This is a genomic window from Nitrosomonas communis (genome assembly GCF_001007935.1).
Taxonomy (GTDB): domain Bacteria; phylum Pseudomonadota; class Gammaproteobacteria; order Burkholderiales; family Nitrosomonadaceae; genus Nitrosomonas; species Nitrosomonas communis.
Map to the genome: position 1 here is coordinate 1,268,773 of NZ_CP011451.1, position 57,671 is coordinate 1,326,443.

Consider the following 57,671-nt stretch of genomic DNA (forward strand, 5'->3'; position numbering starts at 1 on the left):
TGCCGAAATAACAATTCCAGCTTGTAAACGAAGAGCTCGAGTTAGATAAGCAATAGCAGAAGTAGGTAATGGTCCGGATAATAACACATCGACCCCAGCAGCAGAGAACCCTGCTTCTAGAGCAGATTCAAGCATATAGCCTGATACCCGGGTGTCTTTTCCTATTAAAACTGTAGGTCGTTCTCCTTTTGCAAGGTGCCAATCAGTGGTCGCTATTATTCTTCCAGCTGAATAACCAAGGTGCATGATAAATTCAGGCGTAATGGGGAATTCACCGACTCTTCCCCGAATCCCATCGGTACCAAAGTACTTCTTATCCATTTTGTGAATTAACTCCTTGAAGTTTGAGATTAATTATTAGCAATACTCTTCATTAACTAATGCATTATGAATCATAATAGCGTCTTTTGTAGCCTTAACATCATGTACACGTAGAATTTTGGCCCCTTTGGTCACAGCAAACAAGGCTGCTGCCACGCTAGCATGAACTCGGTTATCCACATTATTTCCTGTAATCGTTCCCAACATAGATTTTCGCGAAAGTCCTACCAAGACAGGTACATTTATCTGCACAAATTGATCAAGATGCCTGAGTAGCTCAAGATTATGTTTGAGCGTTTTACCAAAACCAAACCCAGGATCTATGATGAGACGATGGTATGGAATACCACTTGAAATTGCAATATCAATACGATGCTGGAGAAAGCTTTTAACTTCAGAAACCACATCAACATAATGAGGGCTGTTTTGCATACTTCTTGGGTTACCCTGCATATGCATTAAACAGATAGTTGCCTTGCTTCTTGCAGCAATTTCGATTGCACCTGGTGCTTGCAAGGCATTCACATCATTTATTATGGAAGCACCCGCGCTTATTGCAGCTTGCATGACTTCAGGCTTAGAGGTATCGACAGAGATGGGAATATTTTTTTGAGATAGAATCTCTACTACAGGTATTACTCGGCGTAGTTCTTCTTCAAGAGTAGTGCCTAAACTTCCAGGTCGCGTTGATTCTCCTCCAATATCTAATATATCTGCGCCTTCTTTAATTAAGCGCTCAGCAAGCTCAAGAGCCTTATCTGTTGTTGCGTAGAGACCGTGATCAGAAAAAGAATCAGATGTTACATTGATAATCCCCATTATATATGGGCCATCAATCAGTTTTAGTTGTTGCAATTGGCTCATTATAAAAATAACAAAACTGGGCAACCTAGCAAAATATCAACAGAAATATACCATGTTGATAAAAATATGGCCTGCGTATCAATTAATACGCAGGCCATATTGAATCGGGAAAAACTATTATGGGTTACACTTCAGCTTCTTGTGCCGGTGTTTCAGTTGCAACCGTTCCTGCCGGTTGCTTACTTTCTTTCTCCTTAACTGAAGCTGGAGATTGTGGTGATTGAGGTGGCCGTGGTGGCCGTCCATCCATAATATCTTTGATTTGCTCGCTATCGATCGTTTCCCACTCAAGCAGGGCTTTAGTCATAGCTTCTACTTTATCCCTATTCTCTTCTATAAGTTTACGAGCAAGCGCATACTGTTCATCAACGATACGACGAATTTCCATATCAACTTTCTGCATAGTTGCTTCACTTACATTTTTATGAGTAGTTACCGATCGCCCAAGGAATACTTCGCTTTCATTTTCACCGTAAACCATCGGTCCCAGTGTATCTGACATACCCCATTGAGTTACCATTCTTCTAGCCGTTTCAGTGGCACGCTCAAAGTCGTTGGAAGCACCTGTCGTCATTTGATTCATAAATATCTCTTCTGCGATACGCCCACCAAACATGACCGCGATAGTTTGTAGAATCTGGTCACGATCCATACTATATCTATCCTCCGCTGGTAACTGCATCGTCACACCCAGTGCTCGTCCACGAGGAATGATTGAAACTTTGTGCACTGGATCAGTTTTTGGTAAAAGATAAGCAACCACAGCATGCCCCGATTCATGATAAGCAGTATTACGACGCTCATTTTCAGGCATTACGACCGAGCGTCGCTCAGTACCCATGAGGATCTTATCTTTTGCGCGTTCAAAATCCTCCATATCCACTAAACGTTTGTTAGCCCGTGCCGCAAACAATGCTGCTTCGTTAACCAGATTGGCAAGATCTGCACCTGACATACCAGGGGTTCCCCTTGCAATTACATCCGCATGAACATTCGGAGAGATGGGCACCTTTCTCATATGAACCTGAAGAATTTGCTCACGACCTCGAATATCAGGAAGTGGCACAGTAACTTGCCGATCAAAACGACCTGGACGCAATAAAGCGGGATCAAGCACATCAGGACGATTGGTTGCTGCAATCACGATTACACCCATATTGCCTTCAAAACCATCCATCTCTACCAGCAATTGATTCAGTGTTTGCTCACGTTCATCATTACCACCCCCTAGACCAGCGCCGCGTTGCCGACCAACTGCATCAATCTCATCAATAAAAATAATGCAGGGTGCATGCTTCTTAGCCTGCTCAAACATGTCTCTTACCCTGGATGCACCAACACCCACGAACATCTCGACAAAATCAGAACCCGAAATACTGAAAAAAGGAACTTTCGCTTCTCCTGCTATAGCCCGAGCTAATAGTGTTTTTCCAGTTCCTGGATTACCTACCATGAGCACACCTCGCGGGATACGCCCACCTAATTTTTGGAATTTTGTAGGATCCCTCAGAAATTCGACCAATTCGGCTACTTCTTCTTTTGCTTCTTCGCAACCTGCAACATCTGCAAAGGTCACATGATTACTATTTTTGTCCAACATCCTGGCTTTACTTTTACCAAAAGAAAATGCTCCGCCACTTCGCCCACCGCCTTGCATTTGACGCATGAAGAAAATCCATACTGCAATCAGCAATAGCATAGGGAACCATGAAACAAAAATACTCATGAGCATAGAGGGCTCCTCTTCTGGCTTAGCTTCGACGATCACCCCTGCTCTGAGCAGGTCACTGACTAACCACGGATCTGACGGGGCATAAGTTATAAATTGCCGACCATCTGATTTAGTACCTTTAAGTGTGCGCCCATCAATAATCACTTTCGCAATCCTGCCTTGATTCATTTCATTGATGAACTGAGAGTACTCCAGCGGCGCCTGTAATGATTGACGTACAGTGAATTGATTGAATACGGTCATTAGCACCAACGCAATCACCAGCCAAATAGCCATATTTTTAATTAAATTATTCATGACAGCTCCTTGGTTTGCAGCTTAATAATGTACCAGAATATTAAGTTTCTCATTCTAATCCTATTTTGTAATATTTGTGACAAAACCGGTTATTTGAAAATATCTGATTGAATAAAATTTAATATCCGCCATTTAATTAACAAAACGTATATTCAGTCTAACAGATTTTTTCTAACCCTAATAAATATAGTTCGCTACTTCGATCTCGTGACGCCTTGGGTTTACGAACAACCACCTTTTTAAAGCTTGCTCGCATATCCTTCAGATATTGATCGAAATTACTCCCTTGAAAAAATTTGACAAGAAAATTGCCACCAGGGTTCAATTGTTCCCTGGAGAACACCAATGCCAATTCAGCAAGATAAGAACTACGTGCATGGTCACTGACTCCAATACCAGCTATATTGGGTGACATATCTGAAATCACAAGATCTATCGAACAATTTCCAAGACAAGTTTTAAATTCTCTCAGAATCGCTTCTTCGCTGAAATCACCCTGAATAAAAGTAACACCTCTCAAGGAAGGCATCTCGAGTATATCCAGCGCAAAAACTTTCCCATTTTTTCCTATTTTTTCAATGGCTACTTGTGACCAGCCACCAGGTGCTGCTCCTAAATCTATAACCGTCATTCCAGGTTTAAAAAGTTGATCTCGCTCAGCTATTTCTTTTAATTTATAGGCTGCTCTTGAGCGGTAACCTTCTTTTCTTGCTTGTTTAACAAAAAAGTCATTAACATGTTCTTTCATCCATGCTTTACTAGTTTTAGCAGACTTCATCAAGTAGTAAAATATAATTTTAGGAAAAATTTATTCTATGTTGAAACTTAATAGCTCCCAACGCCGATCGCTTGCTGCGCGAGCTCATCACATTAACCCAATCGTGATGATAGGTAAAGACGGTCTATCAGCAGGCGTAATGAGCGAACTCGATAAAGGGCTTTCAAACCACGAACTCATCAAAATTAAAATATTGAATGGAGATAGGAAAGCGAGAGCCTTGTTGCTAGAAGAAATCTGCCAGCAATTGGAAGCCTTTCCGGTCAATCATATCGGCAAAATTCTAGTAATTTATCGTCCAGAAACCGAAGGAAAGGAACCTGCCTGCTAAGCCTTGTCTCAAAAAATTACCTTAATCACAAAGGCATCTTTCAAGAAACAAATGTAACACAATGGTTTTACAGCAAATATTAAGTAGCCTCAGGAACAGGGGTAAGATTAAACCCCAGCTTCCGAGCGCGAACAGTCAGATGATGCAACACGCGTTGACGATATCGCTCCTCATAGTACTCCTGCCCTTTATCGACGTACTCGGTTCCTTTCGTTAGCATCGTGTAGATCAAGCGCGCCAGTTTGTGTGCTGTCGCTGTGATTGCCTTTGCCTTGTCGAGTCTGCCACATAATCTTCTGTAATAGGCACCCAGTGCAGACTGGCTGGATTTCAATGAAACTGCCGCCATGCGCAGTGCCTGAGCCGCACGGTTCGCTGTGCGCTTGCTTGCCCCCGATAGCACTTTTCCGCCCGATATCTTTGTTCCAGGACACAACCCAAGCCACGAGGCAAACTGCTTCGCACTCTTGAACCTGCTCATGTCAGCGCCCACTTCACTCAGGACTTTCATCGCAGTCGTCACTTCGATGCCGTCAATTCGCGTCAAATCAACCCCACACATGCCAATCAGATGGGCACGCAAATCAAATTTGGGAGCGTTCTTGACATTGGAGCGGCGCTTCTTCTGGCAGATCTCTACCTTGTGCACCTGAAGTGCCGCCAGCATGGTTTCAAGCTGCCGGTCACATTCGGTGAGTCGTTCGCTGTAGGCGTCATAGAGTGACATCGCTTGCTTGAGTGCAAACAGGTGTTCTTCCCGCCAATTCCCGATTAACGATTTCTCAATCTCGTCTTTGCCAGCCCGGATGCGATTGCTCTTGAGATTCGCCAGGATGTGCCCATCTCTCTCACCAGTAATGATGGCACGAACGATCTTTTGACCGGTTTCGCCCACAATATCCGAAATCACGTTCGCCAATTGTATGTTCATTTGCGCCAGAGCCTTTTGCATATGTTGCACATGTCGCGCCTGATAACGGATCAGCATATCGCGTTGACGAGATATGGCTCGTAGTGCACATATCTCATCTTTCGGACGGAATGCGCCAGACAACAACCCAAAGCTCATCAGTTGCTGTAACCATTGGCAGTCCAGTACATCCGACTTCCGGCCAGAAACATTTCTAACGTGCCGCGCATTTACTAGATACACAGTCAGCCCGCGCGACTCCAAAAGTTCATACAGTGGAATCCAGTATACCCCCGTCGATTCCATTGCCACAGTGTCAATTTCACAGGCCTCTAACCAGTCCGCTAAACCATTCAGGTCTGCGGTGAAACTCTTGAATTCCCTTACCGGCTTGTTATCTCGATCCGGCGGTACCGCCACAAAATGGCTCGCAGAGCCAATATCAATCCCCGCTGCATTCGGATGGATTAACTCCAATTTACTTCGCTTGAACTTTGCCATGACATCCTCCATTATCTCTATTGGAATGTCGCGCTGGTTCAGGTACGTCGTTGTACTCACTCTTTCAAACGGGATGTCCGTTGCCACGGACTCACCAATGTCGCCGACGTGACCCATGACCACGCTAAAAAACGGGCGGATTAGCACCAGTGATGTGTCGGTCTTCTCCAGCGCGACATTCCAACTTTACTCCTCAAGCTCTGACGCCGCTTGTTTCTTCTGCGCGCCTTGCCGCCTCTAGCGGATTACTACGCTAAAAATCCATATTTGATAGCGAGCATCCGCTTCGCGGATTGCCTGCTTACCCCGTTTCGTCACAATACTTCGTTATTCACCAACAATGTTTCCTTACCTATCAGTTATAGGCTGCGTCAACATTTTTTGTTCTCGCCTTGTCTTGTTTAGAACTCCGAATTTTTAGAGGTGCCGACAAGAAATTAATCTTTATTCTTCTAGCAGGAATTAATCAATATTCTAAATATATTTTACATCTAGAATTTCATATTCCCTGATACCGCCTGGTGCTTCTACTACTGCGATATCACCCGCATACTTACCAATCAAGGCGCGAGAAATTGGAGAACTGATAGAAATTTTTCCTTCTTTAATATCAGCCTCGTCATCTCCTACGATTTGGTAGGTTACTGCCACATCACTGTCCATATCCTTAAGATCGATCGTCGCACCAAAAACACAGGCACCATCCGCATTTAGCAGTGTAGGGTTGATAATCTGAGCGTTTGAAAGCTTGGCCTCCAGTTCAGCAATACGTCCTTCAATAAACCCTTGCTTTTCCTTTGCCGCTTCATATTCAGCATTCTCAGAAAGATCACCATGTGCACGTGCTTCTGCAATAGCGGCAATAACAGCAGGGCGCTGGACAGTTTTCATCTCATGTAATTCTGCACGCAGTTTTTCTGCGCCTCTCACGGTTAAGGGAACTGGACTCATAATACTTTTCCACCTTTTATTATCGATTTTATATTATTTATTTGGAATTCATTCTTTCTCATTATGCATGTAGTTTTTGTAAGTTATAGGCTTGCAACTCGCGCATTTCAGCGATACCAATACATGCTGCACGAGCTCCAGCCATAGTCGTGTAATAGGTCACTCTTGCTTGTAACGCAGCATGCCGGATCGAATATGAATCCTGAACTGCGCTGCGTTTATCGGAGACAGTATTAATAATGAGACAAATTTCTCCATTCTTGATCATATCCACGATATGCGGCCGACCCTCTGCAACTTTATTTATTTTATTAACCACTAAGCCAGCCTCAGCTATCGCTTCAGCAGTACCATGAGTGGCATAAATAGTGAATCCTAACTTTGCAAATTTTTGAGCAATACTGACAGCCTCTGGTTTGTCACTGCGTCGCACGCTGATAAAAACTTTGCCAGTCATGGGTAACCGAACACCGGTAGCAAGTTGCGATTTAACGAATGCCTCTGCAAAAGTAGAGCCTACCCCCATGACTTCACCTGTAGATTTCATTTCAGGTCCCAATATAGTATCTACGCCAGAAAGTTTAGCAAAAGGGAAAACCGCTTCTTTTACTGAAAAATAAGAGGGTTTGACCTCATGTAAAATACCTTGATCGGCTATTTTCTTACCAACCATGCAACGCGCAGCAATTTTTGCTAACTGAAGGCCAGTTGCCTTAGAGACAAAGGGAACCGTACGAGATGCTCTGGGATTGACCTCTAATACGTATACAGTCTCATTCTGGATAGCAAACTGTACATTCATTAATCCTTTCACATTGAGCGCACGAGCCATGATGCCGGTTTGTCGGCGCAGTTCATCTTGCATGACCGAAGAGAGAGTAAAGGGAGGTAGAGAACAAGCAGAGTCTCCTGAATGGACACCTGCCTGCTCAATATGTTCCATTATTCCACCAATTAAAACGGTTTCTCCATCAAATATTGCATCGATATCCACTTCAGTTGCATTGGTAAGAAAATTATCTAGCAGAACTGGTGAATCATTGGATACCTTGACGGCTTCACGCATATAGCGCTCGAGCTCACGCTGCTCATGAACAATTTCCATCGCACGACCGCCCAGCACATAGCTGGGACGAACAACTAAAGGATAACCAATGTCATTTGCTGCTGACAAGGCAGCCTCCGCACTGCGCACTGTACGGTTAGGTGGCTGTTTTAATCCTAATGTGTGAAGCATTGCTTGAAAGCGTTCACGATCTTCAGCACAATCGATCATATCTGGACTGGTACCGATAATAGGCACACCATTTGCTTCAAGTTCTCGCGCAAGCTTAAGAGGTGTTTGACCACCATATTGCACAATAACGCCCACCGGTTTTTCTATCGCAACAATTTCAAGCACATCCTCCAGTGTAAGGGGTTCAAAATACAATCGATCAGAAATATCATAATCTGTGGAGACCGTTTCTGGATTACAATTGATCATGATTGTTTCATATCCATCTTCACGTAGAGCAAGCGATGCGTGAACACAGCAATAATCAAATTCAATCCCTTGACCAATTCGATTAGGACCGCCGCCCAGCACAATAATTTTCTTGCTGTCACTGGGGTTTGCTTCACACTCTTCTTCATAAGTAGAATATAAATAACTCGTATAGGTAGCAAATTCTGCTGCACAGGTATCCACATGCTTGTAAACGGGACGTAAATTTTCTTGATGCCGGCGTGCTCGTACAGCTGCCTCAGTGGTATTGAGCAATTTGGCCAGCCGTCGATCAGAAAAACCACATCGCTTTAATTTACGCAGCGCCTGTAAATCGAGTGCATCTAACTTTTTGTCTCCAAGCGCTTCTTCTTTTCTAACTAAATCCTCAATTTGTGAGAGAAACCAAGGGTCAATGTGTGTAAGATGATGAATCTCATCAAATGAAATATTGCAACGGAATGCATCAGCAATATACCAGATACGTTCAGAACCAGGGTGTCCCAACTCAGTTTCAATCGTTTCGGTATTAGTAGTTTTTTCATCCAAACCATCTATACCCGTTTCCAATCCGCGCAATGCCTTTTGTAGGGATTCCTGAAAAGTGCGCCCCATAGCCATCACTTCTCCTACGGATTTCATCTGGGTAGTTAGACGATCATTGGCTTGAGGAAATTTTTCAAAAGCAAAGCGTGGAATCTTAGTGACCACATAATCAATGGTTGGCTCAAAAGAAGCAGGCGTCATCCCTCCGGTAATATCGTTACCAAGTTCATTGAGCGTATATCCGATCGCAAGCTTAGCAGCGATTTTAGCGATGGGAAACCCTGTCGCTTTGGACGCCAAAGCGGAAGAGCGTGAGACACGTGGATTCATTTCAATCACTAACATACGGCCATCTTGCGGATTGATGGCAAATTGCACATTCGAACCACCTGTCTCCACACCAATTTCACGCAATACCGCAATAGATGCATCTCGCATACACTGATACTCTTTGTCAGTAAGCGTTTGTGCCGGCGCAACTGTAATTGAGTCACCGGTATGAATACCCATTGGATCAAAATTCTCAATAGAGCATATTATAATGCAGTTGTCATTTTTATCGCGCACCACCTCCATTTCAAATTCTTTCCAGCCAATGACTGATTCTTCGATAAGGAGTTCCTTTGTTGGAGAAATATCCAGGCCACGCTCGCAAATTTCAATAAATTCTTCGCGGTTATATGCAATACCTCCTCCGCTGCCACCTAAAGTAAATGATGGCCGAATAATAGCAGGATAACCAATCATGGCCTGGACTTGCAATGCTTCTTCCAGACTATGCGCGACTGCAGAACGGGCTGAATTTAACCCAATTCGCGACATCGCTTCTTTAAATTTTTCCCGATCTTCAGCTTTATCAATGGCCTCACGGGACGCGCCAATAAGCTCCACGCCATATTTTTCGAGAACACCATGTTTCACTAAATCAAGCGCGCAATTTAGGGCTGTTTGCCCCCCCATTGTTGGCAATAAGGCATCAGGGCGCTCAATCTCAATAATTTTCTCAACCATTGTCCAGGTGATGGGTTCGATATAGGTGGCATCGGCCATTTCTGGATCAGTCATAATAGTGGCAGGGTTGGAATTAATCAGAACAATACGGTAACCTTCTTCACGCAAGGCTTTGCATGCCTGCACACCGGAGTAATCAAATTCGCAGGCCTGACCAATGACAATTGGCCCAGCTCCAATGATGAGAATGGATTTTAAGTCAGTACGTTTAGGCATATTCCTCTAACCAGGCAGTAAAACTGAATGTGATACAAGCTAGTATGACGCAAATTGGCTTTTTTTTCGCTGATTCATCTGATCGATAAAACGATCAAATAAATAATCCACATCGTTTGGACCAGGGCTCGCTTCTGGATGCCCTTGAAAAGTAAAAGCCATATTTTCAGCAAGTTCAAAACCTTGCAGACTATCATCAAATAGCGATCGATGGGTAACGCGTGCGTGGGATGGGAGCGTATTGATATCTACGGCGAATCCATGGTTCTGGCTTGTGATGATCACCCGACCACTATCCAGATCCTGGACAGGGTGATTTGCCCCATGGTGACCAAATTTCATTTTGATGGTTTTAGCGCCCACGGCAAGTGCAAGTATCTGGTGTCCTAGGCAAATACCAAAAAGTGGGATTTTTTCTTCCAGCAATTTCTGGGTCATCTTAATCGCATAATTACAGGGCTCTGGATCACCAGGCCCATTTGATAAGAATACACCATCGGGCTGCGAGGCTAGAATTTCATTCACCGGTGTTTGCGCTGGAAATACTGTTACCTTGCAATGACGCTGCACCAACTTCCTCAATATGTTGCGTTTGATCCCGAAGTCGAGCGCAGCAACATGGAAATGTGTTGTTGGTTGAATATGATATCCCACCCCCAACTTCCATTCCCCCTCTTTCCATTCGTACCTTTGATCACAGCTAACGACCTGCGCCAAATCCATGCCTGCTAACCCTGGGAATGTTCTAGCTTCCTGCAATGCTTCGGATTCATTGATCCTCCCAGCCATAATACAGCCGGCCTGAGCCCCTTTTTGCCTTAAAATACGTGTAAGCTTACGCGTATCAATCTCAGCAATAGCAATAACGTTATAATTCTTGAGAAAAGTAGGAAGTGATTCAGTTTTTCGCCAATTACTAGGAACGGGAGGCAAATCTCTCACTACCAAACCAGCAGCAAAGACTTTGTTGATATTTGAAGATTCTATATCCTCTAAATTAGTCCCAGTGTTACCAATGTGGGGATAAGTAAGAGTAATAATTTGGCGACAATATGAGGGATCAGTCAGAATTTCTTGATAACCTGTCATAGCTGTATTAAAAGCCACCTCACCAGTAGTTACCCCTTCAACACCGACAGAAATACCATGAAAAACGGTGCCATCTTCTAAAACGAGGATAGCACGTGGATGTTGTGACACAAAAAGACTCCTTATGGATCTGACCAGACTTAAAGACAGACGCAGACTCGTATATTGTCTACGTGCAAAATCTCTATAGATTATACGTGAGATAAAGTGCGTTTTCTATGAATAGCCAAGCATACTGCCAAACAAACAAAATTATAACATTATCAATAAAACACTTTATAGTTATTATCCATTATCTAACAGATCTAACCGGCTGTTGAAAAAACGCATTTGAGCAGTCGAGATCGGCAGAAGAGAGGTAAAAACAAGTGAAAAAGCAAAGTTATACTTGATCAATGAGCATTTTGAGCCAGTTTTTAACAGCGCAGCGGCAACGGAGCGAAGAGATATTTTTATCAGCCTGCTAATTCAGGTAGGATCAGATCGATTTGTTAACATAAAGAGAATAACATCCTTAGAGGATTAGAGGAGACTAAGTGATAAATAATATTGGCTTTATTGGCTTGGGTATCATGGGCAAGCCCATGGCAGGACATCTTATTCGAGGTGGGCATAAATTATTTCTACACTCTCGTAGCGGCGTACCTGAAGAACTTATCAAAGAAGGCGGTAAGCGTTGTGCCACACCCAAAGAAGTCACCCAAAATGCAGAAATTATTTTTCTGATGTTACCCGATGCGCCTGATGTTGAAAAAGTTTTATTTGGTCACAGTGGAATCGCTGATAATTTAAATGAACATCCTGCAAAAAAAATAATCGTGGATATGAGCTCTATCTCCCCTCTCCAAACCATAAAATTTGCGGATAGGATCAATCAGTTAGGTTGCGATTATGTGGATGCTCCTGTTTCGGGAGGAGAGGTCGGCGCGAAAAACGCTACACTCACCATTATGGTGGGAGCTGACGAAAGTGTATTTGAAAAAATAAAACCCATACTTGGTTTGATGGGACAAACCATCACGCTGATAGGGGCGAATGGCGCGGGTCAAATTTGCAAGGTGGCTAACCAGATTATAGTTGCGCTTACAATAGAAGCGGTAGGAGAGGCGCTCCTGTTTGCATCCAAGGCAGGTGCTGATCCTGCAAGAGTACGACAAGCTTTGCTCGGAGGGTTCGCTTGCTCACGTGTTCTTGAGGTTCATGGAGACCGTATGATCAAGCGTTCATTTGACCCAGGATTTCGGATCGAATTGCAACAAAAAGATCTTGCTATCGCTCTTTCATGCGCATCTGACTTAGGCGTCAGTTTACCCAATACAGCTATAACCCAATCGCTTTATAATGCATGTATTGCTCATGAAGGCGGCAAGTGGGATAACTCCGCCATTGTTTGCATACTTGAAAAATTAAGCAATCATCAAATAAAGAATTAATACCGATTTATGTCTCGCTCCGAATTAGTCAGTAAATTGCGCTCTTTCCTTCCTCGTGATGCTGTTTTATATGAAACGGAGGATTTAAAGCCGTACGAATGCGATGGCCTATCGGCATACCGGCAAACACCGATGATCGTTGCGCTCCCTCAAACAGAAGAAGAAGTGGCCAAAATTCTACAGATTTGCCATGCCACCCAAATTCCGGTAGTTGCACGTGGCGCAGGAACAGGCCTATCGGGTGGCGCGCTGCCTCATAATGAAGGTATTCTGCTATCGCTTGCCAAATTGAAACGAATACTTGAAATCGATCCAATAGCACGCACGGCACGCGTACAACCGGGGGTAAGGAATTTGGCGATTAGCGAAGCAGTTGCGCCATACAGTTTGTATTACGCGCCTGATCCTTCATCACAAATAGCTTGCACGATTGGTGGCAATGTAGCTGAGAATTCTGGCGGAGTACATTGCCTGAAATATGGATTGACCGTTCATAATATTCTTAAGTTACGCGTACTCACCATGGAAGGTCAAGCAATCGAAATTGGGAGCAGTGCGCTCGATAGTCCCGGCTATGATTTGCTGGCCTTAATGACTGGCAGCGAGGGAATGCTAGGCATCATTACCGAGATCACGGTTAAGCTCACTCCAAAACCTGAAAAAGCACAGTTAGTAATGGCAGCATTTAATGATATTCAAAAAGCTGCAGACGCTGTGGCTAATATCATCAGTGCCGGAATTATTCCTGCCGGCATGGAGATGATGGATAAGATTACTATCCATGCTGTTGAGGATTTTTTGCATGCAGGCTATGATTTAGATGCTGCTGCTATCCTATTATGTGAAGCCGATGGCATGACAGAAGAGGTAGCAGATGAAATTCAAAAGATAAGCACCATCATGCAAGAGAGTGGCGCAATTAAAATCAGCATCTCACGCAATGAAACAGAGCGGCTTTGTTTTTGGGCAGGCCGCAAAGCTGCTTTTCCTGCTGCCGGCAGGGTATCCCCCGATTACTACTGTATGGATGGAACGATTCCTCGCAAGCGTTTAGCGCAAGTACTACATGATATTGAAACTCTTTCTGCTGAATATGGCTTGCGTTGCATGAATGTTTTCCATGCCGGCGATGGTAATTTACATCCATTAATACTTTATGATGCCAATCAACCTGGAGAATTAGAGAAAACTGAAGCTTTCGGCGCTAGAATATTGGAAATATGTATTGAGGCTGGCGGAACGATCACTGGAGAGCATGGCGTTGGAATAGAAAAGCTAGATCAAATGTGTCTTCAATTTAAATCTGCCGAACGAAACCTATTTCATGCGATCAAACATGCTTTTGATCCAGCCGGCTTACTCAATCCCGGGAAAGCGATTCCATCGCTCCATCGTTGCGCAGAATTAGGAGCCATGCATGTACATCGTAGCGAAAATAAATTTCCAACGATCCCTAGATTTTAATTAAGCAATAAACTGGGTAAATTCCTCCAAACTATATTATTTTTTTACTTTTATGCCAAAAGCAGTTGAACACTTTATTCATACTATCAATGCTGCGGTAAAAAACAAAAAACCGATTTATATCCGTGGCGGTAACAGCAAATATTTTTATGGTGGTCAGCTAACTAGTCAAACATACGAAATACTTGATGCCGCAGCATATTCTGGCATTGTCAATTACGAGCCGAGCGAACTTATCATAACCGCACGTGCAGGCACACGCTTGTCTGATCTTGAAGCAACATTATCCGAACATCATCAGATGCTGGCTTTTGAGCCGCCTCATTTTGATGAAAATGCCACATTAGGTGGCTGTATCGCCACCGGTCTTTCTGGACCCCGAAGAGCCTATACGGGAGCAGTTCGTGATTTTGTGCTCGGGGTACGCATGCTGGATGGCAAAGGGGATGATTTACATTTTGGCGGACAGGTCATGAAAAATGTGGCTGGTTATGATGTTTCACGTCTTGTAACCGGCGCGATGGGGACCTTGGGAGTTCTGCTGGAAGTTTCACTCAAGGTATTGCCGCTACCATCAATGGAAATAACGCTAGGCATGCAGATGACAAAACCCGAAGCAATTGACAAAATGCATCATTGGGCAAGCAAACCATTACCTATTTCTGCTACCTGTTTTTATAATGACCATCTTTTTGTAAGACTCTCTGGTGCCGAATCTGCGGTGCATGCCGCTCGCCTTAAACTGGGTGGAGAAGAAATTAAACAAGCCAAATCGTTCTGGCAATCCATACGCGAGCATACCCATCCTTTCTTTCATTCAGGAACGAGACTGTGGCGCTTATCACTCAAATCTTCTACCCCGAAGCTATCACTGCCAGGAGAACAATTATTAGAATGGGGGGGCGCATTGCGCTGGCTGGCGAGCGACGAAAATTTAAATGAAAATACTATTCGGGCGCAAGCAGAAGCAGCAGGTGGACATGCTACTTTGTTTTCTGGTAACAAATCCTCTGCACAGATTTTTCATCCCTTAACATCTTATATGATGACACTCCATAAACGCTTGAAACAAAAATTTGATCCTGCGGGAATATTTAACCCAGGACGAATGTATCCAGAGTACTAAAAAATGCAGACGAATCTTGCTGATTTTATTAAACATACCCCGGATGGCCAGGAAGCTGATGCGATATTGAGATCCTGTGTACATTGCGGTTTTTGCCTGGCCACATGCCCTACTTACCAGTTATTGGGCGATGAATTGGATAGCCCACGCGGTCGCATTTATTTGATGAAGCAAGTCTTGGAAGGGCAGCCAGCCACGCAGAAAACACAACAGCATCTGGATAGGTGCCTTACTTGCCGTGCTTGTGAAACAACCTGCCCTTCTGGCGTTCGATATGGTCGACTAATCGATATTGGGCGAGGTGTGATTCACAAAAAGGTAACACGCAGTACGCGCGAGAGAAGCATGCGCTATCTATTGAACAAAATCTTGCCTAATCGATCTTTATTTACCTCATTATTTAAAATAGGCCAATTTTTCCGCCCTTTAATTTTGGGCAAATTAAAAAAATCAATCCCTGCCAAGATTCCAAATAGCAGAAAGTGGCCCACAAAAAAACATCAACGAACTATGCTTGTACTCGATGGATGCGTGCAACCGGAGTTTTCTCCTAACATCAATATTGCTACTGCGCGCGTTCTCGATAAGCTTGGAATTTCGCTGATTACAGCGGAAAAAGCAGGCTGCTGTGGTGCGCTCTCTTATCATCTTGATGCTCAGCAAGACGGATTGAATTACATGCGTCGCAATATCGATGCTTGGTGGTCACTTATTGATGAAAAAAAGAACACACAGCCGATAGAAGCCATTGTGATAACAGCAAGTGGTTGCGGAGTCACTGTCAAGGATTATGGGCATTTACTACGCAACGATCCAGCTTATGCAGAAAAAGCCAAACAAATTTCAGCATTAACTAAAGATATCAGTGAAATATTAGCCGCAGAAACAGTTAATTTGGCTACTCTTCTTGAAAAATCTGGACAATATGACAAAACAAAGCTTGCGTTTCATTCTCCCTGCACACTTCAGCATGGCATGCAGATCCGGGGTGTCGTCGAAAAAATACTCGGCATGACTGGTTTTACACTTTGTGCGGTTAAAGATGCCCACCTTTGCTGTGGTTCTGCTGGCACTTACTCCATCCTTCAGCCAATATTGTCTCAACAATTGCTCAAAGAGAAATTAATCAATCTTACTGCCGAGAAACCAGATCAGCTTGTAACTGCAAATATTGGTTGCTTAATGCATCTACAAAGCGGTACATCATTACCCGTCAGGCACTGGATAGAAGTTTTGGATGATATATTAAGTAATCATTCTACCCAAAATCACAAATAATCTCCTTATGCTTTTATCGCAGTTTTGAACGGTATTTATATATCTTTTATTATCTTATTTTTATAATAGGGCGCCTCTAGAAATTCAGAATTCTAAATAAGACAGGCGAGAACTAAAAATGTTGGCGCAGCCTATAACTGTTAGGCAAGTAAACATTTTTTGTAAACAACGAAGTATTGTGACGAAACGGGAAAAGCAGGCAATCCGCGAAGCGGATGCTCGCAAATATGAATTTTTAGCGGCACCCAATATTCTTTCTTTGTAATCTATTTCTTATTAACCTCGTCACCGCATTCAGCAGTAGAGATAGGAATGCCGGATAATGAACAGCATTCCTATCACTGCCCATTCAACTCGTCCTACACCCCAAAATTTTCCTTACAATTTTTTCACATTCATTCAGGTAAAGTTTGTAATCTCAGCTCTAGTTATATAACGCAAATCGCAAGTTTATTATCATGAGATTAGCTTAGTAACTAAAATAATCTGAGTTAATCGAATCAATAACTATTTATTCAATAAAAATAAAATATTAGGAGCGATTTCAGTTTATTATTAAAAGTACCTATGATAAAGTTTTTGCGTGTATCAAAATAAATTTTTAAGCAATTTTATTTAGAGAGGAGAATTTCAGCATGAAAATAAAAACTGCTAATCTGATAATGATAATTTTTTCAATATCGCTTGCATTTGGCTTAATGGGCTGCCAACCGAGAGGAAAAATTGTAGATGCAAAGCAAGGCAATTCAGAAGTTCTCCAGAAAGATGAGAAGAAAGCCGAGGCAAAAGCCGAGCCTGATAAAACCGCAGATACTACAAAAGACACGCCTGAATCAATTCCAGATGAAAGTGATGAAGCTTCTAAAGAGACAATTATATCCGCTGATCAAACCATTGATACTATGCCAAACGAATCAATTGAATCTGAAGACCCTTTATCTGCATTCAGTAACGAAATTCCGCCACCAGCGAAAAAATCAGAACAGCACATTGAAAAGTATGAGGATTTGAGCGAAGTTGTCAAGGCAACTCCTGAATTAACTCGTAAAGTTCAACAGGCTCTAGCTGATGCTGGATTTAATCCCGGTGCAATTGATGGAAAAAGCGGGGCTAAAACTATCACTGCATTGAAAAACTTTCAGAAACAGAACAATATTACTATGGGCTATGGCCAGCTAACCAAAGAAACGCTGCAAAAGCTTGGCGTATCCTATCAATAGAAATTCATAACCAATACAGACCGGAAAGAGATAATTGCAGATTACTCTGAAAGCATCGCTCGAATAAGAAAATTTATTTATGATAAAAATCTATTTTCCGGTCTGTTTCCTTCATCCATTATTTATTGCCACTAGTAAATTTAGCATATAAATATAAATATGCTAAAAGTAGATTGTCAGATTTCTAAATAAATTCAGGAATTAGAAGAGTTAATATTTTTATTCTAAAATCATTGCTTTGGTTTATAAAATATACATGCTAGCATATCGCCACTTAGTAGAATAACAAATAGAATAGCGGTTTTATTTAAAGCATTTTTATCTATAGCTCTCACTAAGCTATATTGAGACTTTTTTCTTTTCACAAAAAAGAAATGATATTGCATCAAATTAACTAGAATAAGAAAAAGATAGTGTTCAAATTGTGAACAAGTTGAGAATTCCTAATTTATCGTGCGATAAAAATAAAATTGGTACTAAAAATAACGGAGAGAAATTAAATGGGCGTCCCTTTTTTACAAAAATACCGTGTAGGTAGTTATATATTAAAGCAGAAGCTTCAGGGTAATAAACGTTATCCTTTAGTACTAATGTTGGAGCCTTTATTTCAATGTAATCTGGCGTGCGCTGGTTGTGGCAAGATTGATTATCCAGATGATACCTTACGTCGCCGAATGAGCGTTCAAGAGTGTCTATCAGCTGTGGATGAATGTGGAGCACCAGTTGTTTCAATCGCTGGTGGAGAGCCACTCATCCATAAAGAAATGCCTCAAATTGTAGAGGGTATCATCGAGCGAAAAAAATTCGTCTATTTATGTACCAATGCATTATTGCTAGAAGATCGAATGGATGATTACCGCCCATCCCCTTATTTTACTTTTTCAATCCATCTTGATGGTAATAAAGAACGTCATGACGCATCTGTTTGTCGTGAAGGAGTTTATGATAAAGTCATTCCAGCTATTCAAAAAGCGCTCAAGCGCGGCTTCAGGGTCACGGTAAACTGCACACTTTTTCAAAATGAAACGGCAGAAGAAGTTGCAGCTTTTTTTGACACGGCTACTGAATTAGGAGTGGAAGGGATCAATGTATCCCCGGGGTTCAGTTATGAACATGCTCCACGTCAGGATGTATTTTTGCAACGATCGGTTAGCAAGCGACTTTTTCGAGCGATCTTTCAAGAAGGAAAAAAAAGAAAGCAACCATGGAGATTCAACCATTCCGGTCTTTATTTAGATTTCCTCGCAGGCAATCAGAATTATCAATGTACTGCATGGGGTAATCCCACACGCAACCTATTTGGATGGCAACGTCCTTGTTATTTATTGGTAGATGAAGGTTATGCAGCCAGCTTCCGTGAATTAATGGAGGAAACAGATTGGGATAAATACGGTGTAGGCAATAATCCGAAATGTGCTAATTGTATGGCTCACTGCGGATTTGAGCCAACTGCGATTAACGATACATTTGCTCATCCGCTTAAAGCAATGCGTGTAAGCCTGCGTGGGCCGCGTCTTGACGGCCCTATGGCACCCGACCCTTCTCAAAAGAACTTAACCTCCCTGAGAGAAAGTACCTCGTCGCAGAAGGAATTTCCAATACCCGTCACAGTTGAACAAACAACAAGTGCCCCAACCGCTTCATCAAGTAATCTAACTCGCTCTGATAGTTAGTATAGTAGAGCCTATTTTTAACCTATTATATAAAGGTACAAAGAACAATATTTACCTTGAATTAATTCCGTTAATTGAGATCAGACGATGATAGAGCTTGCTACGTTTCTAGCTTTTATAGGTACTTTTCTTTGGTGGATAATAGTGCTGGTTCCTTGGCAACCATGGGGTACACAAGAGTCTTTAGATACAATAAATGATGAAAAGCAATCATTGGATGAAATTACCGTGCTTATTCCTGCACGCAATGAAGGAGCATTTATTCAGCAAACATTAACAGCGCTCAGCACTCAAGGATTAAACCTACAAATCATCGTTATAGATGATCAATCAGATGATAATACTGCTGAGCAAGCACAGGAATGGGGAGCAACAGTATTATCCGGTACACCACTGCCCACTGGCTGGAGTGGAAAATTATGGGCTTTAGAACAAGGACTCAGTAAAGTTCGTACGCCTTATACATTATTACTGGACGCAGACATTACCCTTACACAAGGAATTATTGCTGCTTTACTCAAAAAAGCGCGTGTAGAGAATCTAGCTTTTGTATCTTTAATGGCACAACCCTCTCTTCACCATTTTATTGAGCGTTTATTGATGCCTGCCTTTGTGTTCTTCTTTAAATTGCTTTATCCCTTCCAGCTTGCTAATAAACCTGGCTCGCGAATTGCTGCTGCAGCTGGCGGGTGTATATTGGTCAAGACGAATGTGCTGCGAACAATAGGCGCATTTGACAGTTTACGTGATGCACTGATTGATGATTGTACGCTGGCATCCCGCATCAAGCATACTGGTTTGCTTACCTGGACCGGTCTCAGTCATTCTGCTTGCAGTCATCGAGTTTATGATGATATGAAAACAATTTGGAATATGGTGGCACGAACGGCTTATACACAATTACATTACTCTTCTTTATTACTTTTTGCTTGTACATTGATTATGGTAAGCATGTTCTGGTTTGCTCCATTTATATCTTTATTTCTTCCGTTAACTACTTATTTAATTATTACTGCCGTATTAACGTGGACTGCCATGATCATCGTTTATCTGCCCATTTTACGTTATTACCAATGCTCCTCGCTTTGGATAGCTGCACTTCCTCTTATCGGTACCTTGTTTTTACTGATGACATGGACGTCAGCATTCCGGTTCTGGCGTGGTGAGCGTGCTCAATGGAAAAATCGTCGATATGAGATCTCTGCTTGAATTTAGAAACCTCAAATATGTCTTAATTACGCTAATTTTATTGCCGCTGGTTGCTGTGACTAGCGCTCAGGATTTTCAATCTGACACCCCTGAATACGTCATCCATGGTTTACAGGAAACATTCATTCAGGCGATGAAAAAAGGGGATGAATTAGGCTATCGCGGACGCCTAGAGCTTATGACACCTATTATCAATCGCTCGCATGATATAGATACTATAATACGTTCAATACTAGGAGCTAATTGGAACAAGCTAGATGGGGAACAACAACAAAAAATCACTGAAACCTTCCGTAAGCTCAGTATTGCTACTTATGCTGAAAGATTTGATCACTATGAGGGGGAACGTTTTGAAGTTATAGAACGGCGCTCATTACCACGCGATCAGATATTAGTACGTAGTAAATTGATTCCGGCAGATGGTAATCCTATAAATTTTGATTATGTATTGCATCAGAGTAAAGACGGTTGGCGTATTATTAATATTCTCGTGGACGGTGTCAGTGATCTCGCCCTGAAGCGAGCTGAATATAATGCAATCTTAAAGCGTGATGGCTTCCAGGCCTTGATTTCAATGCTTGAACAAAAAATTCTTCAATCGGAGCACAATTAGCAAGGAAAATTCTTGTCTCCGCGAGAACACCCTGCAAGCATGTCACCTGGTTGGTTATTTATTCATCCCTTACCCTGGCTAAGCATTAATAGCAATTTGTACTGGACTTGAATTCAAGTAATAAATGCATATCCCACCAATTTTTCAGCATCTTTGCCTGATAATTCGCGGGATACCTCGTAAGGCGGCCTAAACCTCAAGCACTTTCTTGGCCTGCTGTTTAGTTTGAGGACAACCTTCAACACCTGCTGGGTAGTCACATCCAGCAGCCCCACTGCTTTGGGAAAGTACTGACGTAACAGCCCGTTGACGTGCTCATTCTGGCCACGCTCCCACGAGTAGCAGGGTTTGGCAAAATATGTTTCATTCAATAGTATCCGCTACCTGTTCATGCTTAGCAAACTCCTTGCCATTGTCAAAGGTAAGGGTATGCACCCAGTCCTTGAATACACCCAGCATATTGATGCCCCCAAGAATGCCGTTGGTCAGACGAGATTCAACAAAGTGGAATCATCCCACTCCAATAAGAAATGATCGTGTTAGCAAAAGTATGGAAAGCTGGAATGCCAGCTTGCTTGACTTCCTCGCACCACTGCGTGAGAAAAGCATGAGCACTGGGTTTCTCCGGCATACTCCATAGCTCATTGAACAGTATTTTGAGGCGGTAGGCCTCTCCCAAAGTAGGATAGAGGCGAAGCATGCTGGCTAATTGTTGCTGTTGTGTTTCTGAGAGCGACTGAGGGTTTTTTAGAAAAGTGTATTGGTGGCCTTTAAGGGCATCGTGTTCCTTGCGTTCAGCTTTGCGCACTGCATCCACTGCTTGATTGAGCAGTTTGACGATATGGATACAATCGAAGGGAATCTGTGCACCAGGGAAAGTAGCTTTGACGCCAGCAATGGAAGCAGGCGATAGCTCCATGCTGACCTGCTGAATTTGCTCTGCCCGAGCCCCTTTCGCTTGTAAATGCCTGCCAATGGCTTGCACAGCTTGTTTGCCTTTTCCTTTATTCGCATACATCACACGTTCACTTTCCATATCAACCCCCACTGTAACATAGAATGGCTGAATATCATCCAGATGTGTTGTAGATTGACTTGCATTAGCTCAGCAACATGATTGATCGGCATTTCCCGTTCAATCATCGCTAAAGTCAAAGCTTCAAACAACAAGGTAAAACCACTATTGGCGCCGCGTGCCCACGGCACCGCGACATTAACTACGTTACTTGACGAGGTTGTAATGCGGGCAACCGCGCAATGCAAATAACAAGCATGCTCAAAGAAGTTAAGGTGCTGCCATGTCTGCTCCACTGTGTCATAAACACAGCAAAGATTTCCTGACTCATCTGCAAATCGTGCTCCTACTACAAACCAATCTTTTGGTGTTATTCTTTTTGCTTTTATTCAGCATGAACAAACTTTATTTCTCTAACTTCCTAAGGAGGCTGAAGGCCTAAAGCCAAACTAAACAAGGTTTCCCTATTTATTACTTAATAATGCCATACCCACTAAAATTCATATAGAGCCCCATTAGCTCCATTGTCATTTTAATGGCTTTGGGTTTGTCTGTATGGCGTTGTTTGGCCTTCCTGTTCGCTTGCGTATGGCGATAACCGCGCATCTCTGTGTTCCGGCGCAAGTTCCCGACTAATGGTGGATTGAAAACGGTTCATATCCCGTGCAATCCGATTCTGCGAATCCCCATGTTTCAGACGCATTTCGATATAATTCCTCTCCGCAAGGGTAAGTTGTGCATAAGCCAATAAGGTCTCCTGTCAGTTGTATATCGGAATGCCTTTTATCATATCTTGCTCTTGACTGCCTCGGCTGGCAAGCATCCCGGTTTGATAAACGGGTTATGCACTTATAATACGAATTCATCACCTGGAAGCAGACAGAATTGTACAGCAGGTATCGAGACTATCTGCAGTCGAGAAAGCCGTCACCACCGCTGATTTTGTATCTGAAGAACAAGAAGAGAAACAACTATTACTTGTCGATGATATTTTGCCTTGGCTGTTGGACCTTTTTTACTGTCTGACACAGCCTCAACTGCAAGTGATCACTCGCTAGTTCAGCAACGATTAGCCTTGATTGAATTAGAAGAAGGGCTGGCACGCTTTGTCACAAAGAAGCCCGATCACCCCATTTTGCTTTCTGCCAATCAGTTGAGTTTATCCATCAACATGCTATGAGTTTAACTTAAGACAGGAAATGATCGTAACCACAGAGTATTACTTGATGATAGAGATATCGATTTAATCAAATTTTTGCCAGATGTGTTGAAATGTTTACAAACAGCGATTGAACCTGAACTTATCACGTGATAAGAACGGCCAGAAACGCTACGAAAATGATGGCTTGATGAAAAAGGTGCCTATCTGATCGCCATTTGTCCAAAAGATAACTAATGGTAATCAAGCATTACCACATTTTGTACGCGCTGCACAACAATTTTCTCCCTCAGCAAGCGGGACACCTCCCAATGTCCTCGAGGACGGGTCTGTGTTTTTAATTTTACCTGCGCAGATGCATACGTTCGGACCGAGTCTAAACGATAAAAAACTCATCTCCACAAGGCGCTCCTGCTCCCAATTTACCCGTTAACCTGTTGCTGCCTATGTTCGGCGGTCATGTACACATCTTTCCAGCGCATCAATCATTACTCCTGCGACGTTAAAGCCAGTCTGATTGGTGATTTCTTGCATTCCTGTGGGACTAGTAACATTGATTTCAGTCAATGAGTCACCGATCACATCAAGCCCTACCAATATCAATCCCTGCTCGTACAGTTGTGGACCTATAGTATTTGCAATCTCAAGATCGCGTTCAGATAATGGCTGAGCTATACCAATACCACCTGCAGCAAGATTGCCCCGCGTCTCGCCCGGTTTGGGTTTACGGGCGAGTGCGAAAGGGAGAGGCTTTCCAGCAATAAGTAAAATGCGTTTGTCACCTTGGCTGATCTCGGGTAGAAAACGCTGTGCCATAATAGTGCGCTTACTGTAATGCGTAAGCATTTCCAAAATCACGCTAATATTATGATCAGCGCTATGAACACGAAACACGCTAGCACCTCCCATTCCATCAAGTGGTTTTAACACGATATCTCCATGCTTATCGAGAAACTTCCGCAGCAGAGACTCTTGTCTGGTTACCAACGTGGCTGGAATAAATTGAGAAAATTTTGCAATGGCAAGCTTTTCATTATAATCTCGTATACTTTTTGGTCTGTTGACAATCAATGCACCCTGCTGCTCAGCAAGCTCCAATAGATAAGTGCTGTATACATACTCCATGTCAAAGGGTGGATCTTTACGCATTAATACGGCATCAAATTCTTGTAGTAGTATGTTCTTCGGAGGGCCTTCCTGATACCAACGGTGGTTTTGCTCCTTTTGATGCGTAAGTGTCAATTCTCGTGAAAATCCGGTTACTAAGCCTTCATTCAAGATAAGATCTCCTTGTTGCATGACAAACAATTGATGATCACGGCCAGCAGCTTCACGCATCATCACATAACTGGAATCTTTCTCTATTTTAATTGAATCAAGCTGATCTACGATGAAAGCAAATTTCATTGGAACTAACTCTGCAATGCTTCTAAAGAGGGGTCAGAAATATCTGCCAAATACCGCTCCAACTCTAGCGCAGCTGCCAATAATGCCAATCGAGCTACTACGCCATAAGCATAAAACCGATTTACCGCGGCATCTGGGAGCGCGGTGTGGTTAGGTAAAACACAGGAAGTGTTAAAAGCCAACGGGACAAAATGCATCCCTGGAGCATTCAGATTCTCGTCAGCTCCTCTACTAGTATGAACTCGATAAAATCCACCCACCACATAGCGGTCTATCATGTAGATCACAGGCTCCGCAACGGCATGATTGATGCTCTCGAAGGTATATACTCCTTCTTGTACCAATAAACGGGTGACTGGCAGGCCTTCTTTGATTTTAGTCATTTTGTTGCGCTGCTTACGATTAAGCTTATAGACATCTGCGCTATCTTTAACCGTCATAATACCCATGCCATAAGTACCGGAATCAGCTTTGACAATTACGAATGGCTTTTCTTTGACACCATATTGAGCATATTTCTCCTGCAGATCTTTCAATATCTCATCTACGGCAGCAGCAACGCATTCCTCACCTTTTTTCTCTCGAAAATCAATTTTGCCACAAGAGCTAAAATAAGGATTGATAAGCCATGGATCAATTCCGATTAATTCAGCAAATTCTTGGGCCACACTATCATAAGCAAAGAAATGCTGAGACTTTCTGCGCGTCGACCAACCTGCAGATAATGGCGGGATAACAATCTGCTCAAGATCCTTCAATATATCAGGAATACCACTAGAAAGATCGTTATTAAGCAGAACAGCACAGGGATCGAAATTGTCCACCCCCAACCTATTATTTGTGCGCTGTATCGGTTCCAAAACAAGAGTATTTCCATCTGGAAGAGAAATTGTGGTCGCACTGGTTATTTCCGGCATCAGAGAACCAATACGAACATGCATACCGGCATGCCGCATAATGTCTCGTAATACGGCAACATTCTGTAAGTAGAAGATATTGCGAGTATGGCTTTCCGGTATCAACAATATGCTATGTGCATCAGGACAAATTTTTTCAACGGCAGCCATCATCGCTTGAACACAGAGTGGTAAAAATTCTGGGTTAAGATTATTGAATCCACCCGGAAAGAGATTAGTATCAACCGGCGCGAGTTTAAAACCACTGTTACGCAAGTCGACCGAACAATAAAAAGGAATGCTGTAATTCTGCCATTTACCACGTAGCCAGTGCTCAATCGTAGGCATAGCTTCCAGAATACGTCTTTCCAGTTCAAGAATCGGACCACGTAATGCAGTGGTAAGATGAGGTACCGACATAGAGTAATTTATGTAATAAGAATAATTCATTATAGCATCTGAGGTCTTACAAACTAATTATTGCCATTGCACCGAGTTAGGTCAGCTCAGTCTTGTGTCTATTACGCCTGTATCAATATAGATTGACTACATAGTATTTGACTCGATAAAATAAGCTATTCATCGGAAGGATCGCCACAAGAGCTCAGTCAAACAGCGCCACCCTTTGTCGCAGGTAAAGACAACAGTTTTACCACGAAATTCTGGCAGATAAATAATATATATATTCCTCAGTCAAATATCGACGTCAACGAATTTGATCTAGCACTTTCAGTGACTTAACATATAAAAGAGCAGAATACTTGCTTGCCGCCTCCTCCAAGATGTGGCAGAATCCTTGTCTATCATGCATCAGCTTGCGTGAGACAACGGTCAGAATTTCCTTCATTAACGTTATCTAATAGAAAAAATGAAAGTATCCGAACAACCTTCGATTAGCTCAATCGAACAGTCTATTCAGTCCAGTATTGTCGCCGAGACCATGTCAGCTGGCGGGAGTGCGACTCCGCCTAAAACAAGTAATTCACCTATCATCGATAGCGTTCCTCCGGTACAGATGGGACGTGACCTTGTCGAGGATGCAGTTAAAAAAAGCAAGTTTAACGTTTCTCAGATATTGGTGCGGGGATTTTTGTGTACACCCTTTCTCGCCTATGCCACGGCATTGTCTGCATTGTTGGTTGCGCAAGGGTGGCCAACAGCAGCTGCTGGCCTACTTTTCCCGGTTGGTTATATCATGCTGGCGATGCTTGGCCTTGAGATGGCCACAGGAAGCTTTTCCGTCATGCCTATGGCCCTGCTTGCAGGCAAAATTAAATTGCCAAGTGTGATTCGTAACTGGACATGGACTTTCCTGGCTAATCTAGCTGGCGGTATTTTCTTTGCTTGGTTGCTTTGGTTTGCATTGACCAAGGGGGGCGCAGGCGAAATTCCTCCCGTATTAACCACATTAGCTCATCTCGCAGAAAAGAAAGCTTCTTATTCAGGATACGGTTTAACCGGCTGGTTTGCAGCCATTGGCATGGGTGTGTTATGTAACTGGTTAGTCAGCCTCGGTCCGGTTTTTTCGAAAGCATCACGTAGTGTTTCGGGCAAGGTGATGTTAATCTGGTTACCAATAGCAACCTTTTTTGCACTTGGTTTTGAGCATGCTGTCGTGAATATGTTTGTCTTTCCAGTAGGAATTCTATCTGGAGCGGATGTTACCGTTTCGCAATGGTGGTTATGGAATCAAATTCCAGTAACGATAGGTAACATTATAGGCGCAGTAATATTTAACTCATTGTTGTGGTACCGTACGCACAGCGCATAAAACACAACCTAAGACAAGTAGTAATGCGCGATCACAACCAGTTAATTTCCTAAATAACCTCAGATATCATATATGAAGACGGGCGTAACCTGATGTAAGTCTTGACCATGCTTTTAGGTAGTATAGTAGGTTAAGGATAGTTTGCCATTAATCTTCTATACGAGTGGTTTTTGCTACTGGCACCTTGCATGATAGTATGCTTGAGATTGCCCCCAGGTCTTTCTCACGAGCAAGGGGGTTCTATCTAATTTGATAGAACTCCCCGCCCTCTATCACTTCCTTGTGTTCTTCCAACCGGGTTTTAGCCTGTTTTAAAGATCAATCCCGCAGTTAGCCAAAAACAGTAGGATCTTTTTGCTGGCTTTCTTAAATCCACAAAGCAAATGTTCGAATAAGTTGCTCGAAGATAGACTGGGCCACTGATTCTCGCCGGATAAGTTAGCTTATCTAGCTTATCAGTTCGATAGACCCGATCCACGTCAGCTTTGTCTGGAGCAATACCCGTCAGTTTGTAAATTTACTCCAATGATACTCTAAGTATCGGGCCCATAAAATGGATTGCAATAAAGGAGTGTTCTACCGAATACAGCCGTTCAAATGCTCTTCCATACAGATCAGCCATTCCCCTGCTAATCGGTACGGCTTGTGACGCTGAGTCAACACTTGTTTACATGAAAAAGATTATCACCAAGATTGTTGTGTTCTTGCTTCTTTGGTTTGGTCAGATTCATCAGAAAACGATATTACTATCATTGGACGCTTTAACAGTGCGAATACAATTTCATTTGCTTCTTTTAAGCACAAGCAATGGGGACGGGCTCATGCAGCTCAATTCTTGCTTCCTGCGCAGGGATTCAATTCTTGCTTGCACTTGTTATTCTGACCGTGTTTTAATAGCATCAATATTTTCACTACTTGTACCTTCGGCCGCCGATTATGGCGCAGGCTACTTTTCTTCTGTCATTGCGATAGGTTCGGTCAATCCCTTTTAGGCACCAGAAATAGCATGTTACTTGGGCTTGTTTTGCTCAATGGAGCAGAAGCTATCAAGATCTTCTTCTTTTCTTTTCCCCATCTGATACGGCAAGCGAAAATAACCAAGCTTTTTTGCCTGATCGATAAATACCCTGTTGCATTTTCAGGTATTGATAATTTTAATTCCAAACATAATGCGAAATACCCAAGCTATGGCCCAGGCACTTCCGCCTAACAAAAGTAACTGACCCAAAATGCGCTGGTCACTCAACAGATAGTTTGCACAAAGGCGATCAGGTAGGTCTAAATACAACCAACCTAGACGCATAAAGGTAGCCCAAAATTCCAGTTTGAAAACCCCTTGCGCAATAGGATGAAGCAATGGCCAGCTCAAACTAAGCGACATACCCATTATAAAGATAGTAACAAATTTTATTAGCTCGAAATACCATTCTGATATTGCAGCATCGAGGGCGCGCGGCAACATCCAGTAAGTCATGATAACAATAGCAAGCGCCATGCCTGTTATTCCCCACTGATTCCATGACGCTATCTTATTTTTCCAATTTTCAGGTAGTGATTTTCCAATCATCCACCCTATTATCGCTAATATCGGGATTTGGACCAGCATGTGTGTCACCATGCTCTGTTCCAGAAATTGCCGCAAGGGAGGTAAAGCCAGTGCAATAAATGCTGCCAGCAGCAGCCATTCCCGCTTAATCTTGTTGAACATTTTCTTTATTTAATGATTGGGTTAAATATTCTTTTAGCTCATTAAGCTGCTCAACACCAAAAATAGCAACTAATCTACCCGCTCGATCGATGACGTGATAACCTGCAGAATGCGTATAACCGCCATACTCATCAGGAATAACGATTACCTTAAAGAAATCAAGGATGGCTTCCTTCTGAGGTGAACTTGTGGGGCGTGCTGCCATCCAGTATCTAAGGTTGGCAGAAAAATGGGAAAGATGCTCTCTCAGTTTCTGAGGAGTATCTTTCTCTGGGTCAAAACTGATACTTATAAGCTGCAAATTATTTTTCTCTAATTCCGAAGAAAAATCTTTTTGCAAGTCTTTCAGGCTACTGCCAAGTATCAAACATACACTTGGGCAGCTGGTATAAATAAAATCAATAACTATAAATTGATTACGAAAATCGTGTAAAGCAATCATCTCCGAATCTTGATTCTGTAACCGCCAGTTAGGGATAGGACGAGGATTCTCGCGTACCTCAAGGCGGCGCGCTTCTTCAACAGTATAAGCGCGCCCCCCATCTGTACTTATCCAGAGAATGAGTAATCCAGCTATGACTATCAAGGTCGTTGCCAGGAATGTTCTCATGCTTTTTTGATTCTCCTTAGAAGAAAAAGCCGGAAATATCTTATATCAGACGCTTTGTCTGCTTACAACCAGTTTGCATTGACTCCTTAATGATACTTCAGGCACTTCTCTTATAATTCTCCCTGATAAGGGAGAATTATAATTCTAGCGTGGCTCAGCAGCTTTAGGCAAACTGAAGAGCGCACGGAAAGTAAATACTAACATGCCCAGCACAACCAATGCAGCCGCAACTGTGCCCACCTGCGCAAAAGTTACCCACTCTGCCATATGTGTTGCCCAGCGGCGAGGAATGCTGCTTGCACCGCTGGCAAGAAACACCATAGATGTCAAGAAGGCGCCTATTAAATAGGCGTAAAAACCCACGTTATCGGCCGCTTTAGGTTGCTCGCCTTGACGTCCTTCACCCGTCAAGTGATAGATAAAGCCGAACATCATTGGCAGTAATCCGAGTAACAAGTAGAAATGGAAATGCCCCGGTACCCACATGGTGTTATGAAATACCCTGTTAACGGTAACCATAGCATCCAGAATAGCTGGAATTACACCGGCTGCCCAGCCAAACATCGATAAGAACAACAATTTTGTAGTAGTGCTCCATTGAATGCCAGAGCGATAAACAATCATCAATGCACCGTAACCGGTAACGACCAGAACCGGTATACCGCTACCAAAAGAAAGCACTTGCCCCACTATCAATGCCCATTGCGGCATGGGGAAATCCATCATCAAATGATGTGGATAAACCGCCATCACCATGAACACAATAGCGAACCAGGCTGCATAAAACACTTTACTGGTTTTCCATGGACGCCCAGTATAACGAGGAAGCAATTCGTATACCGCGGTAACAGAAGCGTAAATAGTAGCGTTAATGAAGACATGACCAAAGAAATAAATCAAATTTTTCATCAGCAATGCATCAGGCTGAAATTCTGGGTTATATAGATTGATCAGGCCCATGACCAATACCACCGCTCCAACTGCAATCCCCAAGAAGTTGACAATGAGAACCATGGTACCAGCTACGACAGTTGGTGGATGGGTAGTATCGACTGGCACTCTCCCAAAAAGTTGTGGGAGTCCGAGTGCTTTTGACAGGCTGCCAAAACTAGCCAGAATACCTCTGCCCATATCCAGGTAAAGAATCAAGAAGCCAGTTCCGATAATGAGCAATGCCAATTGAAAAACAGCTGCAGCACCAGTTGACCAGACCCCCATAGATTTTCCTGGCAAGGGATAGAGAAAGGTCCATGCACCGCCATAACCCCCTAGAAAAATAGAGCCCAAGAGCATGACCACGCCCGCCACAAAAACGAAGAAATTGATCCAGAAGATGGTGTTGCTTAAGCGCACATATTGCCGCAGAAAATACCATAACACACCTGTGGAGCCAATTCCCGCAGCACCTACGACTCCTACTCCATGGACTGTCATGATTTGATAAAACAAATCAGCGCCAATTTCCAGCCAAGTACCTTGTACTGCCCGCATGGTTAGCCCCGCTAACATCATCAACAGTAAGACTGCCAGACCCAAGATAAGATGCGCCTTGACCGCAATCAGAGCCTTTCTATTTTCTGATTCACTATATTCAATCTTTCTATTCGCTACTGCTGTACTACTCATAGTGCCCTCCACTCTTTAATTATCCTTGTTTACTGATGAACTGCTTATTTTACTGTTAGCTCGGTGATCATGGCATGATGAGCTACACCACAATACTCAAGACAGAGAATTTTATATTTCCCTGGTTTGTCAAAGGTATGAATCAGTTTGTTAGTGTAGCCCGGCATTGCCTGAGTCTGTCCTAGTAATTCCAGATTTTCATCATAAATACCGAAACCATGATTCACGTCTCCCGAGGTAACAAGGAATGTTACCGGTTTACCTGCTTCAACGGTGTTGGGTGTCATTGTCCAATACCACTGATAGGAATCGACTTTAACGACTTGATACTCATTCTCTTGATAGCCTTTCTTCTGATCGGGAATCGGGAACGGACTAAGAGAAAGATATGTAATGATAACCCCAAGTGTCAGTAGGAAAAAAAACCACTTGCCGCGGATCCCGTACCATTTTTTTGTAACTGTTGAATAATCTGCTTCAACCTTCTTTGAATTAACAAGGACGAAACAGAAAACTGCTGCTATTAAAGCCATGACCACAAGTGTAATGGCGTAGACTGTTGAGACCATTTTAAATTTCTCCCTCCATTTTTATTGATATACAGAATCGCGAATCTACATTTGATATAAAGTGATGTCAACTTATTCTTTTCATTAAAAAAATCCCTTTTTGTTTTGTGGTTTATTTCAGTGTGTCAGGGATAGCTTTCCTTTCGTCGCAGTTGGAACCTAAATAATTGAAGAACCAAGCGAGAGGAGATGAAACCAAAAAGTTATTCGCCAAAATTCAAGAGAGCAGTCATTTAGAAGATGATGTGACTCAATGCATTACTTGTTACAAAATTGCGTCAAGAAACAGGCATTATCTGATGTTACGCTGTACCATTGAAGAAAAACATACAAGTAACAGAGAAATCGCAGTGCCGGAAGATAACAGTCAAGCAGAGAATTGGTCAGCAGAAGATAATCTGGCTGTTATTATTGAAACAGCTGGGTTGAATAGCGCATAACTGAGCGAGTATTACCTTAGTAAAGGTTTCTACCCAGAACAGATTAATTCCGTATTTCCTATTAGAAAAATTTCCTAATGGAAGCCATTAGAATAAGCTGTTAAAAACAAGGATAATTTGTTAAGCTAGGGTGGTTTGATTCATGTACGTTTTTCTTCTGGATGATTCTCGTGGATTTTGATCTTCGCTTTACTAATAAAGAAATAACGGCCTGGAGTGGTATAGGATTGATAAATAAGATGCTGGGCCGAATTAGATTCAGTACCGCAATGGAAAGCTGTGGTTTGCCGCAGCCAGGCAGTAATCGTAGTTATGCACTGATTCAGCTACTTTTGCAGATCATGTTATCAAGTATGGTGTGGAGCAAACCGTTTTGAACAGACAGAAGTCACTCGGCATGATGCGGCATGAAAAAATCTGTTCGGTTTCACGCGTATGGCCGATTTCAAAGCAATCATGCGTTTGTCTAGGAAGTTTTCACCAAGCTCTACCATCATCCAGGTATTTGGTCAGTTGTACCGCTTTTTTTTTGCAACTTCTACGTTGATGGTTTAATACTGGATCTGGATTCAACAGTGATGATACGCTACCATCAGCAGGAAGGTGCGGCGCGCGGCTATAATCCACGTAAGCGCAGGCGCTATTTACACCATTCACGAACGGCCATGATTAGCAGACATTCGCATGGCAGGCAATTTATGGCTAAGGCCTGGCAACAGCCATAGCGCTAATAATCCATTGGCCTTTCTGAACGACAGTTTAGATAAGCTGGATGGCAACGGGCTCGCATTGCTGCGGGCAGATAGTGGTTGCAGTGAGAGCGCGTTTCCGGATGATTTAGACCGGCATGGCATGCATTATTTGATTGCTTTGCGCCTTAATCACGGCCATTGCAGAGAGCGCTGGCAGAAGAAACAGGCTGGTGGGCACTGGATGATGGCATAGAGTTAATCACTTTTGACTACCAGGCGCCAAGCTGAATAATACCACGCGAGGCGGTCGGTATCCGGCAAAAAATCGAGGAGCGGCCTGATGCTGATGGCAAGACATCGTCTTTATTTGCCGATTATCCAGCTTTTGCTCACTACCGCTACAGTGCTCTGGTCACCGATATGGATTTACCTAAAACCAAACTTTGGCATTTGTATCGTGTGGCCGTTCTGACTGTGAGAACCGTATCAAAGAAACTGAAATATGATTTTGGTTGAGAAAGCTTTAATCTCAAAGATTTCTGGGCCACTAAAGCTGTTTGTACTGACAGTGATGCCGGATTACAATTCAATGAGTTTGTTTCGTCTAGCGATATTGAGGAGCGATGCTGTTTCAGGTAAGGGTTAATGTTCTGCATACCCTCAAAACGCTGCGCTATAAGCTCTTTGCCAAAGCTGACTATATGATACCCATGCGGGTCGAAAAAAGATTTTAAAAAGACTTTTAATCTGATTGTCGCCACGCAACAACGCAAACGAATTGATGGTGTATGGGATAGACCCAAAATGATTGGTCTTCCGTTAAATTAACTCAATATTTACACCTCAGCCAGTCCTAATGGAAAATCTGGAATGAAAATTATGTGAACGTGCATCTCGCAGTCACCCACGGACATTATCCGCACGGTGCAGTGGTGGAGACACAGGATGAGGTAAGTGCATTCGCATCGTGAGGCAGACCGGCCGTTCTGTCTCCATAAATGTCACATACTCATTCTTGAGGTTTGCTTGAGTACAATAAAATTTACAGCCGCTGAAATTCATAAAGATATTTTCATAGAGAAGGGGATACTTTGAACACAGGCTTGTCCAGCAACTAGTTCAGATTGTAGCTCGCTTCGCTCTCACAATCTAACAAAAAATTTAACATAATTCGTCAGGTTTGCAATTATGGAGCAGTGACTCGACAGCAGTTCTAAGAGGCGACATGGGGATTACTAAAACTAATTCGCTCAAATTCTGAGCTGCTTTTTGGCTTAGTTGTGGCTTGTAGTTAGTTGAAAGACTAATAGCATTTTTATAACCTTGATTATTTACGATAACCTGGATTGTATTCACCTGTGAACCAAATTTCTTTAGCAATGACGGAGTAATATGTTTTAATTTGGCTGCTATAGCACTGCTGTCCACGTATATTACGAGTATTCCTTCGGAAAACTTACCAATAAGACATCGTTTAGCTAACTGAGGAGAAATAGTCTTTTGTAAAATACGTTGTATTTGAATTATTTGATTTGCTGAAACAAATAAATTCTGATGAGCTGGAGTTTTACTCAGGATATCAAGAAAATAACTTACTTTGCTTGCAGCCATATATTGTTTTATAGTGCCAGTTTAATTTTTCTTCAGCTCTCTTTTTGATGAAATCGGTGCTCAATTAGAAGATCAAGGAAATAATTTATCAGGTTATCTTTAGTCAAACTAGTCAAGCAATTAATTCATTAATTCTAAGAAAGGTTTGAATAAGATAAGCGTCATCTCGTATCATCTATAATTTCAAAACAGCAACGCGCCCCTTTCTTAACAATACATTCTTTATGCCCTTAGTATCTGCTTGCTTTTAGCAGAAAAGCTAGGAAGCTTAAATCAAGCGTGCAAATTCCTTAACATTGATTAGCCAGTTCGTGAAAAATACAGTTATTAACAATAATCTTCGCATACTGGTCAGTAATTTGACTCATATTTGCATCATAACCAAGTTCACATATTATAGCGGTCACTTCGTGCAACCTATCATTTGGGAAAGAATATTTAGAGCTACACGATATTCAAATTCTTTTGCCATCTGCTCTCCAAGCCCAGCAAAACAGACTTTCAGCTCCTGTTCATCTAGATTTTTATCCATCCAAGATAGGAGTAGCTTAGCAAGAAATGAATATTGTCTCTGAAAAAGCTCTAAGCCACTTGACGTTAAGGTATATACTCTACTCGGTCTACCCCCTGTGCTTTCCAGCACAGTACTCTGAATAAAACTACTACCTCTCAGACTAACAAGATGTTAATTTACAGCATTTCACAAGACGTCTAGGAAGGGAGATAATTCTTTCTATGGTTAAACCTTCGCGAGGACGGAGTAAAGCCGTAAGAAGTAATTGCTGACGCTGACCCAAAAGCGACAAAGCAGACATCTTGATTAATATTTAAGGAAATATGATACAAATTTACCGCTTACTTTTTTAATCTTGGTATTAGCAATCGCTGCAGTAGGCTGCATTTTCCTGGCCGCCAGAATATTCTCAGAACAGCTAGCGCCATGGTCTATATCCATCGTATATGCCTTATCAGGTGCAACTGGTTTGATTATGCTCATAATGGCCATTTTAGAAGACTCAGGTGATGGTCGTCTTATTGCTGCGCTGGGCTTGCTTGTCATCGCGGCACTAGTTGTTTTCTATCTTGCTCTATACATACAAAAGGCAATGTTGCACCTAAAAATATAGTAATCAATCATGCTGATGTTGCTGTAGCAAGCTTTCTTACGTTACTCAGCGTATTGCTTTAAGATATAAAAGGAAACAATACATGAAACACCCTATACCTCCAATGTGAGTTCATTTCCCCATTGCGGCTTGGTTTATCTCTACCATAGGAGATGCTGCAGGCTTATTCACAAATGAGCAGATAGTTGGGAGGCTGGGGTTTACTTGTAATTGAAGTACTCACTGCACTATTTGCCATGGTCATTGGTCTAATAAAAACCAGGAAAATTGATCAACAAAGCCCAGCAATAAAGATAAATATTGCTAATAACCATATGATGCTCACTTGGTCTTTTTATGCGGCAAGCTTGTTTTACGCCTAGAAGGAACGAATCCTGGTTAACCCAGGCATAATTGCCATTATAATATCTATCATCAGGTTTATTCTCCTTTATATTGCAGGATGGGGCTAGAAGGAAAATTAGTTTATGTACATGAGTCTAGCGTTCATTCTCACCGTTCCTAAAAAATATAATACCCTTCGCTAGTGTTTGATGATAGCTTTAGCCACATTATCTTCGCTTACCGATGGAAGCGTATTTTGGATAGTCGACGGCAGTATTTCAGGTCTATGTTCTAAAGCTAATTCCAGAACTTGATCTATCCATTTTACAGGCTGAATCTTGAGTTTGCTTTTTATATTGATAGGAATTTCCTTTAGGTCTTTAATATTATCTTCTGGGATTAGTACTGTCTTGATGCCACCACGATGAGCAGCTAATAATTTTTCTTTAAGTCCGCCTATAGGTAATACTTCCCCACGCAGCGTTATCTCACCTGTCATAGCAACAGTAGCTCGAACGGGTATTCCCGTTAACGCAGAAACCATAGCAACGCAAATACCGATACCTGCGCTTGGTCCATCTTTTGGTGTGGCACCCTCTGGCAAGTGAATATGAATATCTTTTTTTAGATAAAAATCTTCTGGGATGCCAAGTATTGTCGAACGACTTCTAACCACCGACAAAGCCGCTTGAATGGATTCTTGCATCACTTCGCCTAATTTCCCTGTATTAATTGTCTTTCCCTTACCAGGTAATGCCACTGCCTCAATTGCCAGCAGCTCCCCGCCCACTTCTGTCCATGCCAAGCCAGTAACTTGCCCAATTTGGTTTTTTTCCTCTGCCCTGCCATAAGCATAACGATGGACGCTCAAGTAATTAACAAGATTGCGTGAATTAATCGTTACTTTCTCTTTGTTCGCCTTTTTCTGACTTAATATGACTCTTACCACTTTACGGCAAATCTTAGAAATTTCTCGCTCCATCGCCCGGACACCAGCTTCCCGCGTATAATGACGTACGATATCTCGTAGAGCAGATTCAGAGATTATGAGCTCTCCTTCTTCAAGCCCATGGTTTTTCATTTGCTTAGGCAATAGATATCGTCTGGCAATGTTAAGTTTTTCATCTTCTGTATAACCTGATAACCGTATTACTTCCATGCGATCAAGCAATGCCGGAGGAATATTTAATGTATTAGCCGTCGCAACAAACATGACATCTGACAAATCATATTCCACTTCGATGTAGTGATCTACAAAAGTACTATTTTGCTCTGGATCCAACACCTCTAATAATGCAGATGCTGGATCTCCACGAAAATCCATTCCCATCTTATCGACTTCATCCAATAAGAAGAGCGGATTTTTGACACCAACTTTAGTCATATTCTGCAGGATTTTACCTGGCATCGATCCTATATAAGTACGACGATGACCTCGTATTTCTGCCTCATCACGTACTCCTCCCAGAGACATCCGTACAAATTTCCGGTTAGTCGCACGAGCGATAGATCTCCCTAGAGAAGTCTTACCGACTCCTGGAGGGCCAACTAGGCAAAGAATGGGTGCTTTTAGTTTGCTAACTCTTTGTTGTACCGCCAAATATTCAACTATTCTTTCTTTAATTTTTTCTAATCCGTAATGATCTTGCTCTAACACAGTTTCTGCCGTAAGAAGATCCTTACAAATTTTGCTTTTTAGCTTCCATGGAAGCGAAAGTAATGTGTCAATATAATTACGAACTACCGTTGCCTCAGCAGACATCGGTGACATAAGACGCAATTTCTTTAACTCTGACTCAACTTTCGCAAGTGCCTCTTTAGGCAGAGAGGCGGCTTTAATTCTTTTTTCGATCTCTTCTAGATCAGCTCCTTCTTCGCCTTCCCCCAGTTCTTTTTGGATGGCTTTAACTTGTTCGTTCAAATAGTAATCGCGCTGACTCTTCTCCATCTGACGCTTAACTCTTCCACGAATACGCTTTTCTACTTGAAGAATATCAAGCTCCGTCTCCAATAAACCAAGCAAATGCTCTAACCGCTGCTGCACATCAAAAATTTCAAGTATTTCCTGCTTTTTCTCTAATTTCAGCGGCAGGTAGGCTGCAATAGTATCAGCCAGTCGTCCAGCCTCATCAATACCTGTAAGTGATGCCAGAATTTCAGGTGGTATTTTCTTATTTAATTTTACAAACTGATCAAATTGAGATATTAGAGCACGCCGGGCAGCCTCTATTTCTGGTGTATTAGCAGGTTCAATCGAGATCTGAAGTGCCTTTCCTGAAAAATAGGATTCGGAGTCGATAAATTCTAAAATACGCCCCCGATAACTTCCTTCTACCAGCACCTTAACAGTGCCATCAGGAAGCTTAAGCATCTGAAGAAGGCTCGAAACACAGCATATGTCATAAAGGTCGCGTGGTGTAGGGTCATCCTTGGCCGCTGATTTCTGAGCAACTAGCAGAATATTCTTACCAGATTCCATCGCAAGTTCCAATGCCTTGATGGATTTTGGACGCCCGACAAATAGTGGAATCACCATATGTGGGAAAACAACTACATCACGTAATGGCAATAATGGCAAAATCAATTGATTGGATTCGTTATCGTTAGCTTCCGAAGTCATATTTGTACTTTAGATTAAGCACCATTCGTCTATCATGGTGACATTCAAAAATATAGAAGTAGATATACTAGAGTGTATAGTAGTTATTTCATGTGCCTTTAAATTTGATGTTTTATACCAGCTTCACTCTAAATCTATTTATTTTACTTGGTCATCATCATTCTTTAAGCTTGTTTTGAATTCTTAGTAATCTTTGGTTGCTCTGAGTAAATCAAAATTGGTTTGATGTCACTATTTACAGATCCATGATCAATTACAACTTTAGAAACCTTCTCAAGAGAAGGTAAATCATACATGATATCAAGTAATATCTCTTCCAAAATTGATCGCAAGCCACGTGCACCAGTTTTACGCATCAATGCTTTCTTAGCTATTGCTTTGAGCGCTTGCTCCCGGAATTCTAATTCAACCCCTCCTTCCATGTTGAACAGTTTCCAGTATTGCTTGACTAGAGCATTTTTAGGTTCAGTTAAAATTTGGATGAGAGCAGTCTCATTAAGTTCATCTAATGTTGCAATGACTGGCAAACGTCCAACAAACTCTGGAATCAAACCATACTTAATTAGATCTTCAGGCTCAACAGCTTTTAATACTTCATTAATCTCTTTATGATTATTACGGTTGATTATTTCAGCGCCAAAACCTATACCACCTTTTTCTGATCGCGACCGTATTATTTTATCGATGCCATCAAAGGCTCCCCCACAAATAAATAAGATATTGGTGGTATCTATTTGAATGAATTCTTGATTAGGATGCTTACGTCCACCTTGGGGAGGGACTAAAGCAGTTGTCCCCTCTATTAACTTTAACAAAGCTTGCTGCACACCCTCACCTGAAACATCTCGCGTAATAGAAGGATTATCAGATTTACGCGAAATCTTATCTATTTCATCAATGTAAATAATACCGCGTTGAGCCTTTTCTACATCATAGTTACACTTCTGCAATAATTTCTGAATGATATTCTCAACATCTTCTCCCACATATCCTGCTTCGGTCAGCGTTGTTGCATCTGCAATAATAAATGGCACATCTAATAATCTTGCCAATGTTTGTGCTAGCAGCGTTTTACCGGAGCCAGTGGGGCCAATTAAAAGAATATTGCTTTTTGCAAGCTCAATATCATCAGTATCACTGATTTTAGTTAAATTTCTTAAACGCTTATAGTGGTTGTAGACAGCTACAGAAAGAATTTTCTTGGCTGATTCTTGACCGATAACATATTGATCAAGAATCTTACATATTTCACGAGGTGTGGGTAAATTAGATTTTACTAATTTCGTAGTTTCATTAAGTTGCATTTCCTCACGAATAATGTCATTACACAGATCAATACATTCATCACAAATAAACACAGACGGTCCCGCAATGAGCTTCCTCACCTCATGCTGACTTTTGCCACAAAAGGAACAATAGAGAAGTTTATCGCCATCCATTTTTTCAGACATAATTTGACTCCATGACCATTGAGCAATGCCACTTTAATAAAGAAATAAAACTATTCAAATCTAATTACACCTCTTCGGGCATAAATCCCATTCATTTCTTATAATCTCTACTGGTTAGTACAGCATCTACGAGACCATATTGTACCGATTCTTCAGCGCTAAAAAAATTATCACGATCCGTATCTCTTTCGATAGTTTCTATAGATTGACCCGTATGCTTAGCTAAGATATCATTCAAACGACTTTTTAGATACAAAATCTCCTTAGCATGAATTTCTATATCCGAGGCTTGTCCCTGAAACCCTCCCATAGGTTGGTGAATCATGACGCGAGAGTTAGGCAAACAAAAGCGTTTACCTTTTGCTCCAGCCGTCAACAATAAAGAACCCATACTTGCTGCCTGACCAATACAAAGCGTGCTGACATCCGGTTTTATAAATTGCATGGTGTCGTAAATAGCCAATCCCGCAGAAACCAGACCACCAGGAGAGTTGATATAAAGATTAATATCTTTATCCGAACCCTCTGATTCTAAAAATAAAAGCTGAGCTACAATTAAGTTTGCTGACGCTTCAGTAACAGGCCCTACAAGGAAAATAATCCTTTCTTTTAATAATCGGGAATATATATCATAAGCACGCTCACCTCTCCCACTGGTTTCAATAACCATTGGGACCAAACCTAAACCTCTCGTATCCAAAATAGCTCTCTCTCCTGATTAAGCTGATGCTTGAGAATATCCCATCAAATCTTCAAAAGTCATCTCTTGATCAATTACTTTAACTTGCTCCAATGCCCACGAAACGACATTATCTTCCAATACTAATGACTCAATCTCTCTCAAACGCTCAGGTGATGAATAATGCCACTTAATCACCTGTTCAGGGTTCTCATAACTCTGAGCATAATACTCTACACATTTCTTTGTCTGTTCCGGTGTAACATTCAAATTATGGAGTTTTACAATTTCAGCTAAAATTAAACCCAATTTCACTCGTCGCTCAGCTCTTTCCAAAAATATTTCAGGAGAGAGAGGAATATCCTTACCAGCTATCCCTTTTGTTGCAAGATTGTTTTTAGTATCCTGAATCAAATAGTTTACTTCTTGCTCAACTAAAACTCTGGGAACATTACATACCGTCGTATCGAGTAAGCCCTGCATGATTTGTTCCTTCAGTTTTGCTCGTGTCCTTTGCACAACTTCACGCTCAAGACTTAATCGAATTTCCTCATACATTTTCTGTATGTCGCCATCTTCGATACCAAGTGATTTGGCAAACTCATTATCAATATCCGTCAATATAGGCGCCTCAACCTTGTTAAGCCTGATATCAAATGTAACAAATTTTCCTGCAATTTCCTTATCATGATAATCAGCTGGAAAATTCATCTGAAAGGATTTATCATCTCCCGCGCTCATACCGATAATAGCATCTTCAAAATCTTTTAAAATATTTCCATCACCTAGAATCAAAGTAAAATCTTTTGCCGTGCCGCCATCAAATTCAACCCCATCGATCAGGCCTTTATAATCGATATTAACTCGATCACCATGTGCTGCAGGACGATTAGTCAATTCGTATTTGGCTCTCTGTTTTTGCAAGATATGTAATGTTTTTTCAACTTCTTGATCACCGATTTTTACGGCAGGCTTACTGACATTAAGTGCACTCAGATCCCCAAGCCTTATATCCGGATAGACCTCAAATGTTGCACTAAATTCATAATGAACATTATTTTCTTCAGACTGCTTAGCCTTAAAATGCGGGGCCCCTACAATTCGTAAACTTTGCTGCTGAATCGCTTCTTGAAAGTGCTTTTGTAACATTTCTCCCAGCACTTCCTGGCGCAATTGCGCACCAAATTGTTGAGCCACTATTTTTAGCGGCACTTTACCGGGACGAAAACCTTGTATTTTTACTTTCCCAGCCAAGCGCTTTAGACGGGCATCTAATTCCACTTGGATTTTTTCTTGAGAAATCGAAATATCAATATTTCGTTCCAGAGGATTGGGATTTTCAACGTTTGATTGCATTAAACCTTCCTAAATAACCGCTACTAATAATTGCAAGACGAATAACTCGTTTTTATGTAGTTTAAACAGAAATGGACTCAATTTTGATTTTCTGGTGCGAAAGGGGGGACTCGAACCCCCACACCTCATCGGCGCCAGAACCTAAATCTGGTGCGTCTACCAATTCCGCCACTTTCGCGCCTTATGCTGCTTCTTGTACTTTTTAATTATACCTTGTTATTCATAATATCACAGCCGGACTACTTTGCTTCTTGACAAGATATTATTTTACCGCTTATTCCCTTACTATCAGGCCCCATGAAGAAAAGATAAGCTCTCATCAGATCCTGAGGTTGAAGCAGTAGTTGTTTTGTCTCACCCGGGTGAGTTTTCATGCGCTGAGGTGTATGAACAGGGCCAGGAATGAGTGTATTAATACGTAAATTTGGCCATAATTCCCATTCTTCGGATTGAATTTTAACTAATGCTTCTATACCCGCTTTAGCAACTGCAAATCCACCCCAGTAAGCAGAAGGTTCATGACCATGTGTATCTGATGTCATAATAACGCTAGCATCAGAAGATGCTTTAAGCAATGGCAAGCAAGCTCGAGTAAGCGTAGCAGGTGCAAGTAAGTTAACTTGCATGGTTACTTGCCATTGCTCAAGCGTATGGTTCTCCAATAGCATTGGGCCAAAAGTAAAAGCAGCATTATGCAATATGCCATCTAATCTCCCCAGTTGTGATTCAATTGCATCAGCAATGGCTTGAAAATCTTTCTCGACCGCTTTCTCAAAATCAAAAGGAAAAATGACTGCCTCTTCTCTACCTAGTGCTTGAATGTCATCATAGACATGTTCTAGCTTCTCAACTTTACGGCCATGCAAAATTACCGTAGCACCATGAGTTGCGTAAGCTATCGCAGCAGCTCGTCCAATCCCTTGCCCAGCTCCAGTAACTAAAATTACTCGCTTGCTCAGCAAATCTTTTTCGGCTTGATAATGCTTTAGATTATCCATTAAAAATATACAATATCTTGGAAAATGATGTATTTTATAACCATTCATGCAAAATTAATTGCAATACCCTGCTGTTGTTTGTTAAACAAAAAGAGAGCAAGGTCAATTAATTCCTAAAAAAGCTTTTTGACGCCGGAGAACAGATAATATATGAAGAGCTAATGTTTAAAAAATTAAACGCTACAGCACCAGATTACTAAAGCAAAATCTGCCGCTGTAGCGATCCTATCACAATCAAAAAGAATAGAGTTACATTTCCATGCCGCCCATGCCGCCCATGCCGCCCATACCCGGAGCGCCATGACCAGCAGCTTCTTCTTTCGGCAACTCTGCTACCATTGCATCAGTGGTCAGAATGAGACCAGCAACAGAAGCCGCGTTTTGTAACGCTGAACGGGTGACTTTGGTAGGATCCAACACTCCCATAGCAACCATATCTCCATATTCTCCTGTGGCAGCGTTGTAACCAAAGTTACCGCTACCTTCTTTCACTTTATTTGCTACTACTGAAGGCTCATCACCACTGTTAGCCACAATCTGACGTAATGGTTCTTCTAATGCACGTAAAACAATTTTAATACCTGCATCTTGATCGTGATTTTCACCTTTCATTTCACTTATGGTGCCAATAGCGCGCAACAAGGCTACCCCCCCTCCAGGGATGATTCCCTCTTCGACTGCTGCACGTGTGGCATGCAACGCATCTTCGACACGGGCTTTTTTTTCTTTCATCTCCACTTCGGTTGCAGCGCCTACTTTAATAACGGCCACCCCACCTGCCAATTTTGCCACCCGCTCTTGAAGTTTTTCCTTATCATAATCACTCGTAGCTTCTTCGATTTGAGTACGAATTTGGGCCACGCGCGCCTCAATATTGTTAGCACTACCTGCACCATCGATAATGGTAGTATTCTCTTTTCCGATCTCGATGCGTTTAGCTTGCCCCAAATCTTCCAGTTTAGCCTTTTCGAGGGACAGCCCAACTTCCTCAGCAATTACGGTGCCGCCTGTCAGGATGGCAATATCTTCCAACATTGCTTTACGACGATCGCCAAAACCTGGTGCTTTAACTGCGCAGGTTTTAAGTATGCCACGTATATTGTTCACTACCAGTGTAGCCAGCGCTTCCCCATCTACATCCTCAGCAATAATCAATAACGGTTTACCCGACTTGGCTACTTGTTCCAGCACTGGCAACAAATCACGGATATTGGAAATTTTCTTGTCGTGCAACAAAATATATGGATTTTCCAGTAATGCGATTTGTTTTTCCGCACTACTAATAAAATAAGGAGAAAGATAGCCACGATCAAATTGCATACCTTCGACTACTTCAAGCTCATTTTGCAACCCTGAGCCATCTTCAACCGTAATGACCCCTTCTTTACCCACTTTTTCCATTGCCTCGGCAATGATTTTGCCTATTTCTGTATCAGAATTGGCTGAAATACTACCAACCTGCGCAATTTCCTTACTAGTGGAACATGGCTTGGAAAGTTTTTTTAAATCTTCAATAGTGGCTATAACTGCTTTATCAATACCGCGTTTTAAATCCATTGGATTCATACCAGCTGCGACATAACGCATCCCTTCTTTTACGATGGATTGCGCCAATACTGTCGCGGTAGTGGTACCATCGCCAGCCACATCAGATGTCTTGCTCGCGACTTCCTTAACCATCTGGGCGCCCATATTTTCAAATTTATCTTTCAGTTCGATCTCTTTCGCTACTGAAACGCCATCTTTGGTGATCGTAGGCGCGCCATAAGAACGCTCCAGCACCACATTACGTCCCTTTGGACCCAAAGTAACCTTAACCGCATCTGCTAAAATGTTAACCCCATTAACCAAATTATGACGGGCCACATCCCCAAATCTTACTTCCTTTGCTGCCATAATCTTTCTCCTAATTTACAATTAATTATTTAATCGCTAGCAATCCTGCATCCAATTATCCTTCGATCACTCCCATGATGTCTTCTTCACGCATTACCAGGTATTCATCACCTTTTATCTTAACGCTTTGGCCAGCGTATTTTCCAAACAGCACTTTGTCTCCCACTTTGACTTCCAGCGCGCGAATTTTCCCATCATCTCCCACTTTACCTTTTCCTACCGCAATAACCTCACCTTGATCTGGTTTTTCTGCCGCAGTATCGGGAATTACAATTCCAGAAGCAGTCTTGCGTTCTTCTTCCAACCGCTTGACAATAACACGGTCATGTAACGGGCGAATATTCATAGTAGTTTCTCCTAATAGTGATTAAAAACATGAACATCAGTAAATTGATAATATTGACCTGGACATAGTAAGTCCTATCGAAGTGTTAGCAATAAATATAAGTATTATTAGCACTCATCACCGACGAGTGCTAATAATAGAATCTATTAATGGGAATTTCAAGTCAATGAGTAATAAAAATTTATCAGATCGTAGTCAGCAAGCTGTTTGGCACCCCTGCACCCAAATGAAGCAGCATGAAAACCTTCCACCTATATCTATTATAAAAGGACAAGGAGTCTGGCTATATGATTCCGATGGCAATCGTTATCTCGATGCGATCAGCTCATGGTGGGTCAATCTGTTTGGTCATTGCCATCCCTATATTAATAGCGCGCTGAATGATCAACTCAGCAAACTTGAACATGTCATGCTGGCTGGTTTCACCCATGAACCGGTGGTATTGCTATCAGAGCGCTTAAGTAAATTATCCCCAGGAGACCTGGGGCATTGCTTTTATGCCAGTGATGGGGCCTCGGCTACTGAGATTGCCTTGAAAATGAGTTTTCATTATTGGCAACAATGCGGCTTGACCCAAAAAACTGACTTTATTAGCCTGCAAAATGGCTATCATGGCGAAACTCTGGGGGCGCTTGCAGTGACCGATGTTGCCCTTTTTAAACAAATCTATGCGCCATTACTGCGACATACCCAGCATATGCCTTCGCCAGACTGGCGCAATGCCTTGCCAGGAGAATCCCCCAAAGATTATGCTTTAAGAGTCGCTAATGAGCTGGAAAACTATCTAGCTGAACATCATGCACACACTGCAGCGCTGATTCTTGAGCCACTTATTCAAGGGGCTGCAGGAATGGCCATGTATCATCCCGCTTACCTCAAACGCGCCCGAGAAATTTGTGATAAATATCAGGTACATTTAATTGCTGACGAAATTGCGGTTGGATTTGGTCGGACAGGAACAATGTTCGCTTGCGAGCAAGCCAGCATCACCCCGGATTTTTTATGTTTATCCAAAGGATTAAGTGGCGGTTATTTGCCGCTTTCGGTCGTTTTAACCTCGCCGAATACATTCCAGGCTTTTTATCATGATAAGACTTCACAGGCTTTTCTGCATTCACATTCTCATTCAGGTAATGCTCTGGCGTGTCGCGCAGCTCTGGCAACACTCGATCTATTCGAGCAAAACAACATTATTGCATCCAATCGTGCCAAAGCGAGCTATCTCAACCAATTAACGCAATCATTGCAATCTCACCCAAGAGTAAAAAACTTCCGCAACTGCGGCATGATTTGGGCATTCGAAGTAATTACGGATGATCCTGACTTTACGAATACTTTTTTTAAAAAGGCTCTCGACAAACAACTATTACTGCGGCCACTCGGCAATACCGTATACTTTATGCCGCCATATATCATCAATGAGGATGAAATGACATGGCTGGTAAAAAATGTTGCACTCATTCTGGATACATTTTGAACTAAAAAAGGCAACTACCGTATGCAACTTACCTTTCTAGGCGGTGTCAGTGAAGTCACTGGCTCAAGCTATTTGATCGAAACAAGCCATACACGTTTTCTGGTTGATTGTGGCATGTTCCAAGGAGGGCGTGAGGCAGATCACAAGAATAGAGCTGCTTTCAATTTTGATCCAGAACAGATTGATTTCGTTTTGCTCACCCATGCTCACATTGATCACTCCGGCCTCTTGCCACGCCTCAGTTCTTGGGGATTCAGAGGTCCAGTCTTTGCCACTGAAGCGACTGTCGACTTGCTCAAAGTCATGCTCAAAGATAGTGCTTATATTCAGGAAAAAGAGGTTGAATGGCACAACAAATCTAAACGACGTAAGCGCCAACTCTCCGGTTACGAGGAAGCCCCACTTTATACAGTAGCGCAGGCAGAAGCTTTTCTTAGGCAATTGCGTAGTGTGAACTATGATGCAGAAATCCCCCCCCACCCAACAGTACGTTGTCGATTCCGTGATGCAGGCCACATATTGGGTTCCGCCATTATTGAGCTATGGGTAGAATCTGGCAAAAAACAGAAGAAGCTGGTATTTTCAGGTGATCTGGGGCAGCCTGGCCATCCTATCGTGCGTGATCCAACGCCCATTCAACAGACCGATATCCTGCTAATAGAATCAACCTATGGTAATCGCCTTCACAGAACTATGCCGGATACCATTGATGAGCTGGTACATGCCATTAATGACACACTGCACCGCAAAGGCGGCAATATCATCGTGCCTGCTTTTGCTGTAGGACGCACACAGGAATTACTCTTTCTACTAGTAGATCTCCACCGTCAAGGCAGGCTCGGAGAAATGAATATCTATGTAGATTCCCCCATGGCACTGGCAGCTACAGGTATTACTCTTCAGCATATCCATTTACTGGACAAAGAAGCAACCGAAACACTGCAGTGGTTCAACAATAGTGGCCATCAATTAAAAATAAATTTCGTCCAAGAAGTGGAAGATTCGATCACACTCAACACAATACAGCAAGGCGCCATCATCATTTCGGCTAGTGGCATGTGTGAAGCGGGACGTATCAAATATCATCTCAATTATAATCTTCCCAGACCTGAATGCACCATACTCATCACGGGTTTTCAAGCAGCGGGAACACTGGGGCGCAGATTGGTTGACGGGGTAAAGCAAATACGTCTCTTCGGTGAAGAGTTACCTGTCCGCGCGGATATCTATACTATTGGAGGTCTTTCTGCGCACGCGGATCAAGCAGGCTTACTAAACTGGCTAAGTCACTTCAACCAAGCGCCAGAAAAAACTTTTATTGTTCATGGCGAACCGGGCAATGCTGCGGCCTTAGCGAGCGCTATCGAACAAAAGCTCACATGGCACGCCACCGTACCACAACGATTAACCTCGATTCTACTTTAAAACCACAAGCTAAAATGCCAAATTCCAGAAATATACATTAAACCGCCGATGAGCTATCAACCTACATTCCTCTTTTAACCCGAATTGGAAGCCAAATGAAAGGTTGGCAAATCGAGAACTGGTGGATTTTTTGGTCCGGCTGCAAAGATTTTGTCGATAATGTAGCGTACCAAGGTAGGCCAACGTTCCACTTTTGGCAACTGAGGCGCATTTGCTAGAATGAAATCAAAACCCTTACGGATACTGCTGATCATTGTTTTGATTTGATCACCCGCCTCATGAGTTAATGTAAGCAATAGTCGAGATTGACCTGCATGTCGAGTCAGACGAGCAACCCCATTTAGTAGTAAAGGGCGACTGGTAATTGCTTCCAGATGTGTTTTGGGGTGTGCCAGGCGAACATACCCGCTCCACCAGTTATAAATGAGCGCGACTGCTCGTGCTGAGAGGTTACAGCGCTCCAGGTCATGAGTGGTATAGCCACCCCAACCCCATTGGTTTTTCAACTCATCAAAGCCATTCTCGCAATCTGCCCGATCCCGATACCATTGACCAAAGGCTTCCAATGAATAATCAGCACTGGTCACTAAAACAGCCTATTCCCATACTTTGATCTTATCTAGATGGTCAACGAAGTGCAGGGTTCCCTGTTGAGTATCAGCATTCATTTCGACTGCCAGATTGTTTTTGACTTGACGCCGCAGCACCACTATCCGCCGCGCGCGACTCCAGCCTGCCAATTGGATTTGATCCTCTACTGCGTTAAAGCCTTGCCCCACAGGCTGCCACTGGTTTTGCTGCCATTTCCGCTCGATCAAACGTTTAATTCCAGCAGTCTGGCGCAGTTTGAACAGATAACGCTGATTAATCTGTTCCATTCCAGCCATCACGCCTTCATTGCCAAAAGCACTGTCGCCACGCACCAACGCAGGACGCTTTTCAAGAGCCAAGTCTTCGATTAACTGCCGCAGACGGGGTAGGCTATGTTTGGCAGCATGAGATTTACCGCTTTGCACTTCAACATCAAGCACCAGACGAACATTGCTAATCCAATACGTATGCAAGGTGTGGCTTGGCCGTCCCGGCTTGCTAGGATTGTAGCCGATCTCAGCACCTGTTTGACGGCCATATAACAGCTTGACGCTGCTATCAGCGTCAAGAATCCAGGCAGTATTCAAGGCCTCACGAGTACTCTCGCTGAGCGCTGTATCCATCCAGATCGTACTCTTCATCAGTTGAGCCAGGCAGACAGCACGTTGCGATTCATCGCAACGTTTGGGTAAACCTGGCGCAAGCGCACTCAGCGCGCGACGCAAGCTCTCATCGCTGACAATCTTGCCCATGCCAAGTATCTCAGGAGCCACTTCGTCTCCTGGTAGCCCGGCGATGTGGGCATAGCGTCGCTGCCCATCAAGAATGGAGAGCAACCAGGTACCCAGTAAATCAACCACAGCAGGCGCATTAGGACTCGTGTAAGAAAGCGGGCATCCTTCTACCCAACGGGCAAATAAGCCGGTAACTTCCAGGAATTCAGAAAAAAATGCCAACTGACCCATGGCTGTGGCACTTCCGTTTTCATCCCAGCGCACGTGAAATCGACCACCAGGAGTCGACAAACACATCTCCTCTGCAGATTGCTCCATCTCCTGCACGGCGTTACTTACCGCCTTTGCCGCTCCTTTTTCCTCAAAATCCTTTTCACCCATTGGGTGACTCCTTTATTCAGCCATAAAGCCTTGACAGTACTACGTTTTCGGTTGTTTTTATAGGTTCAACTGAGGAAAATAGGATCAATTACACTCACGTAATCAAATACCCGGTATTTATTCATGCCAACCGTAGATGAAGGCTTCCTACTTCAATTAATTGTAAAGAGCTGAACTTGGACTATGGGAACGCATCAATCAACATCCTGATGTGTAGTACCTAACCGATAAGACGACTTGAATGCCGTGTAAACATTCCACTTGAACAATGGTACGGTCTTGCTTAGTTCAGACACTTTCAAACTGATCGGCCATATCAAATTCATTAAGGTTCAGCTTCTTTACTCAGAGAGAAGTTGATATTTTTTAACTGCCAAATTGCCTATTTGCTTACCCATCGCTGCACCCACCATACCTGAGTTACGATAGTGCACACCATCATAAATGCGTGCATTGATCACTTCCTGCATCAAATCTTCGATGCTTGTCCAGCTTCGCACCGCATCTCCTGCGGCATGACTGGTTGTAGTCAATAATGGCATAGGACCTTCCCCGATTTCCGCTTGCAACACAGTACCCACAGCCGCAGCCACAATACAATGCGCGCAAGGATACTCGGGATGCATAGGAGTATCAATGAAAGGGAGCCAGGATGAGTCTCTTTCTGTTGCATCATTATCATCGATATCCCCGTTGCGAATTGCAGTGATGGGTCGCCAGAAACCATAATGATATTTAGCATCAAATACAGCTATCAACGCATCATCCGATGCTTGCGTGACTGTCGCAAACAAGCGCGCGTTCTGCGTAATGTTCCTTTCATGATCATTCGCCACTGAGCGTACGATAGCGTGATAAATCGGCGGCATAACTTCTTCCCAAAAACGGGCAACTTCGGTCTGTTGAGTAGTACGCTGCTGACTATCCTTACGACCGAGCGCTTTGATCTCATTGTAGTCGTGTGCCCATAATTCGCTCCCCAATGCAGGGGGTGGTCCCGGACGAAACTGAGCAGGGCCCGTCATCAGCCAAGGTTTACGTTGTGTCCATTGCGGGGCTTCTGGAATAATGGTTGGCACATACACACCTGGACTTGTATGTGGGCGATAAGTTTCTAACGTAGCTGCGCCATCATGCGCACGCAAAGTTAGAATCTCCGCTGCCGCTTTCTCGCCTATAGCAATACCCGCTGTTTTTGATCGCCCCCCAGCAATCACTTCAAGCGCAGCCTCATAGGCTTTCTCAATTACAGCTTGTTGGGATGGCACGAACCTTGACAAAATCGCATGGTTCACAGCGGCCACCGCAGCCTCAACTGAAGCTCCTGGGGCAGCTGTTAGCTTCAGATCACTTACTGGATACCGCTGAGTGATTGCATTAGTCGCTTCATAGACAGCCGCCTGCACCATTGCTAGTATCCGCTCAGCGGGCAAAGGTCCGACATTGCCATTAATAACGATATCACCAGCCAGCTGGTTCCATTCAGTTACTGCATCTGCTTGTACGCGCGAAATTGAAAATAACGAAATGACAGCCATCAATAATGCTATCTGTTGGCACGTGATGCTATTTTTCATACTGATCCTCATTTTCTAATCCAATACAAAACCTTAAAATTGTGTAAATACTAAAGCATATGGTCCTTAATTCAACCAGGCTGGTTACAGTTACAAGCTTCTCAACAAGCTCACGAGATTGTCTTTTATTCGCTAAGAATGGCTTAGAGAAGGTAATCTAGCTTATCATCGGTCTATCTAACGATCGACCGCCTACTCATTAAGTACAAGTCTGCCGCTGGCAGCACCTCACACGCCTGCTAAGCAGCTCTATTGACGATAAAAGAAACAAGAATATTAAACCTATTCGTCCAGCAACCCCCTTTTTCTAATAATTCAAACTACCCCCTCGCATCCTGTAATTTGAATCTCAGCAAGGCCAATTTCAGGTCTCATTGTCTGGTTTTTTGTGAAGCTCTGCCAAGGAGTAAGGTCAGAAACGCTGCATGGCAATAAAAGTAAAAGAAACAGACCAGGTAATCATTGCCAGACCAACCAGACCCTCCGCAGCAGTGAGCATCCTTATCGCGCCAACAGACACTAAATCTCCAAAACCAACAATTGTGTATACCACAGACGAGTAATAAATGTAGTCGATAATGATAATATCACCATTATCTATGCCCCTTATATGACCATACTCAGCACTACGATGGGCAATCATGAATCCAAAAGCGAAGATCCATATGTCTGGTATATGCGCTACCAGCAAGCCAAACATTACTACCAACACACACTACTACGCCTGTGTACATGCGCTCCCACAGCACGTCCAAGACAACGTAAAGCTTCATAATGAAGTATCACGCAGAACGCCACAATGATTGCGGATATCAGCAAAACAACGAAATGGCGAACATGTTCATCCATATGGCTGCGGCCCTAACACCTTCTCAGCTACGCTAAAATTAAAAAACATGCATGACATTCATCCATAATTGGTGTCTATTCCCACACTCGCTCATCAATCTCATCCTCATCACAACTCGCAGTCAACGCAAAGCATTTGATTGAAGCGAAGCACCTACTTCTTTTCAGTCTTGCTGAGAAATACGATCATCACGTTCACGCATCAACCAATAAGTGATACCAACAGCCAGAGTAATGGCAGCCAAACCAAACAATGCCTCTGCCGAAGTAGTTTTGAGATCCAGAATGATGAATTTGCGAGCCAGCGCAAGCAAGGCAATCAGCAACACGACCTTCGTTTGGATGATGCTTTGCTGGCGGGTAACGACGTATTGCAGCGTATGATTGAATTCCAGCGCAATCAATAATGTCATAATCTGGCCAAAAACGGTTTGAAAAACTGTATACTCAAGCGGATTCAATGCACCAAACACCAACCCGCCAACCACTCCAATGAATAAACGGAAAAGGGCCACCATAATTACAAGCGTAATCATAAATGTAAGTATGAGCGCTACTATGCTCTCGAAACGTTGGTAAAACGTTTGAGTCGACCACCGGTCTATCATCAAGCGCCATCTTGATAACATCTCTCTCATTCTTTCGTATTCGTTTCCAAGATTTTATTTGACATAGAAAGTAGTTTAATGCAAAGCATCAGACTGAACGTTAAGGTGCATTACTTTGCGTATATATGTGAGGATTATGAATTTCCAAGAACCATTCTGGATTTTGCAATTTTACAAAACCATTTTGTTCATACAGACCATGTGCATCTAGCGTTGCCAGCATCCAACGGCGTAGTCCCTGCAATTCAGGATGCAGAAGAATACAAGAAATCAGCCATTTGCCGAGGCCACGCCCTCTATAATCTGGCACAACAAACACGTCAGCTAAATAGGCAAAGGTAGCGCAATCCGTAATGGCGCGCGCAAAACCGATCTGTTTCCCATTGTGATACAAGCCGAAGCAAAGCGAATGATTGACTGATTTTTCTACGGTTGATCTAGGGATATGCTTTGCCCAATAAGATACTTTGCATAAAAAATCATGGATCATTTCTATGTCCAAGTCTTTTCGATTATCCGTCACTGCGAATTCATCTTGCTGCCATTTCATTGATTATTCTCTCTTTAATTAACCTGGTTTGCCATCTACCCTTGGCCGCCAATAGATAGGTGCGAAGCGTGCTGCCCATAGCGTAAAACAAATAAGCCATACCGCTGCTGCAAATAGATAAAGCATCGACGCAAGAGCAGAAGCAGCCGGTATGAGGTCAGGCAGTATTCTGAACAAGGTAGTGATCTGAAAACCAAGAAAGAGCAGCCAAGTAAAATGATCCAATACCAGTGGACGACCTGAGTGTCCTAACGTCACACGAGAAGCCATGCCCAACACCATACTGGCAAAATAACCAATTACCAGCGCATGAAGGGGTGCAAGACCAAACCAGATACGCTCCCCCACGCTCAACCACATCATCAGGCTCTGCGCTGTAAATAGCAACATCGCTACGGACAGCCAGGCAAATGAGATATGCAGCACCGCCAGCAGGCTGACACTGAAGCTGCGAAACAATCCCCAGGCCCATGACAAGTAGAAGGCACACCCAGCCAATGGCAGATCCATGCACCATACATATTGCGGCATCCCTATGAGCTGCAACAAACCATGACCCGCTGTACAAACAAGCATCAACCAGAGTAATGCATAGGGTCTGACAATCACATAGTTTTCCAGCACCCGGCTAGAGAAAAATGGAATCATGCGGTGCGAAACAGTTAACAGGATCGGCAACAGGAAAAACCAGATGCCTGCCTGACGTGAAAAATCAAGAAATAACGAATGATCAGTCAGAAGCCACACAAGATAAGCAACCATACCCAGCCAGCCAAAGATCAATGCGACACTAGCCACTCGTGCATGGCGCTTATCTTGCGCCTGTGTCTGCAACAAGACCCGTAACAGCGCTATAATCGCAATCCCCCATCCTGTCAGCATCGTTGCGATGCCGGCTACCAGTAGAGTTTTACTGATATACAAGCCAGCATAGAACAGAGCCATGCCCCCAGCCATAAAGATGCACGTTGCCAGATAATAGCGCGGCTTGATTTTTTCCCCATTCATCCAATTTGGGAAGGTAGTAAATAAAAAACCAAAAATGAAGAAAGGAAAAAATCCATACACCATCAAGAAAGCATGCGCCCAGATTGGCGCCAGATTCAATATGGGTGCATTGCCAATTACACCATAGCGCCCCATCAGATCAAGCATCCACCATAAGAGGGTAAATACGCCCTGCAATGTACCTACCAGAAACAAGCTGCGATGAGGTGCTTCAGACAGATAATGCCAAATAGTCGCTTGTTTATTCATATATTTTCCTTGTCATTTAATTTAATCTCTGTTTTTCTATAGATGAATAACTGATGTTACGCAGCTCCACGCTGATAGCGTATCATTTCCGGGATGAAAACAAAGTATCCAAATTTATATACGGATTATTTGATTAGTACTACCGGCTACGCAACGGCGACCGAATTATCGCCCATGTTAGACGGAGAGATGAGTCATAATCAAGTGACCCGGTTTTTGTCAGAACGAAAATACACATCCCGGAACTGGCAGGAAGTGAAGTCAGTAGTGCGGCAAATCGAGCAGGAAGAAGACTATCTGATTTTTGATGAGTCGGTGCAGAGAAAGCCTGGACAGACGAGAACGAGATTGTTTGCTGGCATTATGATTATTGCAAAGGGCGGACGGTCAAGGTCATCAGCCAGTTGAATGCGCTATATTACAATGATGAGGTATTGATCCCGGTGGCATTCGAGATGGGTGGGCAAGTCGCGGCGATCTATGAAAAACGGTGGAAAGTCGAAGCGTTTCACAAGTCGTTGAAATCCAACGCCGCACTGGCAAAGTCGCCAACCCGGACGGTAATCACGCAATGGAACCACGTGTTTATGTCCATTTACGCCGTATTTAAACTGGAATGTTTGAAAATCCAAGCATAAGGCCAACCATTTCGTCCTGCGGGCGAAGCTATCTATCAACGCAACCCAACAGGCTTATGCGCAGTTGCAAAAGTTAAAAGCTGCGTAACATCCAAGAATAACCTTTAAGTTATATCAGCCTTTCTCTCTTATCGTTTTTATCATGCTACATATTTGCTATGATGTGCTCATTATTTATGTAAAGAACTTGTGTACCTTATTTATTAATGCTTAATATTGATTTGCATTGCCACTCTACAGTTTCAGATGGTCTTTTGACGCCTGCTCGCCTGGTAGAGCATGCCGTTTTACGAGGCGTCAACGTCCTTGCGTTAACTGATCATGATGACGTAACAGGGCTGGCGGAAGCTCGTATTGCAGCGCGTGAGAAAAATATCATACTTATTAACGGCGTGGAAATCTCTGTCACATGGCAAAATAGAACCTTGCATATTATTGGCCTCAGAATCGATCCCGAATATCCTCCATTGGTGCAAGGTTTAGCATCGATTCGAGCAGGACGAGAAGAGCGTGCGCGTAACATTGCCATTCAACTGGAGCGTTGTGGCATTCATGGCAGTCTCGAAGGAGCCCATACTTATGCCGGAGGACGATTGATTGGTCGTACCCATTTTGCCCGCTTTCTTGTGGAAAAAGGATATGCTAAAGATGTTCGATCAGTGTTCAAGAAATATCTGATAAAGGGTAAACCAGGTTATGCTCCTCACCAGTGGGCAGCCTTAAATGACGCAATCAGCTGGATACACGGTAGTGGTGGCCAGGCAGTCATCGCCCACCCAGCGCGCTACCAATTAGGTAAGAACGTTCTCGATGCATTGTTACACGAATTTCGTGATCGTGGTGGGGTAGGTTTGGAAATTATCTCACCCAGCCATACACCCGATCAGATAAAACTGTTTGCACATCATGCCCAACAAATGAATTTATTGGCTTCATGTGGTTCTGATTATCATGGACCAGGCGAAAGCTATTTTGATCTTGGCCAATTACCGCCATTACCAGCTGGATGTATTCCCATCTGGCACGATTGGAATATTGAGCAAAAAATAAATCGTCACTGAGTGACCGAACTAAGCCCGCACTACATTACAATAAAGCATCAAAACATTAAAACATCAAAAAAACAAAAGAGTTGGATCTCACTAAATCATGGCACAATTTTTTTCTATTCACCCACAAAACCCTCAACTAAGATTGTTACGACAAGCTGTTACGATTCTGCGTGAAGGCGGTATTATCGCTTATCCGACAGATTCGTGCTATGCACTCGGTTGTCAGATCGGTAACAAGGATGCCATGGAACGTATCCGGACCATAAGGCAAGTTGATGAGCATCATCATTTCACATTAGTCTGCCGGGATCTGGCAGAAATTTCGACCTACGCCAAAGTAGACAATATTCAATACCGCTTACTCAAGGCGAATACACCGGGTAGTTACACCTTCATACTTAAAGCTAGTCGTGAAGTACCCCGCCGCTTGCAGCACCCCAAACGTCACACCATCGGCCTGCGTATTCCGCAGCATCCGATAGCCCACGGCCTACTGGCAGAATTGGATGAGCCGTTGTTGAGCTCCACGCTGATCTTGCCTGGGGATGAGCTACCGCTAAATGATGCCGAGGAAATCCGGCAACGCCTGGAAAATCAGGTAGACTTGGTGATTGATGCTGGCTCTTGTGGTGTAGAGATGACCACCGTCATTGACTTAACCAGTGATGTGCCTGAAATAATTCGTACAGGAAAAGGCAGTCTTGCACCATTTGGGATAGCACATGGATAACTTAGATAGTATCATTCTAGGGATCGCCCTTTACGCACTCCCAGTTATTTTTGCTATTACCTTACATGAAGCGGCGCATGGTTATGTGGCCAAACACTATGGCGATTTGACCGCGTACATGGAGGGACGCATCACACTCAATCCAATTAAGCATATCGATCCGATAGGAACCATTATCGTGCCACTGACGCTATTTATCATCAGCAAAGTGACTATGGGCACAGGCTTTCTGTTTGGTTGGGCCAAACCGGTACCCGTTAATTTCAGTCAGTTACGGCACCCTAAGCGCGACATGCTGTGGGTAGCAGCAGCGGGACCCGGCGCTAATCTTTTCATGGCTTGTTGCTGGGCGTTGATCATAAAGCTTGGATTGGCTTTTCCAGAAAACATTTATGCTAAACCAATGATTCTCATGGGTATGGCCGGAATTGAAATCAACCTCGTTCTGATGG

General features: G+C 42.9%; 55 protein-coding genes and 1 tRNA gene (2 of these 56 only partly in view). 22 read left to right on the forward strand and 34 right to left on the reverse strand.

The genetic code is table 11. From position 1 onward, the window contains the following. The 4 genes from glmM to AAW31_RS05775 all read right to left on the reverse strand — a co-directional run. A protein-coding gene (gene glmM, locus AAW31_RS05760) for a phosphoglucosamine mutase (protein ID WP_046849514.1) crosses the window boundary here: on the reverse strand, positions 1-321 show its 5' portion. It extends 1,044 nt beyond the left edge of the window; only the first 321 of its 1,365 coding nucleotides appear in the window; its start codon is at positions 319-321; the stop codon falls past the left edge of the window. A gap of 36 nt (positions 322-357) precedes the next feature. Further along, the gene (gene folP, locus AAW31_RS05765) at positions 358-1,185 is read right to left on the reverse strand and encodes a dihydropteroate synthase (RefSeq protein WP_046849515.1); all 828 of its coding nucleotides are present in this window, start codon (positions 1,183-1,185) and stop codon (positions 358-360) included. A 124-nt stretch (positions 1,186-1,309) separates the two neighbouring features. Then, complete coding sequence (gene ftsH / locus AAW31_RS05770) at positions 1,310-3,214, reverse strand: ATP-dependent zinc metalloprotease FtsH (RefSeq protein ID WP_046849516.1); 1,905 nt, start codon at positions 3,212-3,214, stop codon at positions 1,310-1,312. A gap of 157 nt (positions 3,215-3,371) precedes the next feature. Beyond that, positions 3,372-3,992, reverse strand: a complete 621-nt coding sequence (locus AAW31_RS05775) for an RlmE family RNA methyltransferase (protein WP_046849517.1) — start codon at positions 3,990-3,992, stop codon at positions 3,372-3,374. Between the two features lie 37 nt (positions 3,993-4,029). On the opposite strand from AAW31_RS05775, the gene yhbY reads away from it, so the two are divergent. Next, complete coding sequence (gene yhbY / locus AAW31_RS05780; protein ID WP_046849518.1) at positions 4,030-4,323, forward strand: ribosome assembly RNA-binding protein YhbY; 294 nt, start codon at positions 4,030-4,032, stop codon at positions 4,321-4,323. 79 nt (positions 4,324-4,402) lie between these two features. Here the strand turns inward: yhbY and AAW31_RS05785 are convergent, their stop codons facing one another. The 4 genes from AAW31_RS05785 to carA all read right to left on the reverse strand — a co-directional run bounded on the left by AAW31_RS05785 (position 4,403) and on the right by carA (position 11,144). Beyond that, complete coding sequence (locus tag AAW31_RS05785; protein WP_046848944.1) at positions 4,403-5,734, reverse strand: IS110 family RNA-guided transposase; 1,332 nt, start codon at positions 5,732-5,734, stop codon at positions 4,403-4,405. 474 nt (positions 5,735-6,208) lie between these two features. Further along, positions 6,209-6,685, reverse strand: a complete 477-nt coding sequence (greA, locus tag AAW31_RS05790) for a transcription elongation factor GreA (protein ID WP_046849519.1) — start codon at positions 6,683-6,685, stop codon at positions 6,209-6,211. Between the two features lie 61 nt (positions 6,686-6,746). Beyond that, positions 6,747-9,944: a carbamoyl-phosphate synthase large subunit gene (carB, locus tag AAW31_RS05795; protein ID WP_046849520.1), complete on the reverse strand. Its 3,198-nt coding sequence runs from the start codon at positions 9,942-9,944 to the stop codon at positions 6,747-6,749. A 39-nt stretch (positions 9,945-9,983) separates the two neighbouring features. Next, positions 9,984-11,144: a glutamine-hydrolyzing carbamoyl-phosphate synthase small subunit gene (gene carA, locus AAW31_RS05800; RefSeq protein WP_046849521.1), complete on the reverse strand. Its 1,161-nt coding sequence runs from the start codon at positions 11,142-11,144 to the stop codon at positions 9,984-9,986. Positions 11,145-11,569: 425 nt separating this feature from the next. Here carA and AAW31_RS05805 point away from each other — a divergent pair, with 425 nt between their 5' ends. The 8 genes from AAW31_RS05805 to AAW31_RS05840 all read left to right on the forward strand — a co-directional run bounded on the left by AAW31_RS05805 (position 11,570) and on the right by AAW31_RS05840 (position 21,049). Next, positions 11,570-12,466 (forward strand): 2-hydroxy-3-oxopropionate reductase, encoded by an 897-nt coding sequence (locus tag AAW31_RS05805; RefSeq protein ID WP_309567526.1) that lies wholly within the window; start codon positions 11,570-11,572, stop codon positions 12,464-12,466. A 9-nt stretch (positions 12,467-12,475) separates the two neighbouring features. Further along, on the forward strand, positions 12,476-13,930 hold the full coding sequence (locus AAW31_RS05810) for an FAD-linked oxidase C-terminal domain-containing protein (protein ID WP_046849522.1): 1,455 nt from the start codon (positions 12,476-12,478) through the stop codon (positions 13,928-13,930). A 52-nt stretch (positions 13,931-13,982) separates the two neighbouring features. Further along, positions 13,983-15,056, forward strand: coding sequence for a glycolate oxidase subunit GlcE (gene glcE, locus AAW31_RS05815; RefSeq protein WP_046849523.1), 1,074 nt, complete (start codon positions 13,983-13,985; stop codon positions 15,054-15,056). Between the two features lie 3 nt (positions 15,057-15,059). Then, entirely contained in the window at positions 15,060-16,334 is a 1,275-nt protein-coding gene (gene glcF, locus AAW31_RS05820; RefSeq protein ID WP_046849524.1) for a glycolate oxidase subunit GlcF, read from the forward strand. 635 nt (positions 16,335-16,969) lie between these two features. Continuing rightward, the gene (locus AAW31_RS18820; protein ID WP_052752105.1) at positions 16,970-17,554 is read left to right on the forward strand and encodes a peptidoglycan-binding domain-containing protein; all 585 of its coding nucleotides are present in this window, start codon (positions 16,970-16,972) and stop codon (positions 17,552-17,554) included. Positions 17,555-18,054: 500 nt separating this feature from the next. Continuing rightward, on the forward strand, positions 18,055-19,227 hold the full coding sequence (gene hpnH, locus AAW31_RS05830) for an adenosyl-hopene transferase HpnH (protein WP_046849525.1): 1,173 nt from the start codon (positions 18,055-18,057) through the stop codon (positions 19,225-19,227). Between the two features lie 87 nt (positions 19,228-19,314). Continuing rightward, complete coding sequence (locus AAW31_RS05835; protein WP_046849526.1) at positions 19,315-20,436, forward strand: glycosyltransferase; 1,122 nt, start codon at positions 19,315-19,317, stop codon at positions 20,434-20,436. Next, on the forward strand, positions 20,396-21,049 hold the full coding sequence (locus AAW31_RS05840) for an HpnM family protein (RefSeq protein ID WP_235264503.1): 654 nt from the start codon (positions 20,396-20,398) through the stop codon (positions 21,047-21,049). The genes AAW31_RS05835 and AAW31_RS05840 overlap by 41 nt, the downstream gene beginning before the upstream one ends. 113 nt (positions 21,050-21,162) lie before the next feature. On the opposite strand, the gene AAW31_RS05845 is transcribed toward AAW31_RS05840, so the two are convergent. The 4 genes from AAW31_RS05845 to AAW31_RS05855 form a co-directional block, all read right to left on the reverse strand. After that, entirely contained in the window at positions 21,163-21,420 is a 258-nt protein-coding gene (locus AAW31_RS05845; RefSeq protein WP_082110349.1) for a hypothetical protein, read from the reverse strand. Positions 21,421-21,545: 125 nt separating this feature from the next. Continuing rightward, positions 21,546-22,085 (reverse strand): transposase, encoded by a 540-nt coding sequence (locus tag AAW31_RS21815; RefSeq protein WP_200899721.1) that lies wholly within the window; start codon positions 22,083-22,085, stop codon positions 21,546-21,548. Next, positions 22,067-22,360, reverse strand: a complete 294-nt coding sequence (locus tag AAW31_RS21820; RefSeq protein ID WP_052752107.1) for an ISL3 family transposase — start codon at positions 22,358-22,360, stop codon at positions 22,067-22,069. Before AAW31_RS21820 ends, AAW31_RS21815 begins: the two co-directional genes overlap by 19 nt. Before the next feature lie 236 nt (positions 22,361-22,596). After that, positions 22,597-22,812, reverse strand: a complete 216-nt coding sequence (locus AAW31_RS05855; RefSeq protein ID WP_046849527.1) for a helix-turn-helix domain-containing protein — start codon at positions 22,810-22,812, stop codon at positions 22,597-22,599. Positions 22,813-23,061: 249 nt separating this feature from the next. Here AAW31_RS05855 and AAW31_RS05860 point away from each other — a divergent pair, with 249 nt between their 5' ends. After that, entirely contained in the window at positions 23,062-23,244 is a 183-nt protein-coding gene (locus AAW31_RS05860) for a hypothetical protein (RefSeq protein WP_046849528.1), read from the forward strand. 423 nt (positions 23,245-23,667) lie between these two features. Here the strand turns inward: AAW31_RS05860 and gshB are convergent, their stop codons facing one another. Both gshB and gshA read right to left on the reverse strand, forming a co-directional pair. Continuing rightward, complete coding sequence (gshB, locus tag AAW31_RS05865) at positions 23,668-24,630, reverse strand: glutathione synthase (protein WP_046849529.1); 963 nt, start codon at positions 24,628-24,630, stop codon at positions 23,668-23,670. 5 nt (positions 24,631-24,635) lie between these two features. Then, the gene (gene gshA / locus AAW31_RS05870; protein WP_046849530.1) at positions 24,636-25,946 is read right to left on the reverse strand and encodes a glutamate--cysteine ligase; all 1,311 of its coding nucleotides are present in this window, start codon (positions 25,944-25,946) and stop codon (positions 24,636-24,638) included. 448 nt (positions 25,947-26,394) lie between these two features. Between gshA and AAW31_RS05875 the strand changes: the two genes are divergently transcribed. Continuing rightward, on the forward strand, positions 26,395-27,297 hold the full coding sequence (locus AAW31_RS05875; protein ID WP_082110350.1) for a formate/nitrite transporter family protein: 903 nt from the start codon (positions 26,395-26,397) through the stop codon (positions 27,295-27,297). Between the two features lie 1,138 nt (positions 27,298-28,435). On the opposite strand, the gene AAW31_RS05885 is transcribed toward AAW31_RS05875, so the two are convergent. From AAW31_RS05885 to AAW31_RS05900, 4 genes are all read right to left on the reverse strand, one after another. Beyond that, a complete protein-coding gene (locus AAW31_RS05885) occupies positions 28,436-29,005 on the reverse strand; it encodes a hypothetical protein (protein WP_046849532.1) in 570 nt (189 codons plus the stop codon). Further along, entirely contained in the window at positions 28,989-29,615 is a 627-nt protein-coding gene (locus tag AAW31_RS05890) for an SCO family protein (protein ID WP_046849533.1), read from the reverse strand. Before AAW31_RS05890 ends, AAW31_RS05885 begins: the two co-directional genes overlap by 17 nt. A 144-nt stretch (positions 29,616-29,759) precedes the next feature. Further along, positions 29,760-31,241, reverse strand: a complete 1,482-nt coding sequence (locus tag AAW31_RS05895; protein ID WP_046849534.1) for a cbb3-type cytochrome c oxidase subunit I — start codon at positions 31,239-31,241, stop codon at positions 29,760-29,762. 44 nt (positions 31,242-31,285) lie between these two features. After that, positions 31,286-31,774, reverse strand: coding sequence for a cupredoxin domain-containing protein (locus AAW31_RS05900; RefSeq protein WP_235264504.1), 489 nt, complete (start codon positions 31,772-31,774; stop codon positions 31,286-31,288). Positions 31,775-32,109: 335 nt separating this feature from the next. Here AAW31_RS05900 and AAW31_RS21190 point away from each other — a divergent pair, with 335 nt between their 5' ends. From AAW31_RS21190 to AAW31_RS18845, 4 genes are all read left to right on the forward strand, one after another. Continuing rightward, positions 32,110-32,250 carry a hypothetical protein gene (locus AAW31_RS21190; RefSeq protein WP_158441407.1) on the forward strand — a complete coding sequence of 47 codons (141 nt, stop codon included), beginning with the start codon at positions 32,110-32,112 and terminating at the stop codon, positions 32,248-32,250. A 170-nt stretch (positions 32,251-32,420) separates the two neighbouring features. Then, the gene (locus AAW31_RS18835; RefSeq protein WP_148906873.1) at positions 32,421-32,627 is read left to right on the forward strand and encodes a hypothetical protein; all 207 of its coding nucleotides are present in this window, start codon (positions 32,421-32,423) and stop codon (positions 32,625-32,627) included. 198 nt (positions 32,628-32,825) lie between these two features. Next, entirely contained in the window at positions 32,826-32,975 is a 150-nt protein-coding gene (locus tag AAW31_RS21195; protein WP_158441409.1) for a hypothetical protein, read from the forward strand. Beyond that, on the forward strand, positions 32,935-33,195 hold the full coding sequence (locus AAW31_RS18845; RefSeq protein ID WP_052752110.1) for a hypothetical protein: 261 nt from the start codon (positions 32,935-32,937) through the stop codon (positions 33,193-33,195). The genes AAW31_RS21195 and AAW31_RS18845 overlap by 41 nt, the downstream gene beginning before the upstream one ends. A 908-nt stretch (positions 33,196-34,103) precedes the next feature. Here AAW31_RS18845 and AAW31_RS05915 read toward each other — a convergent pair. Beyond that, complete coding sequence (locus tag AAW31_RS05915) at positions 34,104-34,553, reverse strand: DciA family protein (protein ID WP_046849537.1); 450 nt, start codon at positions 34,551-34,553, stop codon at positions 34,104-34,106. Positions 34,554-35,422: 869 nt separating this feature from the next. Here AAW31_RS05915 and AAW31_RS05925 point away from each other — a divergent pair. After that, a complete protein-coding gene (locus AAW31_RS05925) occupies positions 35,423-35,680 on the forward strand; it encodes a hypothetical protein (protein ID WP_235264505.1) in 258 nt (85 codons plus the stop codon). Between the two features lie 523 nt (positions 35,681-36,203). On the opposite strand, the gene lon is transcribed toward AAW31_RS05925, so the two are convergent. The 8 genes from lon to groES all read right to left on the reverse strand — a co-directional run bounded on the left by lon (position 36,204) and on the right by groES (position 45,350). Then, the gene (lon, locus tag AAW31_RS05935; protein WP_046849538.1) at positions 36,204-38,624 is read right to left on the reverse strand and encodes an endopeptidase La; all 2,421 of its coding nucleotides are present in this window, start codon (positions 38,622-38,624) and stop codon (positions 36,204-36,206) included. Between the two features lie 164 nt (positions 38,625-38,788). Beyond that, the gene (gene clpX / locus AAW31_RS05940) at positions 38,789-40,075 is read right to left on the reverse strand and encodes an ATP-dependent Clp protease ATP-binding subunit ClpX (protein ID WP_046849539.1); all 1,287 of its coding nucleotides are present in this window, start codon (positions 40,073-40,075) and stop codon (positions 38,789-38,791) included. A 91-nt stretch (positions 40,076-40,166) separates the two neighbouring features. Next, positions 40,167-40,745: an ATP-dependent Clp endopeptidase proteolytic subunit ClpP gene (clpP, locus tag AAW31_RS05945; RefSeq protein WP_082110549.1), complete on the reverse strand. Its 579-nt coding sequence runs from the start codon at positions 40,743-40,745 to the stop codon at positions 40,167-40,169. 48 nt (positions 40,746-40,793) lie between these two features. Further along, on the reverse strand, positions 40,794-42,110 hold the full coding sequence (gene tig / locus AAW31_RS05950) for a trigger factor (protein WP_046849541.1): 1,317 nt from the start codon (positions 42,108-42,110) through the stop codon (positions 40,794-40,796). 92 nt (positions 42,111-42,202) lie between these two features. Beyond that, positions 42,203-42,288: transfer RNA gene (locus AAW31_RS05955), tRNA-Leu, on the reverse strand. Positions 42,289-42,349: 61 nt separating this feature from the next. Continuing rightward, positions 42,350-43,108 carry an SDR family NAD(P)-dependent oxidoreductase gene (locus AAW31_RS05960; protein WP_046851547.1) on the reverse strand — a complete coding sequence of 253 codons (759 nt, stop codon included), beginning with the start codon at positions 43,106-43,108 and terminating at the stop codon, positions 42,350-42,352. 249 nt (positions 43,109-43,357) lie between these two features. After that, positions 43,358-45,004: a chaperonin GroEL gene (gene groL / locus AAW31_RS05965; protein ID WP_046849542.1), complete on the reverse strand. Its 1,647-nt coding sequence runs from the start codon at positions 45,002-45,004 to the stop codon at positions 43,358-43,360. 55 nt (positions 45,005-45,059) lie between these two features. After that, positions 45,060-45,350 (reverse strand): co-chaperone GroES, encoded by a 291-nt coding sequence (groES, locus tag AAW31_RS05970; protein WP_046849543.1) that lies wholly within the window; start codon positions 45,348-45,350, stop codon positions 45,060-45,062. Between the two features lie 166 nt (positions 45,351-45,516). Here groES and bioA point away from each other — a divergent pair, with 166 nt between their 5' ends. Both bioA and AAW31_RS05980 read left to right on the forward strand, forming a co-directional pair. Then, positions 45,517-46,827 carry an adenosylmethionine--8-amino-7-oxononanoate transaminase gene (gene bioA / locus AAW31_RS05975; protein ID WP_046849544.1) on the forward strand — a complete coding sequence of 437 codons (1,311 nt, stop codon included), beginning with the start codon at positions 45,517-45,519 and terminating at the stop codon, positions 46,825-46,827. A 21-nt stretch (positions 46,828-46,848) separates the two neighbouring features. Beyond that, complete coding sequence (locus AAW31_RS05980) at positions 46,849-48,252, forward strand: MBL fold metallo-hydrolase RNA specificity domain-containing protein (RefSeq protein ID WP_046849545.1); 1,404 nt, start codon at positions 46,849-46,851, stop codon at positions 48,250-48,252. A 74-nt stretch (positions 48,253-48,326) separates the two neighbouring features. Here AAW31_RS05980 and AAW31_RS22600 read toward each other — a convergent pair whose 3' ends face one another. From AAW31_RS22600 to AAW31_RS06015, 7 genes are all read right to left on the reverse strand, one after another. Next, complete coding sequence (locus AAW31_RS22600) at positions 48,327-48,839, reverse strand: hypothetical protein (protein ID WP_235264496.1); 513 nt, start codon at positions 48,837-48,839, stop codon at positions 48,327-48,329. Between the two features lie 9 nt (positions 48,840-48,848). Further along, entirely contained in the window at positions 48,849-49,958 is a 1,110-nt protein-coding gene (locus tag AAW31_RS19635; protein ID WP_235264506.1) for a transposase, read from the reverse strand. Between the two features lie 341 nt (positions 49,959-50,299). Further along, positions 50,300-51,535, reverse strand: coding sequence for a vanadium-dependent haloperoxidase (locus tag AAW31_RS05995; protein WP_046849546.1), 1,236 nt, complete (start codon positions 51,533-51,535; stop codon positions 50,300-50,302). A gap of 412 nt (positions 51,536-51,947) precedes the next feature. Beyond that, entirely contained in the window at positions 51,948-52,247 is a 300-nt protein-coding gene (locus tag AAW31_RS06000) for an ion channel (RefSeq protein ID WP_235264507.1), read from the reverse strand. Positions 52,248-52,548: 301 nt separating this feature from the next. Next, complete coding sequence (locus AAW31_RS06005) at positions 52,549-53,013, reverse strand: phosphate-starvation-inducible PsiE family protein (RefSeq protein ID WP_235264508.1); 465 nt, start codon at positions 53,011-53,013, stop codon at positions 52,549-52,551. 79 nt (positions 53,014-53,092) lie between these two features. Further along, complete coding sequence (locus tag AAW31_RS06010) at positions 53,093-53,542, reverse strand: GNAT family N-acetyltransferase (protein ID WP_046849549.1); 450 nt, start codon at positions 53,540-53,542, stop codon at positions 53,093-53,095. 18 nt (positions 53,543-53,560) lie between these two features. Next, positions 53,561-54,799: an NnrS family protein gene (locus tag AAW31_RS06015; protein WP_046849550.1), complete on the reverse strand. Its 1,239-nt coding sequence runs from the start codon at positions 54,797-54,799 to the stop codon at positions 53,561-53,563. 93 nt (positions 54,800-54,892) lie between these two features. Between AAW31_RS06015 and AAW31_RS23440 the strand changes: the two genes are divergently transcribed. The 4 genes from AAW31_RS23440 to AAW31_RS06035 form a co-directional block, all read left to right on the forward strand. Next, the gene (locus tag AAW31_RS23440) at positions 54,893-55,207 is read left to right on the forward strand and encodes a hypothetical protein (protein ID WP_052752111.1); all 315 of its coding nucleotides are present in this window, start codon (positions 54,893-54,895) and stop codon (positions 55,205-55,207) included. A gap of 436 nt (positions 55,208-55,643) precedes the next feature. Further along, positions 55,644-56,498, forward strand: a complete 855-nt coding sequence (locus AAW31_RS06025; RefSeq protein ID WP_046849551.1) for a 3',5'-nucleoside bisphosphate phosphatase — start codon at positions 55,644-55,646, stop codon at positions 56,496-56,498. Positions 56,499-56,586: 88 nt separating this feature from the next. After that, positions 56,587-57,219 carry an L-threonylcarbamoyladenylate synthase gene (locus AAW31_RS06030; protein WP_046849552.1) on the forward strand — a complete coding sequence of 211 codons (633 nt, stop codon included), beginning with the start codon at positions 56,587-56,589 and terminating at the stop codon, positions 57,217-57,219. Then, positions 57,212-57,671 carry the 5' portion of a site-2 protease family protein gene (locus AAW31_RS06035; RefSeq protein ID WP_046849553.1) on the forward strand. 215 nt of this gene lie beyond the right edge of the window, so the window shows 460 of its 675 coding nt (coding positions 1-460); its start codon is at positions 57,212-57,214; its stop codon lies off the right edge, out of view. Before AAW31_RS06030 ends, AAW31_RS06035 begins: the two co-directional genes overlap by 8 nt.

Bases quoted from the DNA above. Each gene is read 5' to 3' on its own strand.
- folP (WP_046849515.1), bottom strand. From the start codon at position 1,185: ATGAGCCAATTGCAACAACTAAAACTGATTGATGGCCCATATATAATG.
- ftsH (WP_046849516.1), bottom strand. From the start codon at position 3,214: ATGAATAATTTAATTAAAAATATGGCTATTTGGCTGGTGATTGCGTTG.
- AAW31_RS05775 (WP_046849517.1), bottom strand. From the start codon at position 3,992: ATGAAGTCTGCTAAAACTAGTAAAGCATGGATGAAAGAACATGTTAAT.
- yhbY (WP_046849518.1), top strand. From the start codon at position 4,030: ATGTTGAAACTTAATAGCTCCCAACGCCGATCGCTTGCTGCGCGAGCT.
- AAW31_RS05785 (WP_046848944.1), bottom strand. From the start codon at position 5,734: ATGGCAAAGTTCAAGCGAAGTAAATTGGAGTTAATCCATCCGAATGCA.
- greA (WP_046849519.1), bottom strand. From the start codon at position 6,685: ATGAGTCCAGTTCCCTTAACCGTGAGAGGCGCAGAAAAACTGCGTGCA.
- carB (WP_046849520.1), bottom strand. From the start codon at position 9,944: ATGCCTAAACGTACTGACTTAAAATCCATTCTCATCATTGGAGCTGGG.
- AAW31_RS05810 (WP_046849522.1), top strand. From the start codon at position 12,476: ATGTCTCGCTCCGAATTAGTCAGTAAATTGCGCTCTTTCCTTCCTCGT.
- glcE (WP_046849523.1), top strand. From the start codon at position 13,983: ATGCCAAAAGCAGTTGAACACTTTATTCATACTATCAATGCTGCGGTA.
- glcF (WP_046849524.1), top strand. From the start codon at position 15,060: ATGCAGACGAATCTTGCTGATTTTATTAAACATACCCCGGATGGCCAG.
- AAW31_RS18820 (WP_052752105.1), top strand. From the start codon at position 16,970: ATGAAAATAAAAACTGCTAATCTGATAATGATAATTTTTTCAATATCG.
- hpnH (WP_046849525.1), top strand. From the start codon at position 18,055: ATGGGCGTCCCTTTTTTACAAAAATACCGTGTAGGTAGTTATATATTA.
- AAW31_RS05835 (WP_046849526.1), top strand. From the start codon at position 19,315: ATGATAGAGCTTGCTACGTTTCTAGCTTTTATAGGTACTTTTCTTTGG.
- AAW31_RS21815 (WP_200899721.1), bottom strand. From the start codon at position 22,085: ATGGAAAGTGAACGTGTGATGTATGCGAATAAAGGAAAAGGCAAACAA.
- gshB (WP_046849529.1), bottom strand. From the start codon at position 24,630: ATGAAATTTGCTTTCATCGTAGATCAGCTTGATTCAATTAAAATAGAG.
- gshA (WP_046849530.1), bottom strand. From the start codon at position 25,946: ATGTCGGTACCTCATCTTACCACTGCATTACGTGGTCCGATTCTTGAA.
- AAW31_RS05875 (WP_082110350.1), top strand. From the start codon at position 26,395: ATGAAAGTATCCGAACAACCTTCGATTAGCTCAATCGAACAGTCTATT.
- AAW31_RS05885 (WP_046849532.1), bottom strand. From the start codon at position 29,005: ATGTTCAACAAGATTAAGCGGGAATGGCTGCTGCTGGCAGCATTTATT.
- AAW31_RS05890 (WP_046849533.1), bottom strand. From the start codon at position 29,615: ATGAGAACATTCCTGGCAACGACCTTGATAGTCATAGCTGGATTACTC.
- AAW31_RS05895 (WP_046849534.1), bottom strand. From the start codon at position 31,241: ATGAGTAGTACAGCAGTAGCGAATAGAAAGATTGAATATAGTGAATCA.
- AAW31_RS05900 (WP_235264504.1), bottom strand. From the start codon at position 31,774: ATGGCTTTAATAGCAGCAGTTTTCTGTTTCGTCCTTGTTAATTCAAAG.
- AAW31_RS21190 (WP_158441407.1), top strand. From the start codon at position 32,110: ATGTTACGCTGTACCATTGAAGAAAAACATACAAGTAACAGAGAAATC.
- AAW31_RS18845 (WP_052752110.1), top strand. From the start codon at position 32,935: ATGGCAGGCAATTTATGGCTAAGGCCTGGCAACAGCCATAGCGCTAAT.
- AAW31_RS05915 (WP_046849537.1), bottom strand. From the start codon at position 34,553: ATGGCTGCAAGCAAAGTAAGTTATTTTCTTGATATCCTGAGTAAAACT.
- lon (WP_046849538.1), bottom strand. From the start codon at position 38,624: ATGACTTCGGAAGCTAACGATAACGAATCCAATCAATTGATTTTGCCA.
- clpX (WP_046849539.1), bottom strand. From the start codon at position 40,075: ATGTCTGAAAAAATGGATGGCGATAAACTTCTCTATTGTTCCTTTTGT.
- clpP (WP_082110549.1), bottom strand. From the start codon at position 40,745: ATGGTTATTGAAACCAGTGGGAGAGGTGAGCGTGCTTATGATATATAT.
- tig (WP_046849541.1), bottom strand. From the start codon at position 42,110: ATGCAATCAAACGTTGAAAATCCCAATCCTCTGGAACGAAATATTGAT.
- AAW31_RS05960 (WP_046851547.1), bottom strand. From the start codon at position 43,108: ATGGATAATCTAAAGCATTATCAAGCCGAAAAAGATTTGCTGAGCAAG.
- groL (WP_046849542.1), bottom strand. From the start codon at position 45,004: ATGGCAGCAAAGGAAGTAAGATTTGGGGATGTGGCCCGTCATAATTTG.
- groES (WP_046849543.1), bottom strand. From the start codon at position 45,350: ATGAATATTCGCCCGTTACATGACCGTGTTATTGTCAAGCGGTTGGAA.
- bioA (WP_046849544.1), top strand. From the start codon at position 45,517: ATGAGTAATAAAAATTTATCAGATCGTAGTCAGCAAGCTGTTTGGCAC.
- AAW31_RS05980 (WP_046849545.1), top strand. From the start codon at position 46,849: ATGCAACTTACCTTTCTAGGCGGTGTCAGTGAAGTCACTGGCTCAAGC.
- AAW31_RS19635 (WP_235264506.1), bottom strand. From the start codon at position 49,958: ATGGGTGAAAAGGATTTTGAGGAAAAAGGAGCGGCAAAGGCGGTAAGT.
- AAW31_RS05995 (WP_046849546.1), bottom strand. From the start codon at position 51,535: ATGAAAAATAGCATCACGTGCCAACAGATAGCATTATTGATGGCTGTC.
- AAW31_RS06005 (WP_235264508.1), bottom strand. From the start codon at position 53,013: ATGTTATCAAGATGGCGCTTGATGATAGACCGGTGGTCGACTCAAACG.
- AAW31_RS06010 (WP_046849549.1), bottom strand. From the start codon at position 53,542: ATGAAATGGCAGCAAGATGAATTCGCAGTGACGGATAATCGAAAAGAC.
- AAW31_RS06015 (WP_046849550.1), bottom strand. From the start codon at position 54,799: ATGAATAAACAAGCGACTATTTGGCATTATCTGTCTGAAGCACCTCAT.
- AAW31_RS23440 (WP_052752111.1), top strand. From the start codon at position 54,893: ATGAAAACAAAGTATCCAAATTTATATACGGATTATTTGATTAGTACT.
- AAW31_RS06025 (WP_046849551.1), top strand. From the start codon at position 55,644: ATGCTTAATATTGATTTGCATTGCCACTCTACAGTTTCAGATGGTCTT.
- AAW31_RS06030 (WP_046849552.1), top strand. From the start codon at position 56,587: ATGGCACAATTTTTTTCTATTCACCCACAAAACCCTCAACTAAGATTG.